The sequence below is a fragment of the Burkholderia territorii genome, assembly GCF_902833055.1.
Taxonomy (GTDB): Bacteria; Pseudomonadota; Gammaproteobacteria; order Burkholderiales; family Burkholderiaceae; genus Burkholderia; species Burkholderia territorii.
Genome location: NZ_CADFEJ010000018.1, coordinates 1 through 57,671 on the forward strand (window position 1 = coordinate 1; position 57,671 = coordinate 57,671).

Genomic DNA, 57,671 nt, shown 5'->3' on the forward strand with positions numbered 1-57,671 from the left:
CCCGATCATCGACAACGGCGAATTCAATCACGGGCTCACGTACTCGGGCCATCCGGTCGCGGCGGCGGTGGCGGTCGCGAACCTGAAGCTGCTGCGCGACGAAGGCATCGTCGAGCGCGTGAAGCGTGATATCGGGCCGTATTTCCAGCGTCGGCTGCGCGAAGCGCTCGGCGATCATCCGATCGTCGGCGAGATCGCCGGTGCCGGGCTGGTCGCCGGCGTCCAGCTCGCGCGCGATCGCGCACGGCGCGAGCGGTTCGATGGCAGCGTCGATATCGGCACGATCTGCCGCGACTTCTGCTTCAACGGCAACCTGATCATGCGTGCGACGGGCGACCGGATGCTGTTGTCGCCGCCGCTGGTGATCGGGGAGGCGGAGGTCGACGAGATCGTCGACAAGGCGAAGCGCGCGTTTGACGCGACGGCGGAACGAGTGGGGAGGTTGAAGTAAACGAAAGCCGCGCCCGGATCACGCGTGATCGAAGCGCTCGTGATCAAACTCGATGATGCGCGCGACGCATGCGGAGATGGACATCGTTGCGGTCTCGACGATGAGATCGGGCGTAACGGGAACCTCGTAAGGATCGGAGATGCCGGTGAACTGACGCGTCTGGCCGGTCACGGCTTTCGCATACAAGCGTTTTGGATCGCGCGCGGAGCAGGTCGCGATATCGGTCTTCAGATAGATTTCGACGAACCGCTCGTCGCCGATGGTCTTGCGCGCCAGTTGCCGGTCGGCGGCATACGGGGAAATCAGTGCGACGATAACCGTGATCCCCTGATTGTTCAGCAGCTTGGCGATTTCGGCTGTGCGCCGACAATTTTCGGCTCGATCCTCGCGTCTGAATCCGAGATCGTGCGAGACGCCGGAGCGCAATTCGTCGCCGTCGAGAATGCAGACAGGAAGGTTGCGCGCGCGCAGACGTGCGGCGATCTCACGCGAGAGCGTGGACTTGCCGGCGCCGCTCAGGCCCGTCAACCAGAGTGTGTGTGAATTCGGCAATGTCATGGGTATGTCGTGACGATTTGAGTCCGCCACGCAATTGGCGTCGCGATCCCCGTTCGCCTTGATTGAATTTGGAAGTCGGTTCGGTTCGGCCGTCATTCCGGGTGATTCTAGTCAGCCGTTATCTGTTCACCCATTACCAGTCCATTACCGATTGTTACGACATAACCGAGGGCGACGACTGGTATCTCGAGTTTGCCGCTTGGCGCGGATATGCGCGGCCGCAAAACGAAAAGGGCCTGCGTCGTGAGACGCAGGCCCTTGAATTCTTTGGTGGGCGGTACTGGGATCGAACCAGTGACCCCTGCCGTGTGAAGGCAGTGCTCTACCGCTGAGCTAACCGCCCAAAGAAGCTGAAATTATGTCAGAGCTTTTTCGGTTCGTAAAGCACTTTCTTCAAATATTTTTCAGACCGGTGCAGGAAGTTCGTCAGCTGCCCGTCGACGGCTCGACCAGATCGAGGATCGAGCCGTCGCGCTTGAGCGTCGCGAGCACGATGCTCGAATTGATCGACATCACGCCCGTCGCGCGGTGCAGGCGGTTGATCACGAAGTCGGAGTAGTGATCGAGGTCGCGCGCGCGCACCGTGAGCACGTAATTGGAGCCGCCCGTCACGATCTGCGCGGCGATGACTTCCGGCCATTCCTGGATCGCTTCGACGAAGCGGTCGTGCCATTCGGGCACGTCCGGCCGCATCGACACATGCACGAGCGCCTCGAACGCGACGCCGACCTTCTTCGGCTCGATCGTGCAGCGGTAGCCCGAAATGGCGCCGCGCTCCTCCAGCAACTTCACGCGCCGCAGGCACGCGGACGGCGACAGCGCGACCGCGTTCGCGAGGTCCTGATTGCTGATGCGCCCGTCCCGCTCGAGATGCCGGAGGATCCGCATGTCGGTTCGATCCAGATTCATTTCGCAGAATCCCGTAATTTTTGAGATGACAGTCGCAGACTCTACTGCAAACGACGCGATTCGTCATCGAAAAGTGAAGCTCATTCTATTTCGTCCTCGATAACATGCGCCCCATGCCTCGACCGCACGGCCTGACGCGCTGTCACGCCGCCGGCCGACTTGCCGCCTTCAACTTCTACTGTCATTCCGCCATGTACGAACACGTTCCCGCCTATCCGGGCGACCCGATCCTGTCGCTGTTCCAGGCGTTCCAGCAGGATGCCCATCCGCACAAGGTCAACCTCAGCATCGGGCTCTACTACGACGATGCGGGCCGCATTCCCGTGCTGGAGAGCACGCGTCTCGCGGCCGAGCGCCTGCGCGAAGCCGGTGCGCCGCATACGTATCTGCCGATGGAAGGGCTCGCCGCGTATCGGCAGGGCGTGCAGCGCCTCGTGTTCGGCGCAGATTGCGCGGCGCTCGCGCAAGGGCGGATCGCGACGCTGCAGACGCTCGGCGGCTCGGGTGCGCTGCGGCTCGGCGCGGAGTTCGTGAAGCGCTATTTCCCCGACAGCGCGATCTGGATCAGCGATCCGACGTGGGACAACCATCGCGTGATCTTCGCGGCGGCCGGCCTCGACGTGCACACGTATCCGTACTACGACGAAGCGCGCAACGACCTGCGCGTCGACGCGATGCTCGCGGCGCTCGACGCGCTGCCCGCGCGCAGCGTCGTGCTGCTGCAGCCGTGCTGCCACAACCCGACTGGCCTCGACCTCGGCCGCGACGCATGGCGCGCGGTGATCGACGTGCTCGCGCGCCGCGGGCTGATTCCGTTCCTCGACATGGCGTACCAGGGTTTCGGCGACGGCCTCGACGACGACGCATGGGCGGTGCGCGCGATCGTCGAAGCGGGACTGCCGGCAATCGTCAGCAACTCGTTCTCGAAGAACTTCTCGCTGTACGGCGAGCGCGTCGGCGGCCTGTCGGTCGTCTGCGCGAGCGCGGGCGAAGCGGCGACGGTGCTGAGCCAGTTGCAGGCCGGCGTGCGCCGCACCTATTCGAGCCCGCCGCTGTTCGGCGCGCAGCTGGTGTCGGCCGTGCTGAACGACGACGTCCTGCGTGCGTGCTGGGAAGACGAGGTGGCCGAAGTGCGCACGCGCATCAAGCGCATGCGCGGCGCGCTGAAGGCGCGACTCGACGCGTGCCTGCCGGCACCCGCGTTCGATGCGCTCGTCACGCAGCGCGGCATGTTCAGCTACACGGGCATCGCCGCGACCGACGTGGACCGGCTGCGCGCGTCGCACGGCGTCTATCTGCTGCGCTCGGGCCGCATGTGCATCGCGGGCCTGAACGACGCGAACGTCGATCATGTCGCGAACGCGATCGCCGACGTGCTCGGCACCAAGTCGCGCCAGGCCGCCTGAGCGGCCGATTCCAAACCGAAGGAGCACACGATGGCAGATACGATCCCGGTCGACTTGCCCCAGCTCGCGCAGCCGTTCTCGTGGGCGACCCGCTCGGGCGGGCTGATGTTTACCGGCCACGGGCCGGTCGATGCGTGCGGCGCGATCGCCGGCGACACGATGGCCGAGCAGGCGCGCATCACGCTCGGCAATCTCGCGAAGGCCGTCGCGGCGGCCGGCGCGACGATGGACGACGTCGCGCAGGTGCTCGTGTACCTGTCCGACGTGAAGGCGATGCCCGAATTCGACGCCGAATACCGGCGCCACTTCCGCGAACCGTACCCGAACCGCACGTGCGTGGGCGTGCAGGGCTTCGCGCATCCGGACATGCGCGTCGAACTCGTCGCGTACGTCGCGCTGCCGGCGGCAGGGGGTTAGCCGGCACCCGACTTCGCGACGATTGCAGCACCCGCGATTACCGAGAAGTACCAACACCCCGACGAACACAACAATTCAGACAAGGATGGAGACGAAGATGAAGCGCATTACTCGATTCGCACTGCCGACGATGGCGGGCCTGCTCGCCGCGAGCGGCGCGATGGCGCAGGGCAGCGTGACGCTGTACGGCATCGTCGACCAGAGCGTTCGCTACACGACGCATGCGAACGCATCGAACGACGCCAGCGTGCAGATGACCAACGGCGCGATCACCAACAGCCGCTGGGGTTTGAAGGGCAACGAAGCGCTCGGCGGCGGGCTGCAGGCGATCTTCCGGCTCGAGAGCGGCTTCGAGCCGCAGAACGGGCAACTCGACGGCGCGCTGTTCGGCCGCTACGCGTATGTCGGCCTCGCGAGCGACTGGGGCACCGTGAAGCTCGGCCGGCAGGCAACCGAGGCGTTCAACCTGTTCGGCGATCTCGATCCGCTGACGGTCGGCAACTACACGGCCAACATGTGGCCGTATTTCCTCACGCAGGGTCGCGCGAGCAACGTGGTCAGCTACGACGGCTCGTTCGGCGGGCTGAACGTCGGCGCGAGCTACGGGTTTGGCGGTGTCGCGGGCAGCCTCGGCGCGAATGCGTACTGGGGCACGCGCGTGTCGTACACGCTCGGCGGCCTGATGGTCGGCGCGACCTACCAGCAGGTGCGCGACCTGACGAGCCACGCGCAGCAGGCATGGGGCGCGGGCGCGCGTTACGCGTTCGGCGCGGCGACGCTGTACGCCGGCTATCTCGGCGGCATCGACCGCACGGGCATGCTCGACCAGCAACTGCTGAACGCGCCGGGCCGCGACGTCGCCTACGGTTCGTTCGCCGACAATCCGCGCCGCGATGCGATCTTCTATACCGGCGCGAGCGTGCAGGTCACGCCGGCGGTATCGGTGACGGGCGTCGCATATTACGACGACATCCGCAACGTCAACGGCATCGCGGGCAACGGCGGGAAGCGCTATACGGGCGTGCTCGAGGCCGAGTACGCGCTGTCGAAGGCCACGCAGGTCTACGCGACGGTCGACTACAACCGCGTGACCGGCGGCGCGTTCACCGAAATGCCCGGACGCGGCAACCAGACGGGTATCGCGGCCGGCCTGCGCCACCTGTTCTGAACACGCGGCGCGCGGTGGCCGGTGCGGTCCGGCACCGGTCCGTGCGCCGTCGACGTTTCGACCGGACACACGTTTTCGAACGAGGTCATTCGATGCAATCAGAAGGGCAATTCCAGCACATCGCGGCGCGCGAGCACGGTCTGCGCCGCACGCTTTCCGCACGGCAGATGGCGATGATCGCGATCGGCGGCGCGATCGGCACGGGTCTGTTTCTCGGCAGCGGGTTCGCGATCGGCTTCGCCGGCCCGAGCGTGCTCGTCAGCTATGCGATCGGCGCGTTCATCTCGCTGCTGCTGATGGGCTGTCTCGCCGAGATGACGGTCGCGCACCCGACCTCCGGGTCGTTCGGCGCATACGCCGAACATTACGTGAGCCCGTGGGCCGGCTTCCTCGTGCGCTACGCGTACTGGGCGTGCATCGTGCTCGCGGTCGGCACCGAAGTCACCGCGATCGCGCTGTACATGAAGTACTGGTTCCCGGGCGTGCCGGGCTGGCTTTGGATCGTCGCTTTCTCCGCGCTGCTCGTGTTCGTCAACGCGCGCAGCGTCGACGTGTTCGGCGCGGTCGAGTACGGCTTCTCGGTCGTGAAGATCGCGGCGATCGTCGGCTTCATCGTGCTGGGCGCGTACGTCGTGTTCGGCAATCCGGCGCTGGTCGGCGACGGCGCGGCCGGCGCGGGCTTCCAACATTACACCGCGCATGGCGGCTTCTTTCCGAAGGGGATGTGGGGAATGTGGGTCGCGGTGATCGTGTCGATCTTCAGCTACCTGAGCATCGAGATGATCGCGGTCGCCGCGGGCGAAGCCGAAGATCCCGAGCGTGCGGTGACGCGCGCGTTCCGCTCGACGATCGTGCGGCTCGTGCTGTTCTATCTCGTCACGCTCGCGCTGATGCTGGCGATCGTGCCGTGGACGGCAGCGGGGCGCGACGAGAGCCCGTTCGTGAAGGTGATGGAAGCGATCCACCTGCCGGGCGCGGCCGGGCTGATCAATTTCGTTGTGTTGATCGCCGCGCTGTCGGCGATGAACAGCCAGCTCTACATCACGACGCGGATGATGTTCAGCCTGTCGCGCGCGGGTTACGCGCCGAAGGCGCTCGGAGAAGTCAATGCGCGCGGCGTGCCGTTCGGTGCGCTGATGCTGTCGACGCTCGGCATCGCGCTCGCGACGGTCCTGAGCGTGCTGTATCCGGACGCGTCGTTCACGATCATGATGGCGGTGTCGATGTTCGGTGCGCTGTTCACGTGGATGATGATCTTCGTCACGCATTACTTCTTCCGGCGTCGGCGCGCGGCGCTCGGCCTGCCGGCGCCCGCGTTCCGGATGCGCGGCTTTCCGCTGCTGACGCTGCTCGGCGCCGCGCTGATGCTGGCGGTAATGGTGACGACCTACTTCACGGCCGAATTCCACATGACGCTGATCTTCGGCATTCCGTTCCTGTTCGCGTTGTCGGTGGTGTATGCGGTGTGGTACCGGCGCGCGCAGCCGGCGCTGCAGCCCGAAGCGAAGTAGCGCGGAAGTATCGGCGCGCGGCAACGGCGCGCCGGCTCAGCCCGCGAGCGCGGGCAGCGCGTCGATCGACGCACGCACGTAGTCCGCGAAGCGCAGCGCGACCGGTTCGGCGGTGCCGCTGCGCTTGAGCTCCAGCGTGCGCGATTCGAGCGACGCATCCTTCAGCGGCCGGAACGCGAGCCGGTCGCTTTTCACCTGTTGCAGCACGCGCGGCACGAGTGCGATGCCCATCCCGAATTCGATCATCGACAGGATCGTCTGCCAGAGCCGCGCCTCGTGACGGATCAGCGGACTGAATCCCGCGTTCACGCATTGCGCGATGATCAGGTCGTGGTAATGCGGTGCCGCGTCGCGCGGAAACAGGATGAACGGCTCTGAGGCCAGCGCGGCGAGCGCGATCTGCCGGCGCCGTGCGAGCGGATGCGCGGCCGGCAGGCAACAGACGAACGGTTCGGCATAGACGGGCGTCGATTCGACCTCGGGCGGGCAGTGGCCCCAGTGCGCATAGCCGAGATCGATCTGGCCGCGCTGGATCGCCTGCACCTGCGCCTGCGTGTTCATCTCGCTCAGCACGATCTCGACGGCCGGATAGTCGGCCTCGAAACGCCGCACCGCGTCGGGCAGTCCGCGATACAGCATCGAATGGACGAAGCCGATCCGCAGCCGCCCCGCGAGGCCGGACGCCGAGCGCACGGTGAGCCGCTCCGCCTCGGCCGCCTGCAGCAGCAGCCGGCGCGCCTCGCCGAGCAGCACCGCGCCCGCATTGGTCAGCGCGACCGTCTTGTTGGTGCGGGAAAAGAGCTGCACGCCGAGCGCATCCTCGAACTTGCGGATATCGAAGCTCAGCGCCGGCTGCGAGATGAACAGGCGCTTCGCCGCGCGCCCGAAATGCAGTTCCTCGGCGACCGCCACGAAGTAGCGCAACTGCCTCAGTTCCATGCTGTCTCCTCAGCAAATCGGCATCGATAAGCGTCGTCTATCGTACCGGATAAATCCTGTATTGGACGCTTATCGATCGCGCGCCTACGCTCTGTCGAACGCCTGGCACCAGCCGGCCACGCCGCCGCGGCGCGGGCACCGGCCGGCAGCCGGGCCACCATGGAGACGCACGCATGAACGACACCGCCTGCACGCCGGACACCGGCGCGGCCAACAACATCCCCGATAGCCGGGGCATCAATTTCTTCACGACCGATCCCGATCTCGGCGCGTTGCTGAGGCTGCATCTCGGCGCGGCCCGATACGCGGAACTCGAACCGCAACTGCGCGCGCTCGGCGCGCGTGTCTCGGGCGAACTCGACGCGTGGGCGTCGCGCGCGGACAAGCATCCGCCCGTGCTCGAGCATCGCAACCGGCGCGGTGAAGCCGTGCAGCGGATCGACAAGGACCCCGCGTATGTCGCGCTCGAACGCGTTGCCTATTCGGAACTCGGGCTCGCGGCGCTGAGCCACCAGCCGGACGCGGCGGCGCCGCTCGTCAAGTACGCGCTGACGTTCCTGTTCGTGCAGGCGGAATTCGGGCTGTGCTGCCCGGTCAGCATGACCGATTCGCTGACGCGCACGCTGCGCCGTTTCGGCGACCCGGCGCTCGTCGAGCGCTATCTGCCGATGCTCGCGTCACGCGATTTCGACACGCTGTTCCAGGGCGCGATGTTCATGACCGAGCAGGCGGCCGGCTCCGACGTCGGCCGCATCGCGACGCGCGCGGCGCGCGAAACCGATGCGCAGGGCGGGACGGTGTGGCGCCTGTACGGCGACAAGTGGTTCTGCTCGAACGCGGACGCCGACCTCGCGATGGTCCTCGCGCGGCCCGACGGCGCGCCTGACGGCATCAAGGGCCTCGCGCTGTTCCTGCTGCCGAAGACACTGCCGGACGGCACGCGCAACCGCTACCGGATCGTGCGGCTGAAGGACAAGCTCGGCAGCCGTTCGATGGCGAGCGGCGAGATCGCGCTCGAAGGCGCGCAGGCCTGGCTGATCGGCGAGATCGGCCGTGGCTTTCACCAGATGGCCGACATGATCAACATGTCGCGGTTGTCGAACGGCGTGCGCGCGGCGGGCTTGATGCGACGCGCGCTGAACGAGTCGCTGCACGTGGCCGCGCATCGCGCCGCATTCGGCCGCAAGCTGATCGACATGCCGCTGATGCAGCGCCAGTTGATGAAGATGCTGCTGCCCGCCGAGGCCGCACGCTCGATGTTCATGCAGATCGCGCTGCTGCTGCCGCAGGCGGATGCGGGCGATGCGCAGGCCGCGCGCTGCGTGCGCATCCTGACGCCGCTGATCAAGTTCCGCGCGTGCCGCGATGCGCGCCGCGTGACGGGCGATGCGATGGAAGTGCGCGGCGGCACCGGCTACATCGAGGAGTGGAGCGATGCGCGCCTCGTGCGCGACGCGCATCTCGGCTCGATCTGGGAGGGCACCAGCAACATCGTCGCGCTCGACGTCGCGCGCGCCGCGCAGCGCGAGCAGGCGCTCGACGCGCTGCGCACGTTCCTCGGCGACCGGCTCGGCGCGGCGCCGCTGCCCGACGCGAGCCGCGCGGCGTTGCGGCGCATTCTCGCGCGCGCGTGCGATGCGCTTGCACGGGTCGCCGCGCAAGGCGACGACGCGTGCGTGCGGCAGGCCGCGTCGGCGCTGTACTACGCGAGCGCAGCCGTGCTGATGGCGTGCGAGGGCGCACGGCTCGCGCCCGATTACCGGCGCCTCGCGCTCGCGCACCTCGTCGTGCGCCACAAGCTGCTGCCGGTCGACCCGCTCGCACCGGCGTCGCGCGACGACGAGGCGGCCGCGTTCGATGCGCTGCTGCGCGGCGCGCCGGTGCCGCTCGACATGGCACTCGACCTGCTGCCGGAGGTCGAACGATGAACGCGACGGAAGCGATCCATTCGTCGAAGGCGACGACCTCGGCACGCGGCGCACTCGACGGGCTGAAGGTCGTCGACCTGAGCCGCGTGCTCGGCGGCCCGTACTGCACGCAGGCGCTCGCCGACCACGGCGCGACGGTGATCAAGATCGAACCGCCGGACGGCGACGAAACGCGCGGCTGGGGGCCGCCGTTCCTCGGCGACACCGCTTGGTACTTCATGGGCGTGAACCGCAACAAGGAGGGGCTCGCGCTCGACCTGTCCCGTGACGAAGGGCGCGCGATCCTGTGGCGCCTGCTCGAAGACGCCGACGTGCTCGTCGAGAACTTCAAGCCCGGCACGCTCGCGCGCTGGGGGATGGATTATGCGCGCGACCTGCAGCCGCGTTTCCCGCGCCTGATCCACTGCGCGGTGACGGGCTTCGGCGAGGACGGCCCGCTCGGCGGGCTGCCCGGCTACGACGCGGTGATTCAGGCGATGGCCGGGCTGATGAGCGTCAACGGCGAGCGCGATGGCGACGCGATGCGCATCGGGTTGCCGATCGTCGACATGGTCACCGGGCTCAACGCGCTTGCCGGCATCCTGCTCGCGCTCGCGGAGCGCGAAAGAAGCGGGCAGGGGCAGTCGATCGACATCGCGCTGTACGACTGCGGCGTGTCGCTGCTGCATCCGCACCTGCCGAACTTCTTTGGCTCGGGGCGCGTGCCCGAACGCAGCGGCAATGCGCATCCGAACATCGCGCCGTACGACAGCTATCGCACGGCGACGGTGCCGATCTTCCTCGCGGTCGGCAACGATCGGCAGTTCGCGCGCCTCGTCGCGCATCTCGGCGCGCCGGCGCTCGCGGGCGATCCGCGCTTCGCCGACAACCGCAGCCGCTGCGCGCACCGGCCCGAACTGAAGGCCGAGCTCGAGGCGCGGCTCGCCGCCCATCCGTGCGAGCCGCTGGCGCGCGAGCTGATGGCCGCGGGCGTGCCGTGCGGGCCGGTGCGCACGGTCGCCGACGTCGCGCGCGATCCGCACGCGCTGCACCGCGAGTTGTTCGTCGAGATCGGCGCATACCGCGGCACCGCATCGCCGGTGAAGCTGTCGCGTACGCCGGCGACCTACCGTTGTCCGCCGCCCGCGCTCGGCCGCGACACGCGCGCGGTGCTCGACCGCCTCGGCATCGATCCCGCGCTCCAGCAACGACTGCTCGACGCCGGCGTGCTGAAGGTCGCGCCGGATCCGGAGTGACCGGCGCAGGCGGCCGGCACGCGATCATCCTCGGCTAACGCGTCGCAGGCAAACGCAGCGCAAGCCAATGTAAGTCGAAGCAAAGCAACTCAAGGCAACGTCAAGCAACACCGCCAGCCGGCGGCGCAAGGCCGGCCATCCGGCAAGGCGCGCGACAGTCGCGCCGCCGATTCACAAAACTGGAGACATCGATGAGCCGTCCGCAATACCCGTCCGCCGCGCAGCCGCGGCCCGGCCGTGCCGCCGTCGCGGCATTCGTCGGCACCACGATCGAGTGGTACGACTTCTACATCTACGGCACCGCCGCCGCGCTCGTGTTCGGCAAGGTGTTCTTCGCGAGCACGATGGATCCGGGCGTCGCGACGCTGCTCGCATTCGTCACGTTCTGGGCCGGCTTCGCCGCGCGGCCGCTTGGCGGAATCGTGTTCGGCCATCTCGGCGATCGCGTCGGCCGGAAGACCGCGCTCGTGATCACGCTGGTGATGATGGGACTTGCCACGACGGGCATCGGCCTGTTGCCCGGCTATGCATCGATCGGCGTGTGGGCGCCCGCGGGCCTCGTCATGCTGCGCGTGCTGCAGGGCATCGCGGTCGGCGGCGAGTGGGGCGGTGCGGTGCTGATCGCGAGCGAGAACGCGCCGAAGCATCGCAGCATCCTCTATGCGGCGTTCGCGCAGCAAGGCTCGCCCACCGGCAATTTGCTCGCCACCGCGGCCTTCTTCGCGCTGAGCACGCTGCCGACACCGTCGTTCCTGACCTGGGGCTGGCGGATTCCGTTCCTGCTGTCGGCGGTGCTCGTGATCATCGGAATGGTGATCCGCCTGCGGCTCGAGGAATCGATCGACATGCAGCGCGTGCTGGCGCACAAGCGCACGGTGAAGCTGCCGCTGCGCGACGTCGTGCGTGACCACTGGCTCGTCGTGCTGCTCGCGGCCGGCACGCTGCCGGTGATCAACGTCACGTATTTCCGCAGCACGTTCGCGCTGTCGTGGGCGACCAAGGAGCTCGGCTATGCGCAGGGCACGTTCCTCGGCATCCTGTCGATCTCGCTCGTCGTGCAGTTCCTGATGCAGCCGATCGGCGCATGGTTCGTGTCGAAGGTCGACATGCGGCGCGCGATGTGCTGGATCCTGATTCCCGAGATCGTGTTGATGCCGGTGATGTTCCACGCGCTCGCGACGCGCTCGTACTGGGTCGCCGTCGCGGGGATGTGCATCTCGACGATCCCGTCGGCGATGTTCTACGGCGCGGTCGGCGGCGTGCTCGCGCGCGTGTTTCCGGCCAACATCCGCTATACGGGCCTGTCGCTCGCTTACCAGCTGAGCGCGCTGGTCGTTGGCGGCGGCACGCCGGTGCTCGCGCAGGCGATCCTGAACGCGACCGGCAGCATCGTCGGCGTCGCGATCGCATCGGGCCTGTACGCGCTCGTGTCGCTCGCGTGCATGCTCGCGTTGCTCAATCGCACCGGCTATCGCGCGGACGAGCTGTCGACGGCCGAGCGCAGCGATGCGGCCGAATGGCGTGCCGACGGCGCGAGCGCTGAATCTCCCGGCGGCGAGCGCGCTGCGTTGAAACCGGCGGGCTGAATCCGCCGGGCCGGCGCGACCCGGCCGCTCGGCGACAGCGCACGCGCGGGCCGAATCGCCTACGCGCGATTGCGCGTTCCCAAAAGCAAACGGCACCGTGCGATACACGGTGCCGTTTGCGTTGCTTCGCGTGGCGCAGGCGCTCGCGCTGCCCGCTTGCGCGATTCGACGCGCTTCAGCCTTCGGTCGGCGGCACGTAGCCGGACGCCTGATCTGCGCCTTCGCCGAAGAAGTACTTCTCGGTCTGCTTCATCAGATACTGGCGCGCGCGCGGATCGGCCATGTTCAGGCGGTTTTCGTTGATCAGCATCGTCTGCTGCTTGAGCCAGCCTTGCCACGCTTCCTTCGACACGCTTTCGTAGATGCGCTTGCCGAGTTCGCCCGGCAGCGGCGGGAAATCGAGACCTTCGGCTTCCTTGCCGAGCTTCGCGCATTGGATCATTCGAGCCATCGTGTACTTCTCCTGTAATCGGACTGGGGGAGGGCAGTCGTGCCTGCGCTCAGAGCTGCTTCATCAGCACGAGCGACTTGCGCTGCCAGTTGTAGAGCTTGCGGCGGTCTTCCGGCAGGTCGTCGACGCTGACCTTGACGAAGCCGCGCTTGAGGAACCAGTGCTCGGTGCGCGTCGTGAGCACGAAGATGTGCGTGAGGCCGCGCGCGCGGGCGCGCTGCTCGATGCGCTTGAGCAGGCGTTCGCCGTCGCCCGAGCCCTGCGCTTCGGGCGCGACCGTCAGGCACGCCATCTCGCCGATTTTTTCCTGCTGATACGGATACAGCGCCGCGCAGCCGAACAGCACGCCATCGTGCTCGATCACCGAGAAGTGGTCGATGTCGCGTTCGATCTGGTGGCGGCCGCGCCGCACCAGCGTGCCGTCCGACTCGAGCGGCTCGATCAGCGACAGGATGCCGCCGACGTCGTCCGGTGTCGCTTCGCGCAGGCTTTCGAGGTTCTCGTACGAGATCATCGTGCCGACGCCGTCGTGCAGGAACAGTTCGAGCAGCATGCTGCCGTCGAGCGACTGCGGAATCAGGTGCGCGCGGGTCACGCCGCCGCGGCACGCGCGGATCGAGTGCTTGAGGAAGAACGCGTCGTCGCCCTGGATGTTGCCGGAATCGAGCAGCTCGGCGGCGGCATCGAGCGACATTTCACGCACGAGCTCGCCTTGGTCGTCGACGATGCCCGGCGCTTCGGTCAGGAAGATGATCTTGTCGGCGCGCAGCGCGATCGCGGCGGCCGACGCGACGTCTTCCATCGACAGGTTGAACGCCTCGCCGGTCGGCGAGAAGCCGAGCGGCGACAGCAGCACGAGCTTGCGGCTCGCGAGCGAATGACGGATCGATTCGGCGTCGATCTTGCGCACGATGCCCGTGTGCGCGAAATCGACCCCGTCGAGGATCCCCACCGGCCGTGCGGTCACGAAGTTGCCGGACACGACGCTGATGTGCGCGTGCGCCATCGGCGAGTTCGGCAGACCCTGGCTGATCGCCGCCTCGATGTCGAGACGCACTTCGCCGGCCGCTTCCTTCGCGGATTCGAGCGCGCGCGCATCGGTGATGCGCAGCCCGTGCGAAAACTCGGATTCGACACCATGCAGGCTCAGCTGCTCCTCGACCTGCGGCCGCGAGCCGTGCACGAGCACGATCTGGATGCCCATCGCCTGCAGCAGCGCGATGTCGGACACGAGCGCGTTCAACAGCCCCTGCTGCACCACCTCGCCGCCGAACCCCACGACGAACGTGCTGTTGCGGAACTTGTGGATGTAGGGCGCGACGGAGCGCATCCAGTCGACGAACTGCGCGTGGCTGACGGCCGAATCGTCGGCGGCCGGCGGCGTCGCGGTGCCGGTCTGGGCGGGTGGGAGGTCGGTTTGGGAATTCATGGGCGGGATTATAATGCGCCCCCATGTCGAATGTACCTAAAAGTCCCGCGCCGACGCGGGCAAACGCGCCGTCGGCGAAGCACCCGGATGGTGCGGCCGATGCGCGGCAGCAGCAGGGCCAGCCGCCGCGCGGGCAGCAACAGCAGGCCGGCAAGCCGCCGCGCGGGCCGCGCGGCGACGAGCCGCGCCGCGAGCCGGGCCAGCCGGCCGCGAAGGGTGCGCCGCAGGCCGCAGGCGAGCGCGCGCCGCGCCGCGAACGTCCGCCCCGCGCCGCCGTCGCGCCCAATCCCGTTCCGCCGATCACGTACCCCGAAAGCCTGCCCGTGTCGGGCAAGCGCGACGAAATCGCGCGCGCGATCGCCGGTCATCAGGTCGTCATCGTCTGCGGTGAAACGGGTTCGGGCAAGACGACCCAGCTGCCGAAGATCTGTCTCGATCTCGGCCGTGGCCTCGGCGCCGGCGGCACGGGCCTGATCGGCCATACGCAGCCGCGGCGCCTGGCCGCGTCGTCGACGGGCCGGCGCATCGCCGAGGAGCTCGGCACGCCGTTCGGCGAAGTGGTCGGCTACAAGGTGCGCTTCACCGACAATCTTGCGCCCGGCGCGTCCGTCAAGCTGATGACGGACGGCATCCTGCTCGCCGAGACGCAGACCGACCCGTTGCTGAAGGCGTACGACACGCTGATCATCGACGAGGCGCACGAGCGCAGCCTGAACATCGACTTCCTGCTCGGCTATCTGAAGGAGATCCTGCCGAGGCGGCCGGACCTGAAGCTGATCGTCACGTCCGCGACGATCGACGCCGACCGCTTCGCGCGCCATTTCGGCACCGACGCGCGCCCGGCGCCCGTGATCGAGGTGAGCGGGCGGCTGTACCCGGTCGAGATGCGCTACCGCCCGGTGGCCGAGGACCGGCCGGCCGTGAAGCACGCCGAAGGCACGGGCGGCCGCGATCGCGTGAAGACCGCGCGCGAGGCCGAACGCGACCTGATGGACGCGATCGTCGACGCGGTCGACGAACTGTGCCGCGAAGGCCCCGGCGACGTGCTTGTGTTCCTGCCCGGCGAGCGCGAGATTCGCGAGGCGGCCGAGGCGCTGCGCAAGCATCATCCGCCGCATACCGAGATCCTGCCGCTGTTCGCGCGGCTGTCGGCGGCCGACCAGGACAAGGTGTTCAAGGCGTCGAACGCACGCCGCATCGTGCTCGCGACCAACGTGGCCGAAACGTCGCTGACGGTGCCGGGCATCCGCTACGTCGTCGACACCGGCCTCGCGCGCGTGAAGCGCTATTCGTACCGCAACAAGGTCGAGCAGCTGCAGGTCGAGCCGATCTCGCAGGCCGCCGCGAACCAGCGCGCGGGCCGCTGCGGCCGGGTGGCCGACGGTGTGTGCATCCGCTTGTACGAGGAAAGCGACTACCAGGCGCGCGCGCGCTTCACCGATCCGGAGATCCTGCGCTCGTCGCTCGCGTCGGTGATCCTGCGGATGAAGTCGCTGCACCTGACCGCGATCGAGTCGTTTCCGTTCCTCGAGCCGCCGCCGGGCCGCGCGATCGCCGACGGCTACCAGTTGCTCAACGAGCTCGGCGCGGTCGACGACGACAACGCGCTGACGCCGCTCGGCCGCGAACTCGCGCGCCTGCCGCTCGATCCGCGCGTGGGCCGGATGATTCTCGCCGCGCGCGACCAGCAGTCGCTGCGCGAGGTGCTGATCATCGCGAGCGCGCTGTCCGTGCAGGACCCGCGCGACCGGCCGATCGACGCGCAGGAGCAGGCCGACCAGGCGCACCGCCGGTTCGCCGACGAACGCTCGGAATTCCTGCAGTGGCTGAAGATCTGGGCGTGGTTCGAGGAAGCCGTCGCGCACAAGAAGTCGAACCGCCAGCTGGTCGATGCGTGCCGGCAGAACTTCCTGTCGCATCTGCGGCTGCGCGAATGGCGCGATGTCCATTCGCAGCTGCTGACGGTCGTGCGCGAGCACGGCTGGCGGCTCAACGAGGTCGAGGCGACCTACGAGCAGATTCATCTGGCCCTGTTGACGGGCCTGCTCGGCAACCTCGGCATGAAGGCCGACGACGATCCGCACTATCTCGGCGCGCGCGGGATCAAGTTCTACCTTTGGCCGGGCTCCGCGCTCGCGAAGAAGGCTGGCCGCTGGGTGATGGCGGCCGAGCTCGTCGAGACGAGCCGGCTGTATGCGCGCTGTCTCGCGAAGATCGAGCCGGAGTGGGTCGAGAAGATCGGCGCGCACTTGCTGAAGAAATCGCTGTCGGAGCCGCATTGGGAAAAGCGTCCCGCGCAGGTCAGCGCGTTCGAGCGCGCGACGCTGTACGGGCTGCCGATCTACCACCGCCGGCGCGTCGCGTTCGGCAAGCAGGATCCGGCGCGGGCGCGCGAGCTGTTCATCCGCGGCGCGCTGGTCGAAGGCGAATTCGACACGAAGCTGCCGTTCTTCGCGCACAACCGCAAGCTGCTCGCCGACATCGAGCAGCTCGAGCACAAGTCGCGCCGCCAGGACGTGCTGGTCGACGACGAGCTGATCTACGCGTACTACGACCAGGCGATTCCCGAGGGCATTTACACGGGCGCCGCGTTCGAGCGCTGGTATCGCGACGAGGTGAAGAAGGGCGGCCAGGCGGAGGAGAAGCAGCGCCTGCTGTACCTGTCGCGCGACGACCTGATGCGCCACGAGGCGGCCGGCGTGACGACCGAGCTGTTCCCGAAGCGCGCGACGATGGCCGGCGTCGAGATGGCGCTCACGTACCATTTCGAGCCCGGCACGCCGCGCGACGGCGTGACGCTCGCGGTGCCGCTCTACGCGCTGAACCAGGTCGACGCGCGCCGTTGCGAATGGCTCGTGCCGGGGATGCTGAAGGAAAAGGTGCAGCTGCTGCTGAAGTCGCTGCCGCAGAAGCTGCGCCGGCACTGCGTGCCGCTGCCCGAATACGCGGCGGGCTTCGTCGAGCGCACGGGCCGCGAGCGCTTCGGCGCGGGCGGCCTCGTCGAGGCGCTGATCGCCGACGTGCGCGGCGAAACCCAGGTCGCGATGAAGACGGCCGACTTCAAGCTCGAGACGCTGCCCGCGCATCTGTTCATGAACTTCAAGGTGATCGACGAGCACGGCCGCCAGCTCGCGATGGGGCGCAATCTCGCGCAACTGCGCCAGGAGCTCGGCGCGCAGGCGCAGCAGCAGTTCCAGAAGATCGCGGCGGCATCGACGATCGCACCGGGCGGCGAAGCAGGCGACGGCGATGCGCACGACGCGCCGGCGCCCGGCGCGGCGCCGGGTTCGGCGGCGAAGGGCGGCAAGCCGGCCAAGGGCGCGGCGCCGCACACGGCCGCGCCTGCGGAGGCCGGCGCGACCGCGCTGTACGAGAACCTGACGACGTGGAACTTCGGCAAGCTTCCGGAACTGCTCGAGATTCGCCGCCGAGGCCAGACGCTGTACGGCTACCCGGCGCTGGTCGATCGCGGCACGCATTGCGACGTCGAGGTGTTCGACTCGCCGGAGGAGGCCGCGCGAATCCACCGGGCCGGTTTGCGGCGGCTGTTCGCGCTGCAGCTCAAGGAGCCGATCAAGTTCCTCGAGAAGAACCTGCCGGGGCTGCGCGAGATGGCGATGCAGTACATGTCGCTCGGCACGCAGGACGAGCTGCGCGACCAGCTGATCGACACGGCGCTCGACCGCGCGTGCCTGCAGGACCCGCTGCCCGACGACGACGCGAGCTTCCACGCGCGCCGCGACGAGGGCAGGAGCCGCCTGAACCTGCTCGCGCAGGAGATCGCGCGGCTCGTCGGGCAGATCCTCGCCGAGTATGCGGGGCTCGCGAAGAAGCTCGCGCAGGCGAAGCCGTTCGCGCAGGCGCACGCCGACCTGCAGCAGCAGCTCGGTGCGCTCGTCGGCAAGCGTTTCGTGATCGACACGCCTTACACGCAGCTTGCACATTTCCCGCGCTACCTGAAGGGCATCGCGCTGCGCATCGACAAGCTCAAGGCCGACCCGGCGCGCGACGCGAAGCAGTCCGCCGAGCTGCTGCCGCTCGTCCAGCAGTATCAGCGCGCGGTGTCGCAGCGCGGCGGCGTCGCCGACCCGCGTCTCGCGGAATTCCGCTGGCTGCTGGAGGAGCTGCGAATTTCGCTGTTCGCGCAGGAACTGCGCACGCCGATGCCTGTCTCTGTCAAGCGTCTGCACAAGGTGTGGGAGTCGATGCAGCGCTAGCGCGACGGCGGCAGGGCGGGCCCGCCGGTTGTCGGCCCCGGCCGTCCGGCCGCGCTGGCCGCCGCCGGCTGCAAGGCTCCGGCGGCGTGCGGCGAAGTGGCGCAACGCGGGCTTTCGTCAACCGGCGGGGCTGGCCGAACGTTTTACAATGACTGCTGTTCCACGACGTGAGTCTTCATGCGCACTTTCCTTTCCTTCGGCCGCACGCTTGCGCTGGCCGCCGCCGTGCTGGCGCCCGCCGCACACGCGAATAACGTGATCATCCTCAATTCGGCCGAAGCGACGCTTTCCCTGATCGATCAGCAGACCCGCGAAGTCGTGTCGACGATGCCGACCGGCAAGGAGCCGCACCATCTGATGGCGACGCCCGACAATTCGTCGCTGATCGTCGCAAATTCGGTCTCGAACAGCCTGATGTTCCTCGATCCGAAGACGGGCAAGCTGCAGCGCACCGTCGAGGGGATCGACGATCCGTACCAGCTCGGCTTCTCGCCCGATCGCAAGTGGTTCGCCGCGGCCGGGCTGCGGCTCGACCGCGTCGACATCTACAGCTACGACGGCCACGACGTGCATCTGGCCAAGCGCGTGCCGCTCGCGGTGATGCCGAGCCACCTCGCGTTCACGAAGGACAGCAAGACGCTGCTCGTATCGCTGCAGGTGTCCGGCGAGATCGCGGCGATCGATCTGCCGACGCAGACGGTCAAGTGGAAGATGAAGGTCGGCAAGGTGCCGGCGGGCCTGTGGCTCACGCCGGACGACAAGTTCCTGCTGGTCGGCATGACCGGCGCGGATTACGTCGCGGTGGTCGACTGGCGCAACCAGAAGGTCGTCAAGCAGATCCATACGGGCAACGGCGCGCACAACTTCCGCTCGCTGGCCGACGGCACGCATGTCGCGGTCACCAACCGGGTCGCGAACACGATCAGCATCATCGACGAGAACACGCTCACCAACGTCGGCGACATCACCGGCCTGCTGCCGGGCCCGGACGACATGGAGCTGTCCGCCGACAAGAAGACGCTGTGGGTGACGTTCCGCTTCGCGAAGAAGGTCGGTATCATCGATCTCGCATCGCGCAAGCTGGTGCAGACGATCGCCGTCGGCCGTTCGCCGCACGGGATTTACTTCTACGACCGCGCGCCGTGGAAGGCTGCGAACGGCGCGTGACCGACGGAGGCGAGCGATGCTGCACCTGATCGATGCGTTCGTGTCGGACATCCAGACCTGGCTGTACGTCGACGTCGTGCAGCCGCTCCTCTTCAAGTTCAACCTGATGGGCTATGACGAGGACACCTACGACGCGCTGTACTGGGTGATCATCGGCGCGCTGCAGATGGTGCTGATGTTCGCGCTGTTGCGCCCGCTCGAGGCGCTGCTGCCGGTCGAGCGCTGGCAGAACCGCCGCGCGGTGCGGGTCGACGTGATCTACACGGCGATCTCGAAACTCGGCATCTACACGCTGTTCTTCTTCTTCGCGCTGCAGCCCGTGTTCGACGGCTTCCAGGCGTGGCTGCGCCTGCACGGCATCGCGAACATCAACCTCGACTATCTGTGGCCGGGCGTGACCTCGCGGCCGATCGTCGCGTTTGCGATCTACCTCGTCGTGCTCGACTTCGCCGGCTACTGGTATCACCGCTGGCAGCACAAGTTCGGCATCTGGTGGGAGCTGCACGCGGTGCATCACAGCCAGCGGCAGATGTCGCTGTGGTGCGACGACCGCAACCACCTGCTCGACGACGTGATCCAGTCGTGCTTCTTCGCGGCGATCGCGCTCGTGATCGGCGTGACGCCGTCGCAGTTCGTCGTGCTGACCGCGGTCACGAACTTCGTGCAGAGCATCCAGCATACGAATGCGCGGCTGTCGTTCGGCTGGCTCGGCGAGCGTCTGCTCGTGAGCCCGACCTTCCACCGGCGCCATCACGCGGTCGGCTACGGCCACGAAGGCACGAAGTACGGCTGCAACTTCGGCGTGCTGTTTCCGTGGTGGGACATGATGTTCGGCACCGCGTCGTGGAACCGCACGGTCGAGCCGACCGGCATCCGCGAGCAGGTCGAAGGCGTGTCCTACGGCGACGGCTTCTGGGCGCAGCACGGCCTCGCGTTCGTGCGCATCTTCCGGCGCCTCGTCCCGGCGAAGCGCGGCGCGGCGTCGGCCTGACCCCGTCGCTCCCCCGTTGAACGGTTCTCCCGCACGGCCCGCATGCGCTTTGGCGCACGCGGGCCGTGTGGTTTATCCTTTCCCCGTTTTTCTTCGTCGAGACAGGTTCGCATGAACGATTTGCTGCGCTCTTTCGTCCGGGCCTTCGTCAGCGCGCTGCACCCGCGCATGCTGTGGCTCACCCTGATGCCGTTCGTCGTCTCGGCGCTGCTGTGGGGCGTCGTGTTGTGGTTCTCGTGGCAGACGCTGATCGACGCCGCGCGCGGCGCGCTCGACGGCTTCGTGCTCACGGCCGTGCTGTACCGCATGTTCGACGCGATCGGGATGTCGCAGCTGCATGCGGTCGTCGCGCCGTTCGTCGTCGTGTCGCTCGCGATTCCGCTGATCGTGCTGACCGTGCTGCTGCTGATCGCGACGATCTCGATGCCGGTCGTGATCAAGCACCTGTCGAACCGGCAGTTCGCCGCGCTGGAGGCGAAGCGGGGCGGCACGTTCTTCGGCAGCGTGTTCAATTCGCTCGGCGCGGCCGTGGTCGGCGTCGTGCTGCTCGTCGTCACGATCCCGCTGTGGCTGATTCCGCCGTTCTTCGCGCTGCTGCCGCCCGTGATCTGGGGCTGGCTGACCTACCGGGTGATGACCTACGACGCGCTCGCGCAGCACGCGAGCCGCGACGAGCGCCGTGCGCTGGTGCGGCAGCATCGCTGGCCGCTGATCGGCATCGGCGTCGCGACCGGGCTGCTCGGCACCGTGCCGACCTTCGTATGGGTATCGTCGGTCTGGATGATGGTGCTGTTTCCGTTCGTGGCAGCGGCCATGATCTGGGTTTACGCTTTCATCCTCGTTTTTTCGGCGCTGTGGTTCGGGCACTATTGCCTGCGCGCGCTGGACGACTTGCGCGCGGGTTCGCGCGCCACCGCAATCGACATGGGGCAGGCATGAGCATCGGCATCATCATCATCGGCGACGAGATCCTTTCGGGCCGTCGGCAGGACAAGCACCTGGCCAAGGTGATCGAGTTGCTCGGCGCGCGCGGCCTCGCGCTCGACTGGGCCGAATACGTCGGCGACGATCCGGCGCGCATCACCGCGACGCTCGCGCGCGCGATCGCGTCGGGCGACATCGTGTTCTCCACGGGCGGCATCGGCGCGACGCCGGACGACCACACGCGCCAGTGCGCGGCCGCCGCGCTAGGCGTGCCGCTCGAGCTGCACCCGGAAGCGAAGGCGCTGATCGCGGAACGCATCCGCGAGACGCACGCCGATCCGGCCACGCCGGTCGATTTCGAATCGCCGGAAAACCGGCATCGCTTCAACATGGGCGTGTTCCCGGCGGGCGCGACGATCATCCCGAACGGCTACAACCGGATTCCCGGCTTCTCGGTCGGCGATCTCCATTTCGTGCCGGGCTTCCCGGTGATGGCGTGGCCGATGATCGAATGGGTGCTCGACACGAAGTACCGGCACCTCCATCACGCGACGCCGCACGCGGAGCGCTCGCTGTACGTGTTCGAACTGCCGGAATCGACGCTCACGCCGCTGATGGAGAAGATCGAGCGCGATTTCCCGGGCGTGCGCGTGTTCAGCCTGCCGAGCGTCGGCGATGCCGAGCGCGGCGGGATCTATGCGCGGCGGCATATCGATCTCGGCGTGAAGGGCGAGCCGGAGGCGGTGGCGGCCGCGTTCGTGAAGCTGCGCGAAGGCGTGCACCTGCTCGGCGGCGACGTGGTCGAACCGGACGTGCCGCGCGCCTGAGGGCCGCGTACCGGTCACCCACGCGGGCGGCGCGAAGGCCGCCCAAAAACCGCGGGCCGCGCAACGCGGCCCGTCATCGGGATGTCATCGCCCGGCTCGACGATGTCGCAGTCGGGCGTGCCCAAGCGAGTGCGCCGTCAGGCGCCGATCCACGGCAGTTTCCGGAAGCACCAGCCGTCGACCGTCTTGCGGTGGCCTTCGGCATCCTTGCCGCCCTCGAAGCCTTCGAGCAGGTCGAACGCCTTCGTGAAGCCGGCCTGCGCCGACGCGACGGCGGCCAGCTTCGAGCGCGCGGCGCTGCGGCACAGAAACAGGATGGGCGTATCGGTCGGGAGGGCCGCTTTCAGTTGATCGACGAATTCGGCATTCGGCACGCCGCCCGGATAACGCGTCCATTCGAGGTGCAGGTACTGGCCGTCGCCGACGAGCGGGCGGCCGACCCAGTCGAGCTCGGCACGCGTGCGCACGTCGACGAGACGTGCCGACGGGTCGAGCTGCAGCAGTTCGAATGCCTCGACCGGCAGCAATGCGCCGGCGTAGTGGAGCGCACCCTGGGCGCGGCGTTCTTCGGCCTTCGCGTAAAGCTGGTCGAGCGTACTCATGGCAGGAGGTCTCCGTATCGGTCAAACGATCATTCTAGCGCGGCGGCGCCGCGCGGATGTCCGCGTGCCGGGCGCCGCACGCACTGCCCACGCATTCACCAAAAAAGTGCAGAATGGCACGCATGCACCAGAATGATTCCGCTGCGTCGGCGCGCTACGCGGTTTGCACTATATAAGTGCATTCGCCAGGCCGGCGATGCGGCCCTCAGCCCCGGAATCGCGCACCCGGGCCCTGCCGTGGCGCGGGCTGGCGCGATTCATGTCGCTTCCGCGCAAGGTTGGCACGGTTGCTGCTATATAGAATTCGGTCCACCCGGGGCACGCTGCGCCAAAGCCAGACCCCGGGCAGCTCGATAAACGAGGCGGTTCCCAGTCCGCCGGAATTGTTCAATCAGGAGAAGAGGTTATGAGTAAAACCGTCGCCGACGTCATGCAGCTCGTGAAGGACGAGGACGTCAAGTTCGTCGATTTCCGCTTCACGGATACGCGCGGCAAGGAACAGCACGTGTCGGTGCCGGTTTCGGCGTTTGACGAAGACAAGTTCGAAAGCGGCCATGCATTCGACGGCTCGTCGATCGCCGGCTGGAAGGGCATCGAGGCGTCGGACATGCTGCTCATGCCGGATCCGAGCGCAGCGTTCATCGACCCGTTCTACGAAGAGTCGACCCTCGTGCTGACCTGCGACGTGGTCGAGCCGGCCGACGGCAAGGGCTACGAGCGCGACCCGCGTTCGCTCGCGAAGCGCGGCGAAGCGTACCTGAAGAGCACGGGCCTGGGCGACACCGCCTACTTCGGTCCGGAGCCGGAATTCTTCATTTTCGACTCGGTCCAGTGGAACACGGACATGTCGGGCTGCTTCGTGAAGATCAACTCCGAAGAAGCGCCGTGGTCGGCAGGCAAGGAATTCGAAGGCGGCAACACGGGCCACCGTCCGGGCACGAAGGGCGGCTACTTCCCGGTCGCGCCGGTCGACACGTTCCAGGACATGCGTTCGGAAATGTGCCTGCTGCTCGAACAGCTCGGCATTCCGGTCGAAGTGCACCACCACGAAGTGGCGGGCCAGGGCCAGAACGAAATCGGCACGAAGTTCTCGACGCTCGTGCAGCGCGCCGACTGGACGCAATGGTCGAAGTACATCATCCACAACGTCGCGCACTCGTACGGCAAGACGGCAACGTTCATGCCGAAGCCGGTCGTGGGCGACAACGGTTCGGGCATGCACGTTCACCAGTCGATCTGGAAGGACGGCCAGAACCTGTTCGCAGGCAACGGCTACGCCGGCCTGTCGGAATTCGCGCTGTTCTACATCGGCGGCATCATCAAGCACGCACGTGCGCTGAACGCGATCACGAACCCGACGACGAACTCGTACAAGCGTCTGGTTCCGCACTTCGAGGCACCGGTCAAGCTCGCTTACTCGGCGCGCAACCGTTCGGCATCGATCCGCATTCCGCACGTGTCGAACCCGAAGGGCCGCCGCATCGAAACGCGCTTCCCGGACCCGATGGCCAACCCGTACCTGTGCTTCACCGCACTGATGATGGCCGGCCTCGACGGCGTGCAGAACAAGATCCACCCGGGCGAAGCCGCGGACAAGAACCTGTACGACCTGCCGCCGGAAGAGGATGCAAAGATCCCGACCGTCTGCGCAGGCCTCGACCAGGCATTGGAAGCGCTCGACAAGGATCGCGAGTTCCTGACGCGCGGTGGCGTGTTCACCGACGGCATGATCGATGCGTACCTCGCGCTCAAGGAGCAGGAGCTGGCGAAGTTCCGCATGACGACGCATCCGATCGAGTTCGAGATGTACTACTCGCTGTAATCGGCGATGGCGCTTCGATTCAGCGCCGTCATGCCGGTTGGTTCCCGTCGCGCGGCTTGCGGCGGGAGCTGCGGAGTCTGAAAGGGGCGGCGTCCAGCCGTCCCTTTTTTGTTCCGAGCATTTCCATTTTCCGACCCGCTGAGGCGCGACGATACGCACGATGGCTCTGAAGAATCTGATCAAGGCGAGGACGGGGCAGCCCGAGCGACTGACGGACGACGAGCGGCTCGCGCGCTCGGGCCTGCTTGCGGGGCTCGAGGCACTGCCGACGGTCGTGCTCGTGCTCGACCGCAAGACGCTGCGGGTCGCGTTCGCGAACCCGTCCGCGGAGGCGATGCTCGACATCTCGCGCCGGCAGCTCGCGCAGCGGCCGTGGGGCGAGATTTTCCCGAACGCGAACGAGCTCGCGTCGACGCTCACCGCGATCGGCGAGGAGCGCTTTCACGCGACGCATCTCGATACCGTGCTCGACCGGCCCGGCCGCGAGCCGCTGCACGTGCACGCGATCGTCGGTTTCCTCGAGTCGGCTCCCGATTTCGTGCTCGTCGAGCTGTTCGAGAACGAGCGGCAGTCGCGCACCGATCGCGAGGAGCGCATCCACGACCTGACCGCGGTCAACAAGCAACTGATCCGCAACCTCGCGCACGAGATCAAGAACCCGCTCGGCGGCATTCGCGGCGCAGCCCAGCTGCTCGAATTCGAACTGAGCGAGCGCGAGCGCGGCGAGTTGCGCGAATACACGCAGGTGATCATCAAGGAGTCCGACCGCCTGCAGACGCTCGTCGATCGATTGCTGGAGCCGCACCGGCATCCGCACATCGTCGGCGACGTGAACATTCACGAAGTATGCGAACGCGTGCGCGCGGTGATGCTCGCGGAATTTCCGCGCGGGCTCACGATCGAGCGCGACTACGACGTGAGCGTGCCGGACCTGCGCGGCGACAAGGAGCAACTGATCCAGGCGCTGCTGAACATCGTGCGCAACGCCGCGCAGGCGCTGCGCGAGCGGATCGCGCAGGGCGACGCGAAGATCGAGCTGCGCACGCGCATCGCGCGCAAGGTGACGATCGCGAAGCGCCTGTACAGGCTGGCACTGGACTTGCACGTGGTCGACAACGGGCCCGGCATTCCGGAGGAGATCCGCGACCGGATCTTCTACCCGCTCGTGTCCGGGCGCGACGACGGCAGCGGCCTGGGCCTCACGCTCGCGCAGACGTTCGTGCAGCAGCACGACGGGATGATCGAGGTCGAGAGCCGGCCCGGCCGTACCGAATTTCAGATCCTGCTGCCGCTCGATCACTGAGCGACGGCATGGCGATTCACCGGATTCACCCATACCTGACCGACCTATGAAGCCGATCTGGATAGTAGACGACGACCAATCGATCCGCTGGGTGCTCGAAAAGGCACTCGCCCGGGACAGCTTCGCGACGAAGAGCTTCGCGAACGTGCGCGACGCGCTGGCCGCGCTCGACCACGAGACGCCGCAGGTGCTCGTATCCGACATCCGGATGCCGGGCGGCTCCGGCCTCGAGCTGCTGCAGGCGATGCACGAGCGCTTGCCGGGCCTGCCCGTCATCATCATGACGGCGTTCTCCGATCTCGACAGCGCCGTCGCGGCGTTCCAGGGCGGCGCGTTCGAATATCTCGCGAAGCCGTTCGACGTCGACAAGGCCGTCGAACTGATTCGCCGCGCGGTCGAGGAAAGCCTGCGCGGGGGCGCGCCCCAGGACGAGCGCGTCGCCGAGGCGCCCGAGATGCTCGGCCAGGCGCCCGCGATGCAGGACATGTTTCGTGCGATCGGCCGCTTGTCGCATTCGGCCGCGACCGTGCTGATCACCGGCGAATCGGGCACCGGCAAGGAACTCGTCGCGCGCGCGCTGCACCGTCACAGCCCGCGGGCGAACGGTCCGTTCATCGCGCTGAACACCGCGGCGATTCCGAAGGACCTGCTGGAGTCCGAACTGTTCGGCCATGAGCGCGGCGCGTTCACCGGCGCACAGACCACGCGCCAGGGCCGCTTCGAGCAGGCCGAGAACGGCACGCTGTTTCTCGACGAAATCGGCGACATGCCGTTCGATCTGCAGACGCGCCTGTTGCGCGTGCTGTCGGACGGCCAGTTCTATCGGGTCGGCGGCCACAACCCGCTGCGCGCGAACGTGCGCGTGATCGCCGCGACGCACCAGAATCTGGAGGCGCGCGTGCGGCAGGGGCTGTTCCGCGAGGACCTTTACCACCGGCTCAACGTGATCCGGCTCCGGCTGCCGCCGCTGCGCGAACGCAGCGAGGACATCGCGCTGCTCACGCGTCACTTCCTGCAGAAGAGCGCGCGCGATCTCGGCGTCGAGCCGAAGCGCGTGTCGGACGAAGCGCTCGCGTATCTGACGTCGCTGCCGTTTCCCGGCAACGTGCGGCAGCTCGAGAACCTCGCGAACTGGCTGACCGTGATGGCGCCCGCGCAGACGGTCGAGATCAAGGACCTGCCGCCCGACCTCGTGCCGGCAGGCACGCCGGTGGCCGCGACGGCCGACGGCGTGGATGCGCACGGCGGCGTGAGCGGGAGCGGCGGTGCGGGCGACGCCGCGCGCGCGTCGCTCGCGGGCGGTGTCGTGCCGTTGACGGCGGCACCCGTCGCGGCGGCGCCGAACGGTGCGCCGGCCGGCTATCCGATGTGGGAAAGCGGGCTGCGCACCGAAGTCGCGCGGCTGCTGCGCGAGAACTCCGCCGACGTGATGGACGAACTCGCGCGCCGCTTCGAGGCGGCCGTGATCCGCGAGGCGCTCGACTTCACGCGCGGCCGCAAGGTCGAGGCGGCGGAGCGGCTCGGCATCGGCCGCAACACGATCACGCGCAAGATCCAGGAACTGCATCTGGAGCCGTAAGCAACCGTCGCGGCATGCGCGCGCGTCGCGCATGCCGCGATCGGACATAATCGCGGTTTGCCGTCACGTGCGCGTCCGTCATGTCCGATTCCTTCCGCTGGCCCGCCGGGGCCGATCCCTTCCGTTTTCTCGAAGCGCTCGACAGCAAGCGCGCCCGCGCGTGGGTCGACGAGCAGAATGCGCGCACGCGCGCCGCGCTGCGCGACGACGATGCGTATCGCGCGCTGACCGCGCGGCTCGCGCAAGCGTATCTGCCGCGCGAACGCCCGGTGATTCCCACCCGCTGGCGCGACTGGGCGTACGACCTGTGGCAGGACGATCTCCATCCGAAGGGGCTGTGGCGCCGCGCGCGCTGGGACGACTGGCGTGCCGGCCGGCCCGAGTGGGAAACGCTGCTCGACGTCGACGCGCTCGGTGCGCAAGAGGGCGAGTCATGGGTGTTCGAGCAGGATGCGATCCTGTACCCGGACGGCGATCGCGCGCTGCTGTCGCTGTCGCCGGGCGGGGCAGATGCCGTCGTCGTGCGCGAGTTCGATCTCGTGCAGCGTCGCTTCGTCGACGGCGGTTTCACGATCGACGAGCCGGGGCATCACACGGTCGGCTGGATCGACCGCGATACCGTGTACGTGAGCTGGGATCGCGGCGAAGCGCATGCGACCGCGGCCGGCTATCCGTACGACGCGCGCCGCTGGGTGCGCGGCACGCCGCTCGCCGACGCGCCGGTCGTGTTTCGCGGCGAACCCGACGACATCAGCGCGGGCGCGTGGTTCGATCCGATCGACGGCCGTCACGTCGCGTGGCGCAGCGTGGATTTCTTCGACGCACACGCGTATCGGCTGACCGACGCGGGCGAGTGGGCGCGCTACGACGTGCCGACGCATGTCGAGGTCGGCTTCTGGGAAGGCTGGCTCGTGCTGGAGCCGCGGCTCGACTGGGAGTGCGGCGGCGTGTGTCACGCGGGCGGCTCGCTGCTCGCGATCCGCGAGCAGGCGTTTCTGGCAGGCTCGCGCGAGCTCACGACGCTGTTCGCGCCGCGTCCGTCGACCTCCGCCTGCACGTGGACGCACACGCGCACGATGCTCATCGCGAGCTGGCTCGACGACGTGCACAACCGCACGATGCTGTGGCAGCCGCGCCAGCGCGAGGATGGCGCATGGACGTGGGACGCGCGGCCCTTCGACTGGCCGGGCGATGCGCAGATCGACGTCGAGCCGGTCGAGGCGACACTGAACGACGACGTGTACGTGGACGTCGATACCTATCTCGATCCGCCCGAATGCTGGCTCGCCGATCTGTCCGATCGCTCGGCCGACGCGCCGTCGCGCCGCGTGCTGCTCGATCGGCCGCCGGTGCGGTTCGATGCGGCCGGGCTCGCCGTGCGTCGCGCGAATGCCCGTTCGCGCGACGGCACGGTGGTGCCGTACACGCTGATCGGGCCGCGTGATGCACTCGATGCGCCCGATCGTGCCGACGGCCGCGCCCGCGTTGCGCGGCCATGCCTGCTGTCAGGCTATGGCGGTTTCGCGATTCCGAACCTGCCGGGCTACAGCGATGCACTGGGCATCGCATGGCTCGAACGCGGCGGCGTCGCGGCGTTCGCGCACATCCGCGGCGGCGGAGAATTCGGGCCGGCCTGGCATGTCGACGCGCAGCGCGAACATCGGCAGCGCTCGTTCGACGACTTCATCGCGGTGGCCGAGGACCTGATCCGCACCGGCGTGACGACGGCTGCGCAACTCGGCATCGAGGGCGGCAGCAACGGCGGGCTGCTGGTCGGTGCATGCATGGCGCAGCGTCCGGAGCTGTTCGGCGCGGTGCTGTGCCGCGTGCCGCTGCTCGACATGCAGCGTTATCCGAAGCTGCACGCGGGCGCCGCGTGGCTCGACGAGTACGGCGATCCCGAGGATCCGCGCGAGGGCGCGGCACTCGCCGCATACTCGCCGTACCACCGCGTGCGCGAAGGTACCGCGTATCCGCCGCTGCTGCTGACGACGTCGACGCGCGACGACCGCGTGCATCCGGCGCATGCGCGCAAGATGGCCGCGCGCATGCATGCGCTCGGACACGAACGGGTGTGGTACTGGGAGAACACCGACGGCGGCCACGGCAGCGCCGACGATCTGGAGCGCGCCGAATCCGATGCGGCGGAATTCGGCTTCCTGTGGGCTCACCTCGGGCCGGCGCCCGCGCGAGGTTGAGCGCGGGCGCGAATGGGCCGGCGCTCAGCCGACGATCGCGACGACGGGCGTGTGATCGGACGGCTGGTCCCACGTGCGCGGCACGCGGTCGACTTCGCACGACGTGCAGGTGGCCGCGAGTGCCGGCGACAGCAGCACGTGGTCGATGCGCAGGCCCGCGTTGCGGCGAAACGCGAACATCCGGTAGTCCCACCATGTGAAGGTCTTCTCAGGCTGTTCGAAACGGCGGAATGCATCGACGAAGCCGAGTTCGATCAGCTTCGCGAAATGCGCCCGCTCCTGCGGCGACACGAGGTTCTGGCCTTCCCATTTCGCCGGGTCGTGCACGTCGCGGTCTTCCGGCGCGATGTTGTAGTCGCCGAGCAGCGCAAGCTTCGGGTAGCGCTGCATCTCGGTGCTCAGCCACGCGTGCAGCGCGTCGAGCCATTGCATCTTGTAGACGAACTTGTCGGAGTCGGGCGCCTGGCCGTTCGGGAAATAGGCGGACACGATCCGCACGCCTTCGACCGTCACGGCGACCACGCGCTGCTGCGGATCGTCGAAGCCGGGGATGTTGCGCACGACGTCCGATTCGTCGACGGCGAGCGTGTCTCGCACGAGGATCGCGACGCCGTTGTAGGTCTTCTGGCCCGTGAACCAGCTGCGGTAGCCGGCGGCCTCGAGATCGGCGCGCGGATACTTCTCGTCGGGCAGCTTCAGCTCCTGCAGGCACAGCACGTCGGTCCCGCTTTGCGCGAGCCAGTCGAGCACGTGCTGCTTGCGGACGTTGAGCGAATTGACGTTCCAGGTGGCGATTTTCATGAACGGGAATGCGTGCGGGATGAATGCGAAGGCCGCCATCTTACCGCGAGCAAGGGGCACGAACGCGCGCGACACGTGGCGCGACGTATCGGCTTATCGATGACCTGCAAAGAAATTGTGACAAAAGTGTTGACGTGAGTGCTTCATCACCCTATAATTTATTTCTCTGACGCGGGGTGGAGCAGTCTGGCAGCTCGTCGGGCTCATAACCCGAAGGTCGTAGGTTCAAATCCTACCCCCGCAACCAAGCACACCAGGCGATGTGCAGCGCAAGTGACCGATGCGCGCTTCGTCGACGGAAACCCGGCCCTGCGCCGGGTTTTTTGTTTTCAGCCCGCCGCCCATTCGACCGCCGCCTTCGCATGCAGCGCGGTCGTATTGAACACCGGCAGCGGCGAATCGTCCGCGCCGATCAGCAGCGTGATTTCCGTGCAGCCGAGTATCACCGCCTGCGCGCCGCGTTTCGCCAGTTCATCGATGATCGCCACGTAGGTCGCGCGCGACCCGGCGTCGATTACGCCATGACACAGCTCGTCGTAGATGATCCGGTGCACGTTGCCGCGCGCGGATTCGTCCGGCACCAGCACGTCGAGGCCGAATCTGTCGCGCAGGCGCTCCGCGTAGAACGGCAGTTCCATCGTGTAGCGCGTGCCGAGCAGCGCGACGCGCTCGACGCCGGCTGCACGCAGCGCGGCGCCGGTCGGGTCGGCAATGTGCAGGAACGGCAGCGCGACCGCGGCCTCGATCGCGCCGTGCACGCGGTGCATCGTGTTGGTCGTCAGCACGACGAGATCGGCGCCGGCCGCTTCGAGCCGGCGCGCGGCATCGGCCATCCGTTCGCCGAGTGCGGCCCAGTCCTGTGCGCGCTGCAGCGCTTCGATCTCCGCGAAATCCACCGTGACCAGCACGCTCTTCGCATTGTGATGGCCGCCGTGCAGCGCTTTCGAATGGCGATTGATCATCCGGTAGTACTCCGCCGACGATTCCCAGCTCATCCCGCCGATCAGTCCGATCGTTTTCATGCGTCACCGTATGTGTCGTATCTCGTGACGGACGAGTATAGGGGCCGGCCCGCGCGCGCGGCGATACGCTTCGTGCGAAGCGGGCCGGTACAACGCTGTAGCCGGCGGCTGGCCGGCGCGGGACGCAGCCGGTGGGCAGCACGCGACAGTTGAAACGGGCACTGTGTTTTTGTACAGTATCGGCACCGTGAATCCGACCATCCTCCCGCCTGCCGATCCGCGCGTGCCGCCACCCGGCGACACGCCGTCGCGCGTGCGCAAGATCATCCATTGCGACTGCGACTGCTTTTACGCATCGGTCGAGATGCGCGACGACCCGTCGCTGCGCAACCGGCCGATCGCGGTCGGCGGCCGGCCCGACCAGCGTGGCGTGATTGCGACCTGCAACTACGAGGCGAGGCGCTACGGCGTGCATTCGGCGATGTCGTCGGCGCTGGCGATGCGCAAGTGCCCGGAGCTGCTGATCCTGCCGTCGGCGATGGACAAGTACCGCGCGGCGTCGCGGCAGATCATGGCGATCTATCGCGACTACACGCGTGACGTCGAGCCGCTGTCGCTCGACGAGGCGTACCTCGACGTCAGCGGTTCCGAACTGTGCCAGGGCAGCGCGACGCTGATTGCACGGGAGATTCGCCAGCGCGTGTACGACACGGTCGGCGTGACGGTGTCGGCCGGTGTCGCGCCGAACAAGTTCATCGCGAAGATCGCGTCCGACTGGAACAAGCCCGACGGCCTGTTCGTCGTTCGTCCGCATGAGGTCGATGCATTCGTCGCGGCGTTGCCGGTGCGCAAGCTGCACGGCGTCGGCCAGGTGACGGCCGCGCGGCTCGACCGGCTCGGCATCCAGACCTGCGCGCAGTTGCGCGACTGGTCGCTGATCGACCTGCATCGCGAGTTCGGCGCATTCGGCCGGCGGCTGTACCAGCTGGCACGCGGAATCGACGAGCGGCCGGTGCGGGCCGATCAGGAGCGCAAGTCGGTCAGCGTCGAGACGACCTACGTGACCGACCTGACGACGCTCGAGCAATGCGCGGACGAGATTCGCCGCCTCGTCGTGCAGCTCGACGCGCGGATCGCGCGCGCGGGCGCGGCCCGCATGATCCGCAAGCTGTACGTGAAGATCCGCTTCGCCGATTTCCAGCGCACGACGGTCGAGTGCGTGGCCGACGCGACCAACGCGCAGACGGCCGTCACGCTGCTCGCGAAAGGGCTGCAGCGGCGCGCGCAGGCCGTGCGGCTGCTCGGTGTCGGCGTGCGCATCGACGAAGACACGGCCGAGCGTCACGGACAGTTTTCGCTGTTCGACGACGAGGCCGGCCGCAATGTCGCCGACACGAACGAAGCGGGCGGCGAAACGCCCGCATCATGAAAAAAGGCACCGCCTCGGCGGTGCCTTGCGATGCTGCCGGACGAGCCGGGCAGGGCGCGCAATGGCTCAGTGCGCGGGCGAAGCCATCCCGTTGTGGCGCAGCAGCGCGTCGATCTCCGGCTCGCGGCCGCGGAATGCCTTGAACGAATCCATCGCCGGCCGGCTGCCGCCGACTTCGAGGATCTCGCGGCGATAGCGCGTGCCGGTGGCCGCGTCGAGCACGCTGCCGCTTGCAGCGGCCGCTTCCTCGAATGCCGCGTACGCGTCGGCGGACAGCACCTCAGCCCACTTGTAGCTGTAATAGCCTGCCGCATAGCCGCCGGCGAAGATGTGGCTGAACGTGTTGGGCCAGCGCGAGAACGCCGCCTGCGGGATCACGTGGTAGCGCTCGTTGATTTCGCGCGCGAACGCGTTCACGCCGGTCGCACCGGCCGGATCGAAGTCGACGTGCAGCAGCATGTCGAACATCGAGAACACGATCTGGCGCAGCGTGCCGAGGCCGCTCTGGAAGTTCTTCGCGGCGATCATCTTGTCGAACAGCTCGCGCGGCAGCGCGGCGCCCGTATCGACGTGCGACGACATCGACGACAGCACGTCCCATTCCCAGCAGAAGTTTTCCATGAACTGCGACGGCAGCTCGACCGCGTCCCATTCGACGCCGTTGATGCCCGACACGCCGAGCTCGTCGACGCGCGTGAGCATGTGATGCAGCCCGTGGCCGAATTCATGGAACAGCGTGATGACTTCGTCGTGCGTGAAGCACGCGGGCTTGCCGCCGACCGGCGCCGAGAAGTTGCAGGTGAGGTACGCGACCGGCGTCTGCACGGCGTTGCCGCGCTTCGCGCGCGCGCGCGCATCGTCCATCCACGCACCGCCGCGCTTGCCTTCGCGCGCATACAGGTCGAGATAGAACTGCGCGACGAGCGAGCCGTCGCGGTTCTCCACGCGGAAGAAGCGCACGTCCTTGTGCCACACCGGTGCGTCGTCCGGCTTGATCCGCACGCCGAACAGCGTTTCGGTGACGTTGAACAGGCCCTTCAGCACGGCCGGCTCCGGGAAGTATTGCTTCACCTCGTTTTCCGAGAACGCGTAGCGCTGCTGGCGCAGCCGCTCGGCCGCGAACGCGACGTCCCACGGCGCGAGCTCGGTCAGGCCGAGTTCCTTCGCGGCGAACGCGCGCAGTTCGTCCCAGTCCTTTTCCGCGTGCGGCCGCGCGCGCGTCGCGAGATCCTCGAGGAATGCGATCACCTGCTGCGGCGACTCGGCCATCTTCGGCGCGAGCGACACTTCGGCGAAGTTGCGGTAGCCGAGCATCTGCGCTTCTTCGCGGCGCAGCTTCAGTTCGTCGGCGACGATCGCCGTGTTGTCCCACTCGGCCTTGCCGCCGCCGTACTGCGGGCCGAGTTCCGATGCGCGCGTTGCATACGCGCGGTACAGCGTCTCGCGCATCGCGCGGTTCTCGGCATACTGCAGCACCGGGAAGTACGACGGGAAGTGCAACGTGAACTTCCAGCCTTCCTTGCCTTCCTTCTGCGCGGCTTCGCGCGCCGCTTCGATCGCGTCGCCCGGCAGGCCGGCGAGCTCGGCTTCGTCGTGCGCGTAATACGCGTACGCGTTGGTCGCGTCGAGCACGTGGTCGGAGAACGCCTTCGACAGCGCGGCCTGCTGCTCCTGCAGCTCCGCGAAGCGCGGCTTCTGGTCCTCGGGCAGCTCGGCGCCCGACAGCCGGAAATCGCGCAGCGCGTTGTCGAGGATCTTCTTGCGCTCGGCGGACAGCGTCGCGTATTCGGCGCTCGCGGCGATCGCCTTGTACTTCTCGTACAGCGCGAGGTTCTGGCCGACGCTCGACCAGAACTCGGTCACGCGCGGCAGGTTTTCGCCGTAGGCGGCGCGCAGCTCCGGTGTATCGGCGACCGCGTTCAGGTGGCCGACCACGCCCCACGCGCGCCCGAGCGGCTCCGTCGCCTGCTCGACCGTCTCGACGATCGCGGCCCATGTCGCCGGCGTCGCGGGCGCACTCGCGGTGTCGACCGCGCGGTTGGCGGCTTCGAGCAGCGTGTCGAGCGCGGGCGTCACGTGTTCCGGGCGAATCTCGCCGAAGCGGGGCAGGCCGGAGAAATCGAGGAGCGGATTGGTGTTGGCGCTGGCGGACATTAAGACTCCCTGTCTGTTGCCGGATGAACCGGGGTGAAAAGGGTGAGGCGCGATGCGGCGGCGCCCGATACCGACATTATTGGGGCGCATCGCGCGCTTTCCAATCGTTAGTTTCTAACGACGCGATTGGCGGCGCGCGGTGCGGGGTCGGATACGGGGGAATTCGATGCTACGGCGCGGCCGCGGCGGCGGCCGGCAAGACACCGGCGCACGAACGCGCGCCGGCTGGACGGGCAGGGCGATCGGCGGCGATCAGGCTGCCGCGGCGGCGCGCTCGGCAGCCTCGATCGTGTTGATCAGCAGCATCGTGATGGTCATCGGGCCGACGCCGCCCGGCACCGGCGTGATGTGGCCGGCGACTTCCTTCACGCCGGCGAAGTCGACGTCGCCGCACAGCTTGCCCGCGTCGTCGCGGTTCATGCCGACGTCGATCACCGTCGCGCCGGGCTTGACCATGTCGGCCGTCAGGATGTTGCGCTTGCCGACCGCGGCGACCACGACGTCGGCCTGGCGCGTGTGCGCGGCGAGATCGCGCGTCTTGCTGTGGCAGATCGTCACGGTCGCACCGGCTTCGAGCAGCAGCATCGCCATCGGCTTGCCGACGATGTTCGAGCGGCCGATCACGACGGCGTTCGCGCCCTGCAGCGGGATGTCATGCGCTTCGAACATCTTCATCACGCCGTACGGCGTGCACGGGCGGAACAGCGGCTTGCCCGTCATCAGCGCGCCGGCATTCGCGACGTGGAAGCCGTCGACGTCCTTCTCCGGCGCGATCGCCTCGATCACCTTGTGGCTGTCGATGTGCTTCGGCAGCGGCAGCTGGACCAGGATGCCGTGGATCTTCGGATCGCGGTTCAGTTCGTCGATGCGCGCGAGCAGGTCGGCTTCCGACAGGGTGTCCGGGTACGCATCCTTCAGCGAGAAGAAACCGTTGTCCTCGCACGCCTTGATCTTGTTGCGCACGTAGACTTCGCTCGCCGGGTTCGCGCCGACGAGGATCACCGCGAGACCGGGCTGGTGGCCGCGTGCGGTCAGGGCGGCGGCGCGTTCGGCGGCCTGCGCGCGCAAGGTCTTCGAGAGGGCGTTGCCGTCGATGAGGAGGGCTGTCATGGTGGTGGTCCTGCCGGGAAGTTGGAATGCGGGCGTGCGGCGCGCGAAGCGCCGCAGCAAAGCACGCAATTATACCGGTCGCCTGCCGTCGTCCGACAGCGAATACAAGGAAAGCGTCATGGCGGCGGTGCCGGCGCCCCGGGAGGCGGCGCCGGGCCGTGCCGCGCGGCGGGCCCGCATCGCGCGGCACGGAGGTACGGCCGGGCAGGGCTGCCCGGAGCCGCGCGCAACGTTCAGGCCTGCTTCTTCGACAGCGCGAGGCGCAGCAGATCGGCGACCGTGTTGACGTTGAGTTTTTCCATGATGTTCGCGCGGTGCGCTTCGACCGTCTTGATGCTGATCCCGAGATCGTCGGCGATCTGCTTGTTCAGGCGGCCGGCGATGATCCGCTCGAGCACCTGCTGTTCGCGCGCGGTCAGCTTCGACAGGCGCTCGCTCGCGGCGCGCTGTTCCTGGACGCTCTTGCTTTCGCTTCGGGCCTTGTCGAGCATCCGCTCGACGAGCTTGCGCAACTCGGCCTCGTCGAACGGTTTCTCGATAAAGTCCATCGCACCCTTTTTCATCGTCGATACCGCCATCGGCACGTCGCCGTGGCCCGTGACGAAGATGATCGGCAGCGCGGCGTTGTCCGCGATCAGCCGTTCCTGCAGTTCGAGGCCGCTCATGCCCGACATCCGCACGTCGAGGATCAGGCACGCGATCTGGCCGGCCTGCTGCGCCGGCTGATAGGCATCGAGGAACTGCTCGGCGCTCGAGAAGCATTGCACGCGATAGCCGTTCGCCTCCAGCAGCCAGCGCAGCGAATCCCGTACGGCCTCGTCGTCGTCGACGACGAAGACAGTTTCCTGAGTAGTGGTGACAGGGCTATTCATAGTTCTCCCGTAACGGTATGTGATGCCGATGCCTCGCGCCCCCCTTGGCCGAGATCAGCGGGTTCCCCAATGGGCAGGCTGCAGTGGAATGTCGCGCCGGAAATGCGGCCGTCCGGTTCGACATTGTTCACCACCCACAGACGCCCCCGATGCGATTCGATGATCGAACGGCAGATGTTCAGCCCCATGCCCATGCCGTCGGACTTGGTGCTGTAAAACGGTTCGAACAGGCGTTCGGCGGTCGCTTCGTCCACGCCGGGCCCCTGGTCGATCACGCGGATGTCGACGAAACCCGCGTCGATGTCGGCGACGACGCGGATCACGCCGTCCGCCGACGCCGGCTTCACGTCGGCCATCGCCTCGGCCGCGTTCTTCATCAGGTTCACGAGCACCTGCTCGATCAGCACGGGGTCGACATAAATAATAGGCATTCTTGCGAGGATTTCCGTGACGATCCGAATCCTGCGCTTCCTGGCCTCGATTTCGGCGAGCCCGACCGCGTCGGCGACGATGTCCGCGACGCGCGCCGGCTGGCGTTTCGGCTCGCTGCGCTTCACGAATTCGCGGATCCGCTTGACGATCATCCCGGCGCGCAACGCCTGCTGCGCGGTCTTTTCCAGCGCGGGCTGCAGCGTCTCCGGCGTGCCGCGGCCGCTCTTCACGAGCGCGAGCGTGCCCGAGCAATAGTTGTTGATCGCCGCGAGCGGCTGATTCAATTCGTGAGCAATCGACGACGCCATTTCGCCCATCGTCATCAATCGGCTCGTGAACTGCAGCTTCTCTTCCTGCTGGTGCGCGAGTTCCTGCGCCTTCTTGCGGGTCGTGATGTCGGTCGCGATCTGCATCTGCGCGAGGTGGCCGTCCACCCACTGGATGTACTGGCGGCGCACCTCGAACCACTTCTGGATGCTCTCGACGTACACCTCCTGCGCGTCTGCCGTGCTGCTCGTCAGTGCGGCCGCCGGCAGGCCCGCGAACGCGTCGACCATGTCGATCGAGTCGGACGATGCCTGCGCGCGGTCGAAGCCGCCGCCGGACAGCTCGAGGTGGCCGTCGGGGCGAATCCCGAACAGGTGGCGGTAGTAGCGGTTCGCGAACAGCAGCTCGGCTTCGTCGGCGGCCAGCACCGACACCGCGGCGTCGAGGCTTTCGAGCACCGTCGTGAAGCGCTCGTGCGCGGCCGCGAGTTCCTCGCGTGCGCGCTTCGGCTCCGTGATGTCGGTCATCGACGACATCCAGCCGGTCTGGCGGCCCGAGCTGTCGATCAGCGGCGACACGTAGAGGCGTGCATGGAACAGCGTGCCGTTCTTGCGCCGCACGCGCAGCTCGAAGCCCGAGCTCGGCGCCTTGCCGCGCAGCGTCATGTCGAGCTGGCGCTGCATTTCGGGATAGGCGTCGCGCGGCCAGTACGGGAACGGCGCGACCTTGCCGACGAGATCGGTTTCGTCCCAGCCGGTCATCCGGCAGAACGCGGGGTTCACGTGCGTGATGCGGCCGTGCATGTCGAGCACGCGCATGCCGATCAGCACCGAGTTTTCCATCGCGCGGCGGAAGAATGCTTCGGCGTACAGCGCCTGCTGCGCCTCGAAGCGCTGGCGCGTGTGCTTCCACAGGCTCCAGAGGCTCCACAGCACGAAGCACGACAGCCCGGCGACCAGCCAGACGAGCGTGTTGTTGGTCAGGTTCGTGAGCTGCGGGAACGCGTACACGCGCACGGTCAGGCCCTGGCCGGGCGGATCGAGCGGCAGGTCGTAGTGGGAGTCGCGCGGCAGGCGCGGGCGCGTCGACGTGGACGAGAGCTCGCGGTTGTTCGAGTCGGTGATCGAGATCTTGTACTTCGACGACAGCTCCTGCGGGATGTCGTGCTTGAGGATCCCTTCGACCGAAAATACCGCGGCGATCGAGCCGAGATATTCGCGGTCGCCGCGCATCACGGGCGTCTGCAGCGTGATGAAGCCGTTGCCGAAGTCGTCGTAGATCAGCGGCGAGTAAGCCTGGCGGCGCGTGCTGCGCGCTTCGTCGTACGCGCCGCGCACGGCGTCCTGCATCTGCGCGTCGCCGGGCTTTGCGAGCCGCTGGCCGAGCAGCGGCGGGTGCACGGTCGGCCATCGCTGCACGCCGGGCGAGGTGTACCAGTTCAGATAGAGGATTTCCGGATGCGTCTGCATCACGTCCGCGACGGCCATCTGGAATGCGTTCTGGTCGAGGCGGCCGGACGCGAGATCGCGCGACAGCGCCTGCAACTGTTCCTGCGCCCCCGTCATCGACAGGCGGATCTGCTGCTGCGCCCACGCGACGTTACGGAACAGCGTGTCTTCCTGCTGCTGCTGTTCGCGGCGATTGAGGCTCCATAGAATCAGGCTCATCACCACGAGGAACACGAGGATCGACAGCAGCGGCGTCAGCAAATAGGAGTTGGACCACCACGGTCCGTGGTGCCAGCGGGACGGCTGCGACTCCGCCGGCGGGCCCGACGGTCGCGCCGAGCGTGCGAAAAGCCGATCGGTCAACATGGCAGGATTGTAGCGCAGCGCAATACATGGAAAACCCATACCGGATATGTTGAACGGAAACGGATTTGTGTCCGCGGCGCGTGCCGCGGAGGCCCGCAGCGAGGGTGCAGCGCAGCAATATTCCGCATTACGAGAAAAGATCTCATAATTCGAAAATTTTGTTGCGCGTGGCCGTTCACGCTCATTACAATCCGTCGGAGCTTGCCCGCAGCCGGCCGCGTCGCGTCGTCTGCATGAGAGCGATCCTCACATTCCAGGACCCAGGAGACGAGAATGTCCGCTGTACCGAACGAAGTGATGAAATATGTCGCCGCCGATCGTGACGACGACCCGCAAGAAACCGTCGAGTGGCTCGAGTCGCTCGACGGCGTGATCTCCTCCGTGGGCACCGGCCGCGCGCACTACCTGATCGAAAAGCAGATCGAATTCGCCCGCATGCACGGCGAACACCTGCCGTTCTCCGCCAATACCCCGTACATCAATACGATCCCGGTCGAAGCCCAGGCGAAGATCCCGGGCGACCAGGACATCGAGCACCGCATCCGTTCGTACACGCGCTGGAACGCGCTCGCGATGGTGCTGCGCGCAGGCAAGGACACGAACGTCGGCGGCCACATCGCGTCGTTCGCGTCGGCCGCGACGCTCTATGACGTCGGCTACAACCACTTCTGGCACGCGGCGTCCGACCAGCACGGCGGCGACCTCGTGTTCGTGCAGGGCCACTCGTCGCCGGGCGTGTACTCGCGCGCATTCCTGCTCGGCCGCCTGTCGGAAGAGCAGCTCGACAACTTCCGTCAGGAGGTCGACGGCAAGGGCATCTCGTCGTACCCGCACCCGTGGCTGATGCCGGACTTCTGGCAGTTCCCGACCGTGTCGATGGGTCTCGGCCCGATCATGGCGATCTACCAGGCCCGCTTCATGAAGTACCTGGAATCGCGCGGCATCGCGAAGACGGCCGGCCGCAAGGTCTGGGCGTTCCTCGGCGACGGCGAGACGGACGAGCCGGAATCGCTCGGCGCAATCGGCATGGCGAGCCGCGAGAAGCTCGACAACCTCGTGTTCGTGATCAACTGCAACCTGCAGCGTCTCGACGGCCCGGTGCGCGGCAACGGCAAGATCATCCAGGAACTGGAATCGGAATTCCGCGGCGCCGGCTGGAACGTGATCAAGGTCATCTGGGGCAGCCGCTGGGATGCGCTGTTCGCGCGCGACAAGACCGGCGCGCTGATGCGCCGCATGATGGAAGTCGTCGACGGCGAATACCAGACGTACAAGTCGGAGTCGGGCGCGTTCGTTCGCGAACACTTCTTCAACACGCCCGAGCTGAAGGCGCTCGTCGCCGACTGGTCGGACGACGACATCTGGGCGCTGAACCGTGGCGGCCACGATCCGCACAAGATCTACGCGGCATTCCACGAAGCGACCAACACGAAGGGCGCGCCGACCGTCATCCTCGCGAAGACCATCAAGGGCTACGGGATGGGCGAGTCGGGCCAGGCGATGAACATCACGCACCAGCAGAAGAAGCTGCCGGTCGAGCAACTGAAGAAGTTCCGTGACCAGTTCCGCCTGCCGATCACCGACGAGCAGATCGCCGACGTGCCGTACCTGAAGTTCGAGGAAGGCTCGAAGGAACTCGAATACATGCGCCAGAAGCGCATGGACCTCGGCGGCTACCTGCCGCATCGCCGCCAGAAGGCGACGTCGCTGCCGGTGCCGGCGCTCGACGCGTTCGAGCCGCTGCTGAAGGGCACGGGCGAAGGCCGCGAGATCTCGACGACGATGGCGTTCGTGCGGATCCTGAACATCCTGCTGAAGGACAAGGCACTCGGCAAGCGTGTCGTGCCGATCGTCCCGGACGAATCGCGTACGTTCGGCATGGAAGGCCTGTTCCGCCAGATCGGCATCTGGAACCAGGAAGGCCAGAAGTACGTGCCGGAAGATTCGGACCAGCTGATGTTCTACAAGGAATCGGAAACCGGCCAGATCCTGCAGGAAGGCATCAACGAAGCGGGCGGCATGTGCGACTGGATCGCGGCGGCGACGTCGTATTCGACGCACGGCGAGATCATGGTGCCGTTCTACATCTTCTATTCGATGTTCGGCTTCCAGCGGATCGGCGACCTGGCATGGGCGGCGGGCGACATGCGCTCGCGCGGCTTCCTGCTCGGCGGCACCGCGGGCCGCACGACGCTGAACGGTGAAGGCCTGCAGCACGAAGACGGCCACTCGCTGCTGTGGGCCGCATCGGTGCCGAACTGCGTGAGCTACGACCCGACGTTCGGCTACGAACTCGCGGTGATCGTCCAGGACGGTCTGCGCCGCATGGTGCAGGACCAGGAAGACGTGTACTACTACATCACGGTGATGAACGAGAACTACGAGCACCCGGCGATTCCGCAGGGCGAGCACGTGGCGGCCGACATCATCAAGGGCATGTACTCGTTCAAGAAGGCCGACGCCGACGCGAAGGCTCCGCGCGTGCAACTGCTCGGTGCCGGCACGATCTTCAACGAAGTGATCGCTGCGGCCGACCTGCTGAAGAACGACTGGGGCGTCGCGGCCGATCTGTGGAGCGTGCCGAGCTTCACCGAACTCGCGCGCGAAGGCCATGACGTCGAGCGCTGGAACCTGCTCCATCCGACCGAGGAGCGTCGCCTGTCGCACGTGCAGAAGTGCCTGAAGGACACGCAGGGTCCGGTCATCGCATCGACCGACTACGTGCGCGCGCTGGTCGACCAGATCCGCGGCCAGATCGATCGCCGCTTCGTCGTGCTGGGCACGGACGGCTTCGGTCGTTCGGATACCCGCGAGAAGCTGCGTCACTTCTTCGAAGTCGACCGTCACTGGGTCACCGTCGCCGCGCTGAACGCGCTGGCCGACGAAGGCACGATCGAGCGCAAGGTGGTCGCGGACGCGATTGCCAAGTACAACCTCGATCCGTCGAAGCCCAACCCGATGACCGTTTAACGCACACCGCCGTGTGATGCCGCGCGCCGCTTCCGGGAGGGGCGCGCGCGGCCATGGAGACAGAAAAAGATGAGTCAAGCGATCGAAGTGAAGGTGCCGGATATCGGCGATTACAAGGACGTGCCCGTCATCGAGGTGCTCGTGAAGGCGGGCGACACGGTCGAGCCCGAGCAGTCGCTCGTCACGCTCGAGTCGGACAAGGCAACGATGGACGTGCCGAGCCCGGCCGCCGGCACGGTCAAGGAAGTGAAGGTCAAGGTGGGCGATTCCGTGTCGGAAGGCTCGCTGATCGTCCTGCTCGAAGGCGGCGCCGCGGCGCAGGCGAACGGCGCGGCCGCGCCGGCGGCAGCTCCGGCTCCGGCAGCAGCACCGGCCGCGGCAGCGCCGGCTGCCGCTCCCGCTGCTGCGGGCGGCACGCTCGAGGTGAAGGTGCCCGACATCGGCGACTACAAGGACGTCCCGGTGATCGAGATCGGCGTGAAGGTCGGCGACACGGTCGAGAAGGAGCAGTCGCTTGTCACGCTCGAGTCGGACAAGGCGACGATGGACGTGCCGAGCCCGGCCGCCGGCGTCGTGAAGGAAATCAAGGTCAAGGTGGGCGATTCGGTGTCGGAAGGCACGCTGATCGTGCTGCTCGACGCCGCCGGCGCAGCGCCTGCCGCCGCGCCGCAGGCGAGCGCACCGGCACCTGCACCGGCCGCTGCCGCGCCGGCTCCGGCCGCCGCACCGGCGCCCGCGAAGGCTGCGCCGGCTCCGGCTGCCGCAGCGCCGGCCGCCGCGCCGTCGGGCGAGTACCGCGCGAGCCACGCATCGCCGTCCGTGCGCAAGTTCGCACGCGAACTCGGTGTCGACGTCGCACGCGTGCAGGGCAGCGGTCCGAAGGGCCGCATCACGAAGGAAGACGTCACGAGCTTCGTGAAGGGCGTGATGACGGGCCAGCGCGCGGCACCGGCCGCGGCAGCCGCGCCGGCTGGCGGCGGCGAGCTGAACCTGCTGCCGTGGCCGAAGGTCGACTTCTCGAAGTTCGGCCCGTTCGAGGCGAAGCCGCTGTCGCGCATCAAGAAGATCTCGGGCGCGAACCTGCATCGCAACTGGGTGATGATCCCGCACGTCACGAACAACGACGAAGCGGACATCACGGAGCTCGAAGCGCTGCGCGTGCAGCTGAACAAGGAGCACGAGAAGGCGGGCGTGAAATTCACGATGCTCGCATTCGTGATCAAGGCGGTCGTCGCGGCGCTGAAGAAGTTCCCGACCTTCAACGCGAGCCTCGACGGCGACAACCTGGTGTTCAAGCAGTACTACCACATCGGTTTCGCCGCGGACACGCCGAACGGTCTCGTCGTGCCGGTGATTCGCGACGCGGACAAGAAGGGCCTCGTCGACATCGCGAAGGAAATGGCCGAGCTGTCGAAGGCCGCGCGCGACGGCAAGCTCAAGCCCGACCAGATGCAGGGCGGCTGCTTCTCGATCTCGTCGCTCGGCGGGATCGGCGGCACCCACTTCACGCCGATCATCAACGCGCCGGAAGTCGCGATCCTCGGGTTGTCGCGCGGCCAGATGAAGCCGGTGTGGGACGGCAAGCAGTTCGTGCCGCGTCTGACGCTGCCGCTGTCGCTGTCGTATGACCATCGTGTCATCGATGGCGCGGAAGCCGCGCGGTTCAACGCGTATCTCGGCGCGTTGCTGGCCGATTTCCGTCGCATCATTCTTTGATGAGCGGGGAGTGTGCTCGCGGGGGGCGTGGGTTTTTTGTCGGTGATCCGCGCCTCGTCGTTGAATCTGTTGTGCTAACGGTCTATTAGCGTCGCCCCTGCGCGGGGCGGCGGTCACTTTTCTTTGTCTTCCAAAGAAAAGTAACCAAAAGAAAGGCGCGTCCTTGGGCGGACGGCAAAGGTGGTCCTGCCCAGCGCCGCGCTCTCTTGGCAGGCCGTAGTTCATCCGCGAGTCTCTCCCTCTCTGTCTGCAGCCAATCAAGAAGGAGACAGCAATGAGTCTCATCGAAGTCAAGGTTCCGGATATCGGCGATTTCAGCGGCGTCGATGTCATCGAAGTCAACGTCAAACCCGGCGACGTGATCGAAAAAGAGCAAACGCTCATCACGCTCGAATCCGATAAAGCCTCCATGGAAGTGCCCAGCGACGTCGCCGGCACCGTGAAGGAAATCAAGATCAAGGCCGGCGACAAAGTCTCGCAAGGCACCGTCATCGCCATCGTCGAAGCATCGGCCGGCGCCGCCGCACCCGCACCTGCGAAGGCCCCCGACGCACCGAAGCCCGCAGCAGCTGCACCGGCTCCGGCCGCCGCACCGGCACCCGCGCCGCAAGCAGGCAGCTACAGCGGCGCCGCCGACATCGAGTGCGACATGCTCGTGCTCGGCGCCGGCCCCGGCGGCTACTCGGCCGCATTCCGCGCCGCCGACCTAGGCATGAAGACGGTGCTGGTCGAACGCTACTCGACGCTCGGCGGCGTGTGCCTGAACGTCGGCTGCATTCCGTCGAAGGCGCTGCTGCACACGGCGCTCGTCGTCGAGGAAGCCGAAGCGCTCGCGGCGCACGGCATCTCGTTCGGCAAACCGCAGGTCGACCTCGACAAGCTGTGCGACTTCAAGGGCGGCGTCGTCAAGAAGCTGACGACGGGCCTCGCCGGCATGGCGAAGGCGCGCAAGGTCGAAGTCGTGAACGGCGTCGGCGCGTTCGTCGATCCGTATCACATGGAAGTGCAGGGCGAGAACGGCAAGAAGGTCGTCAAGTTCAAGCAGGCGATCATCGCTGCGGGCTCGCAGGCGGTGAAGCTGCCGTTCATGCCGGAAGACCCGCGCGTCGTCGATTCGACGGGCGCACTCGAACTGCGCCAGTTGCCCAAGCGCATGCTCGTGATCGGCGGCGGCATCATCGGCCTCGAAATGGCGACGGTGTACTCGACGCTCGGCGCGGAAATCGACGTCGTCGAAATGATGGACGGCCTGATGATGGGCGCAGACCGCGATCTCGTGAAGGTCTGGGAAAAGTACAACGCGAAGCGCTTCGGCAACGTGATGCTGAAGACCAAGACGGTCGGCGCCGAAGCGAAGGAAGACGGCATCTACGTGAAATTCGAGGGCGAGAAGGCGCCGGCGGAAGCGCAGCGCTACGACCTCGTGCTCGTCGCGGTGGGCCGCAGCCCGAACGGCAAGAAGATCGGTGCCGACAAGGCCGGTGTCGCCGTCACGGATCGCGGCTTCATCGACGTCGACAAGCAGATGCGCACGAACGTCCCGCACATTTTCGCGATCGGCGACATCGTCGGCCAGCCGATGCTCGCGCACAAGGCCGTGCATGAAGGCCACGTCGCAGCGGAAGCCGCGCACGGCGAGAAGGCGTACTTCGACGCGCTGCAGATCCCGTCGGTGGCGTACACGGATCCGGAAGTGGCCTGGGCCGGCAAGACGGAAGACCAGTGCAAGGCCGAAGGCATCAAGTACGGCAAGGCCGTGTTCCCGTGGGCCGCTTCGGGCCGCGCGATCGCGAACGGCCGCGACGAAGGCTTCACGAAGCTGATCTTCGACGAGGAAACCCATCGCGTGATCGGTGGCGGCATCGTCGGCCTGAACGCGGGCGACCTGATCAGCGAAGTCTGCCTCGCCGTCGAGATGGGCGCGGACGCGGAAGACATCGGCAAGACGATCCATCCGCACCCGACGCTCGGCGAATCGGTCGGCATGGCCGCCGAGCTGTACGAAGGCGTGTGCACGGACCTGCCGCCGCAACGCAAGAAGTAACGCGACCGGCATGGCCGGCGTTGCGCCGGCCACAAAAAACGCCTCTGCCCGGATATCCGGACAGAGGCGTTTTCTTTTGCCCGCAGCCGACGGCAGTACGCCATCCGGGGCGCGTCAGCGCACATCGACGCACTCGCGACGGCCGGGCGGATGGCCGAATTCCTGGCGCCGGAACAAAAAAAGCCGCGCAGTGCGCGGCTTTCTCAGGAGCAGGGGACGCTTACGCGGCCGGCTTGCTCGAACGGCGCGATGCAGCAGCGCTCGCAGCCTTCGTCGCGACAGCGGCAGCCGCGTTGAAGTTCGTTTCGGCGATCTCGACGGCTTGCTTGGCAGCCTTCTGGACCGTTTCGTACGTCGTGTTCGCTGCGTTCAGTGCCGACTTGAGTGCGGCGACAGCCGTTTCCGAACCGGCCGGCGCGTTCTTCGCGACGTTGTCGACGAGCGCCTGGACCTTCTTGTTCTGCTCTTCGAATTGCGCTTCGGCAACCTTCGCGAACTCGGCTTGCGTCGACGACGCGATTTCATACAGATGGCGGCTGTACGACAGCACCTTCTCCGCGACCGGCTGCGACAGGCTCGCTTGCAGCGCGATCAGTTCCTGTGCGTCCTTCACCGACAGCAGACGCTGCGCATTTTCCTGGCTTTCCGCCAGCGACGACTTCACGACCTGCAGGTTGAGTTCGATCAGCTTTTCGACGCCTTCGAACGCCTTGGTCGTCAGACCGAACAGGCTCTCGAGGTTGGCTTTCTGGGCGGCGGCGATTTGCTCGGGGGTCAGCAAGGACATGTCAAGCTCCTGAAAAGCGATCGCGTCGATCGCAGGGTAAGGGGCACTACACTGGGGAACCTCGGATGCGCGTGCTTTGTGCAACGCAGCAATGAGGCCTATTTTAGGGCAGAGAAAGCGCTTGTCAAGTACTTTTTGTGCATTGCACAATCACGACAAATTATCAATAAAACAACGAGTTATCGTGACCGGTCCGGAATCGGTTTCAGACGGGTTCCCACATGGTGCGCATGCTGCCGCGCCACGCACGGCGCACCATGATCATGCACAGGTAAACCTGGCAGGCGTGTGGAACGTTATGCTTCTGTTCCTGTCGAAAAGCGCGCCGTTTCAATGCGCGTGCCGTGGCGACGTGCCGCCGCCGCGGTCGACACCGGTGCCGCTGGCACACCGAGCGCCGGGTACGTACTTTCCCCGCTTTAATTCGTCGCCAAAGTGACGTTATCTCAATTAACCGTGTGGTAATCGGGAGACGGGTGCTGTCGGGCAGCGCATCTCATCGATTTTTTCGATGGGAGCGGGAGGGTTGACCGACTCGTCGTTGGTCAATTCTTACATTCCGGTTTAACGACGATCGGTAAGTGCCTAATATTGCTCTTTTTTTCAGCTTTAACTACACTTGCGGAAACTCCCGCCCGCTTTGTCCAGACCCCAATGAAAGCCGAATCGTTTTCACCGCGCAGATTGTTGCAGAGCATGACGCTCGGCACGGCTGTGTCGGTCGCCGTCGCCTTGCTGGCGACCGCTGCGTCCGTCGCACCCGCTGACGCCTTTGCCGCCACTGCGAAGACCCACCAGGCCGCCAAGAAAGCCGCTTCCACTTCTTCGACGAAGAAGAAGACGGTGAAGGCCGCCTCCGCGAAATCCGCCAACGTCGCGTCGGCCGATGCGCCGAAGGCAACGCGCAAGCGCGCGACGCTCGCGTCGAACGTGCGCGGCCACCACGGGGCGGTGCGCAAGGTCGCGTTCCAGCCGCGTCGCCCGACGGTCGGCCAGGCGTTCGGCCTGCACGACACGCCGGACGCACTGGCGCTGCGCTCGAGCGTTGCATACGTCGTCGACCAGAACACCGGCGAGCCGCTGTTCGACAAGAATTCGCACGCCGTCGTGCCGATCGCGTCGATCTCGAAGCTGATGACCGCGATGGTCGTGCTCGACTCGAAGGCGCCGATGACCGATCAGCTCGAAGTCACCGACGAAGACCGCGACTACGAGAAGGGCACGGGCTCGCGCCTGTCGGTCGGCTCGGTCCTGTCGCGCGAGGACATGCTGCACATCGCGCTGATGGCCTCGGAAAACCGTGCCGCTGCCGCGCTGTCGCGCTACTACCCGGGCGGCCGTCCGGCGTTCATCGCCGCGATGAACGCGAAGGCGAAGGCGCTCGGCATGAACGACACGCACTTCGAGAATTCGACGGGCCTGTCGAGCTCGAACGTGTCGAGCGCGCGCGACCTCGTGAAGATGGTCAATGCGGCGTACCAATACCCGATGATTCGCCAGTTCTCGACCGACCGTACGTACGACGTCAACACGGGCAAGCGCAACCTGGTCTACAACAGCACGAACGCGCTGATCCGCGGCAACGGCTCGTGGGACATCGGCCTGCAGAAGACGGGCTTCATCAACGAGGCGGGCGAGTGTCTCGTGATGCAGGCGACGATCCATGGCCGGCCGATGGTGATGGTACTGCTCGATTCGTTCGGCAAATACTCGCGCTTCGCCGACGCCGCGCGCCTGCGCAACTGGCTCGACGCCGGCGGCGGCGAGCGCCTGACGGCGGCCAACACGGCAAGCGGCGGCACCTGATCGCGCCACGGCGGTTCGCCGCCGTACCGTCGCTGCAAAGAAAAAGCCCCGCAATCGCGGGGCTTTTTTCGTCCGGCTGCCGTGCGGCACGGGTCATGCGTGCCGTTGCAGGCCTTCCGCGTCCTTCGCGGGCTCCGGGCGGTAGCCGAGCGATTCCGAGATGGTCAGCGCAGTGCGGCTCAACTGGCCGAGCCACGCGTCCTGCAGGCGATCGGCCGGTGCCGACAGCGACAGGCCCGCGACGAGCTTGCCCGAGTCGTCGTAGATGCCGGCCGCGATGCAGCGCACGCCCAGCTCCAGCTCCTCGTTGTCGCGCGCGCACGATTGCTGGCGCACGAGCGTCAGTTCACGCTCGAGCTTCGCGAGGTCGGTAATGCTGTTCTGCGTGTGGCCGGACAGCCCGGTGCGCGTCGCGTAGGCGCGCACGCGCGACGTTTCGTCGACCGCGAGAAACAGCTTGCCGACCGACGTCAGGTGCAGCGGTGCGCGGCCGCCGATCGCGCGCACGACCTGCATGCCCGAGCGTTCCGAATACGCGCGCTCGATATAGACGATTTCGTCGCCCTGGCGTACCGACAGGTTCACGGTCTGGCCGGTCAGGCGGTGCAGCTCGCGCATCGGCATCAGCGCGGCGTCGCGTACCGACAGTCGCGCCTTCACGAGGTTGCCGAGCTCGAGCAGACGCATGCCGAGCCGGTAGGTGCCGGGGTCGGAGCGGTCGACGAGGCGACAGGTGACCATGTCGTTGAGGATACGGTGCGCGGTCGACGGATGCAGATCGGTGCGCTGCGCAAGCTCCTTCAGGCTGACGGGGTCGCTGTGCGCGGCGAGCGCGTCCAGCAACCGCATCATGCGTTCGATCACCTGGATCGACGTTTTGGAATCCGGGGTGGGTTGGCTCATGTCGGGGGAGAATCGGTTGACGCATCAAGCGGTGTTGCGTTGATTGTATCTCGTATCGTGAAAAAAGCGAACGCCGTTCGAGGAAGTCCTCGCTTCCCGCCGCGCGCTCTCGAGCGCGCGCCGGCGTTTGTCTTGTCGGCCAAACGGCGGATAATGAGAGCCGTTTTCTCGAAGGAGCGCGTATGCGAGTCGGTTTGTTCGTGACCTGCCTGGTCGACCTGATGCGTCCGGAAATCGGTTTCTCGGCGCTGAAACTGATTCGCGATGCCGGCTACGAGGTGTTCGTGCCGCCCGCGCAAACCTGCTGTGGACAGCCGGCCTACAACTCGGGCGACCGTGCGCTCGCACGCGACCTCGCCGAAAAGACGCTGCGCGAGTTCGAGCAGTTCGACTACGTCGTCGTGCCGTCGGGCTCGTGTGGCGGCATGATCCGCGCGCATTACGGCGACCTGTTCCGCGACGACCCCGAACTGATGGGGCGCTATGTGCGATTTCAGCAGAAGGTCCATGAGCTGACCGATTTCCTCGCGAACGTCGCGAAGGTGACGCTCGCGCCCGGTGAATTCACGGGGCCCGTCACCTATCACGACTCGTGCTCGGGCCTGCGCGAGCTCGGCGTGAAGGCGCAGCCGCGCGCGCTGCTCGCGCAGCGCGGCGTGGCTGTGACCGAGATGAAGGACTGCGAGCACTGCTGCGGCTTCGGCGGCACGTTCGCGGTCAAGTACGGCGATATTTCGGCGGCCATTGCCGACGAGAAGTGCGCGAATGTGCGCGCGTCCGGCGCCGGTGCGGTCGTGCTCGGCGATCTCGGCTGCATGCTGAACATCGAAGGGCGGTTGCGCCGCACCGGCGACCGCGAAACGCGCGTGCTGCACGTCGCGCAGGTGCTGGCGGGCGACGTCTGACGCCCGGGTCCGCTCACTTTTCCCGATACCGCGATGCAAGTCCAATCGATGCATTTCAAGGCGCGTGCCGGCCAGAAGCTGGCCGACCAGCGCCTGCAGCAGAACCTGAAGAAGCTGTCGACGAAGTTCGTGTCCGCACGTGCCGACGCGATGACGGCGATCGACTTCCCGGCCACGCGCGCCGCGCTGAAGGCGCGGCGCAACCGGGCGCTGGAGAATCTCGACGTGTGGCTCGAGGCATTCGAGCGCGAGGCGACGCGGCGCGGCACGACCGTGCTGTTCGCGGAAACGACCGCCGACGCCGCGCGGCTCGTCGCCGACATCGCGCGACGCCACGACGTGAAGAAGGTCATCAAGACGAAGTCGATGGTGTCCGAGGAAATGCGCCTGAACGCGGTGCTCGCCGAGATGGGCGTGCAGTCGATCGAGACGGACCTCGGCGAATACATCCTGCAGATCAACGACAACGAGCCGCCGAGCCACATCATCGCGCCCGTCGTGCACAAGGACAAGGACGAGATCGCGGATCTGTTCGCGCGCACGCACCACCGCGAGCGGCTCACCGAGATCCCCGACATGACGCGCGAGGCGCGCGAGGTGCTGCGCCCGCATTTCGTGTCGGCCGACATGGGCGTGACGGGCGGCAACTTCGTGATCGCCGAGACGGGGTCGGTCGCGGTCGTCACGAACGAAGGCAACGAAGGGATGTGCACGGTGATGCCGCGCGTGCATGTCGCGGTGACGGGCATCGAGAAGGTACTGCCGACGCTCGAGGATCTCGCGACCGCGATGCGCCTGCTGCCGCGCTCGGCGACCGGGCAGAAGACCTCGAACTATTTCTCGCTGCTCACCGGGCCACGCGGGCCCGGCGACGAGGATGGCCCGGAGCACAACTACGTGGTGCTCGTCGACGGCGGCCGCACCGGGCTGATCGGCGGGGAATTCCAGGAGATGCTGCGCTGCATCCGCTGCGGCGCGTGCATGAACCACTGCCCGGTATACCAGAAGGTCGGCGGGCACGCGTACGGATGGGTCTATCCCGGCCCGATGGGCTCGGTGCTGACGCCAAGCTACGTGGGAATCGACCGGGCGCTCGATTTGCCGCAGGCCGCGACGCTGTGCGGCGAATGCGACAGCGTGTGTCCGGCCGGTATTCCGTTGTCGCACTTGCTGCGCACGCTGCGCGAGAAACAGGTCGAGCGGCATCTGCGGCCGTGGCGCGAGCGCGCAGCGCTTGCCGCCTGGGGCTTTTTCGCGCGCCGGCCGATGTTGTACGCGCTGACGACCAAGCTCGCGGTGCGCATCCTCGAGCGGCTGGGCGGCGATGGCGGCACGCTGCGGCGCTTGCCGATGATGGGCGGCTGGATGGATACGCGCGACATGCCGACGCCGACCGGCCGCACGTTCCGCGAACTGTACGCGGCTTCGCAAAGTCACCTCGGCTGACGACTGTTCATCGAGGGACAACAGTGCGTTCGCTATTCATGTATTTATCTCGATAGGTGCGGTCTATAGAATCCTGGCTGTAGTCCCCGGAATCGGGTTCCGGGGCATGAGGTCAAGGAGCCGCATCATGAGAAAGACAATATCGATGTACTGGCCGCTGGCAATCGTCGTCCCGCTCGCCGCGGTCGCTTATCTGCATGCGATGGCCGACGCGCCGTCGCGTGGCCCGATCGCCGTCCATCAGGCATCGGCCGAACTGGCGCGCGCGGTTTCGTTCGGGCTGGTCGGCGACGCGGCGCAGCCGTTGCCGGCCGCGTCCGGCGACGTCGTGCTCGCCGCACCGAAGGCGCTGTAACGCATGCCGCCGTCGCTTTGCGCGACGGCGCGATCCCGGGCGCCTTTGTATAATGGCGTGTTCTTCCCTCCACGCGGTTCACCGCGGCTTTCGGATAGTGCGATGACCCGCGTTGCGATCTGTTTCGTCTGTCTCGGCAATATCTGCCGTTCGCCCACGGCGGAAGGCGTGATGCGCCATCAGGTCGACGCGGCCGGGCTGGCCGACCGGATCGCGATCGATTCGGCAGGCACCGGCGACTGGCACGTCGGCGAGCCGCCCGACACGCGCGCGCAGGCGGCGGCCCGCACCCGCGGCTACGATCTGTCGGCGCTGCGGGCGCGTCAGGTCAGTGCGGCGGATTTCGAACGCTTCGATCTGCTGCTGGCGATGGACGAGGCCAATTTCGCGGAATTGCGGCGGCGCTGCCCGCCCGCGCATCGCGACAAGGTGCGGCTCCTGATGGAATTCGCACCGGGCGCGACCGAGACCGAAGTGGCCGACCCTTATTTCGGCGGCGCGCAGGGCTTCGAAACGGTGCTCGACCAGGTCGAGCGCGCGTGCGCGGGCCTGCTCGAAACGCTCCGGAGCGGCGTCGCACGTTGAGCCAACGCGGTATTCAGCGATTTGCGAATACCCTGCCGAAGACATGGATACTTGACTAAAAACGTCAAATATTTATACTTGACCAAAATCGTCAAGATTGCAGTCCCCTAGACACCATGAGACTCACCACCAAAGGCCGTTTCGCCGTCACGGCGATGATTGACTTGGCACTGCGCCAGGAGCAGGGCCCGGTGACGCTTGCAGGCATCAGCCAGCGCCAGCGGATTTCGCTCTCGTATCTTGAACAGCTGTTCGGCAAGCTGCGCAGGCATGAAATCGTCGAATCCGTGCGCGGCCCGGGCGGCGGCTACAACCTCGCGCGCCGCGCGCAGGACGTCACCGTGGCCGACATCATCATCGCGGTCGACGAGCCGCTCGACGCCACGCAGTGCGGCGGCAAGGGCACGTGCGACGGCTCGAAGCAGCCCGACGGCCACTGCATGACGCACGAGCTGTGGTCGACCCTGAACCAGAAAATGGTCGAATACCTCGATTCCGTATCGCTGCAGGATCTCGTCGATCAGCAGCGTGCACGCGAGGGCGCACCCGCGGTGCTGCGCGACCGGCGCACGCCGGAGCCCGTCGCGGCGCCGGCCGAACCGGTGCGCACGATGCCGCTCGGTCCCAATTCGGTGTTCAACATCGCGAGTTCGTGAGCGCGAACGCGCCGCACACCCCATAACGCACATAGTCCCTGCACAGAATTCCCGGAGCGACAGATGACCCAAGAGACTCTCCACCTGCCCATCTACATGGATTACAGCGCGACGACGCCGGTCGACCCGCGCGTGGTCGACAAGATGGTGCCGTACCTGCGCGAGCAGTTCGGCAACCCGGCGTCGCGCAGCCACGCGTATGGCTGGGACGCGGAACGCGCGGTCGAGGAAGCGCGCGAGCAGGTGGCCGCGCTCGTGAACGCCGATCCGCGCGAGATCATCTGGACGTCCGGCGCGACGGAATCGGACAACCTCGCCATCAAGGGTGCCGCGAACTTCTACAAGGGCAAGGGCAAGCACATCGTCACGGTGAAGACCGAGCACAAGGCCGTGCTCGACACCTGCCGCGAGCTCGAGCGCGACGGCTTCGAAGTCACCTATCTCGACGTGAAGGAAGACGGCCTGATCGACCTCGACGTGTTCAAGGCCGCGCTGCGCCCGGACACGATCCTCGTGTCGGTGATGCACGTGAACAACGAGATCGGCGTGATCCAGGACATCGCGACGATCGGCGAGATCTGCCGCGAGAAGGGCATCATCTTCCACGTCGACGCCGCGCAGTCGACCGGCAAGGTCGAGATCGACCTCGCGAAGCTGAAGGTCGACCTGATGTCGTTCTCGGCGCACAAGACCTACGGCCCGAAGGGCATCGGCGCGCTGTACGTGCGCCGCAAGCCGCGCGTGCGCATCGAAGCGCAGATGCACGGCGGCGGCCACGAGCGCGGAATGCGTTCGGGCACGCTGCCGACGCACCAGATCGTCGGCATGGGCGAAGCGTTCCGCATCGCGCGTGAGGAAATGGCGACCGAGAACGAACGCATCCGCATGCTGCGCGACAAGCTGCTGCGCGGCCTGTCGCAGATCGAGGAAACGTACGTGAACGGCGACATGGAGCACCGTGTCCCGCACAACCTGAACATCAGCTTCAATTTCGTCGAAGGCGAATCGCTGATCATGGCGATCAAGGACGTCGCGGTGTCGTCGGGCTCGGCGTGCACGTCGGCGTCGCTGGAGCCGTCGTACGTGCTGCGTGCGCTCGGCCGCAACGACGAACTGGCGCACAGCTCGATCCGCTTCACGGTCGGCCGCTTCACGACCGAGCAGGACGTCGACTTCGTGATCGACCTGCTGAACAGCAAGATCGCAAAGCTGCGCGAACTGTCGCCGCTCTGGGAAATGCACCAGGAAGGTATCGATCTGTCGACGATCGAATGGGCCGCACACTGAACGCGGCATTGAATACATTCGCGGGCGGATTTGCGCACGCAGACGTAACGAGTCAAGGAGTCTGAGTCATGTCATACAGCAACAAGGTTCTGGATCACTACGAAAACCCGCGTAACGTCGGTTCGTTCGCGAAGGACGACGACGCGGTGGGCACCGGCATGGTCGGCGCGCCGGCCTGCGGCGACGTGATGAAGCTGCAGATCCGCGTCGGCGCGGACGGCGTGATCGAAGACGCGAAGTTCAAGACGTACGGCTGCGGTTCGGCGATCGCGTCGAGCTCGCTCGTGACCGAATGGGTGAAGGGCAAGACGCTCGACGAGGCGCTGTCGATCAAGAACACGCAGATCGCCGAAGAGCTGGCGCTGCCGCCGGTGAAGATTCACTGCTCGATTCTCGCGGAAGACGCGATCAAGGCAGCCGTGGCCGACTACAAGAAGCGCCACGACACCAAGGAAGGCGATCAGGCAGCGGCCTGAGCGGCATCGAGCGGCTTGTGAAGGATCGCGGCGGGCCCGGACGGCACGCCGCGGCAAGGACATCATGGCAATTACACTGACCGAAAAAGCAGCACAGCACGTCCAGAAATACCTCGTCCGTCGCGGCAAGGGTGTGGGCCTGCGGCTTGGCGTTCGCACGACCGGGTGCTCGGGGCTCGCGTACAAGCTCGAGTATGTCGACGAGCTGGCCCCCGAGGATCAGGTGTTCGAGAGCCATGGCGTGAAGGTGGTCGTCGACCCGAAGAGCCTCGCGTACATCGACGGCACCGAGCTCGACTTCGCGCGCGAAGGCCTGAACGAGGGGTTCAAGTTCAACAACCCGAACGTGAAGGACGAGTGCGGCTGCGGCGAATCCTTCCGCGTGTGACGCGGGTTTCCGCGCGATGCGGGCAAGAGGCGGCACGAGCCGCCTTTTTAATGTGCGGCGCGTGCCGCGCGACGAATCGGAATTGAACGCGACGATGGTTTCGCTGAAAGACAGCCACTTCGACCTGTTTCACCTGCCGGCGCAATTCGCGCTCGACGAGGCGGCGCTCGACAGCGCGTATCGCACGGTGCAGACGCAGGTGCATCCGGACCGCTTCGCGGCGGCCGGCGACGCGCAAAAGCGCATCGCGATGCAATGGGCGACCCGTGCGAACGAAGCGTATCGCACGCTGCGCGACCCGCTGAAACGCGCAACCTATCTGCTGTCGCTGCGCGGTGTCGACATCGGTGCCGAAAACAACACCGCGATGGAGCCGGCGTTCCTGATGCAGCAGATGGAGTGGCGCGAAGGCATCGAGGATGCCGCGGCTGCCCGCAATGTCGACGCGCTCGATGCGCTGCTCGCCGAATTGCGCGACGAAAAGCGCGTGCGCCTCGAGCGCCTCGGCACGCTGCTCGACAGCGGAGCCGACCAGGCCGCCGCCGAAGCCGTGCGCCAGCTGATGTTCATCGAACGGGTCGCGTCGGAAGTGGGCGCGCAGATCGAGCGCCTCGAAACTTAACCGCGTGCCTCGCGGCACGCGCAGCAAACGGGCCGAGCGCCCGAACGAACCAAGATGGCTTTACTGCAAATTTCCGAACCGGGCATGGCGCCGGCGCCGCACCAGCGGCGACTCGCTGTCGGGATCGATCTCGGCACGACGAACTCGCTCGTCGCGGCCGTGCGCAACAGCGTGCCCGAAGTGCTGCCGGACGAGGCGGGCCGCGTGCTGCTGCCGTCGGTGGTCCGTTATCTGGAGAAGGGCGGCCGCCGCATCGGTCATGAAGCGAAGGAGCAGGCCGCGACCGATCCGCGCAACACGATCGTGTCGGTCAAACGCTTCATGGGCCGTGGCAAGGCCGAGGTCGAAGGCGCGGCGAACGCGCCTTACGAATTCGTCGATGCGCCGGGCATGGTGCAGATCCGCACGATCGACGGCGTGAAGAGCCCGGTCGAAGTGTCGGCCGAGATTCTCGCGACGCTGCGTTACCGCGCGGAAGACACGCTCGGCGACGAACTGGTCGGCGCGGTCATTACCGTGCCCGCGTATTTCGACGATGCGCAGCGCCAGGCGACGAAGGACGCCGCGCGCCTCGCGGGCTTGAACGTGCTGCGCCTGCTGAACGAACCGACCGCGGCCGCGATCGCCTACGGTCTCGACAACGCGGCCGAAGGCCTCTATGCGGTGTACGACCTCGGCGGCGGCACGTTCGACCTGTCGATCCTGAAACTGACGAAGGGCGTGTTCGAAGTGCTGGCCGCGGGCGGCGATTCCGCGCTCGGCGGCGACGATTTCGACCACACGCTGTTCGGCCACGTGCTCGCACAGGCCGGCATCGATGCGAAGGCGCTGGCGCCCGAGGACGTGCGCCTGCTGCTCGATCGCGTGCGCGTGCTGAAGGAAGCGCTGTCGTCGGCGCCGCAGGCGTCGCTCGACGTGACGCTGTCGACGGGCGCGCACCTCGTGCAGACGATTTCGCACGACACGTTCGCCGCGCTCGTCGAGCCGCTCGTGCAGCGCACGTTGACGCCGACCCGCAAGGCATTGCGCGATGCGCAGGTCACGCCGGCCGACATCAAGGGCGTCGTGCTCGTCGGCGGCGCGACGCGCATGCCGGTGATCCGCGACGCGGTCGCGAAGTATTTCGGCCAGCCGCCGCTCGTCAATCTCGATCCGGACCAGGTCGTCGCGCTCGGCGCGGCGATCCAGGCCGATCTGCTCGCCGGCAATCGCGGCAGCGGCGACGACTGGCTGCTGCTCGACGTGATCCCGCTGTCGCTCGGGGTC

46 protein-coding genes, 2 tRNA genes and 1 pseudogene (1 of these 49 running past the window's edge) are annotated in these 57,671 nt (G+C 66.9%); 34 read left to right on the plus strand and 15 right to left on the minus strand.

From position 1 onward, the window contains the following. On the plus strand, window positions 1-451 hold a 451-nt coding region (locus HW466_RS24660; protein WP_176316105.1), incomplete at its 5' end, for an aminotransferase class III-fold pyridoxal phosphate-dependent enzyme. Window positions 452-469: 18 nt separating this feature from the next. On the opposite strand, the gene cysC is transcribed toward HW466_RS24660, so the two are convergent. From cysC to HW466_RS24675, 3 genes are all read right to left on the minus strand, one after another. Next, window positions 470-1,009, minus strand: coding sequence for an adenylyl-sulfate kinase (gene cysC, locus HW466_RS24665; RefSeq protein WP_059806866.1), 540 nt, complete (start codon window positions 1,007-1,009; stop codon window positions 470-472). Between the two features lie 268 nt (window positions 1,010-1,277). After that, a tRNA-Val gene (locus HW466_RS24670) sits at window positions 1,278-1,352 on the minus strand. 83 nt (window positions 1,353-1,435) lie between these two features. Further along, window positions 1,436-1,918, minus strand: a complete 483-nt coding sequence (locus tag HW466_RS24675) for an Lrp/AsnC family transcriptional regulator (RefSeq protein WP_059451797.1) — start codon at window positions 1,916-1,918, stop codon at window positions 1,436-1,438. 191 nt (window positions 1,919-2,109) lie between these two features. Here HW466_RS24675 and HW466_RS24680 point away from each other — a divergent pair, with 191 nt between their 5' ends. The 4 genes from HW466_RS24680 to HW466_RS24695 all read left to right on the plus strand — a co-directional run bounded on the left by HW466_RS24680 (window position 2,110) and on the right by HW466_RS24695 (window position 6,420). Continuing rightward, on the plus strand, window positions 2,110-3,324 hold the full coding sequence (locus tag HW466_RS24680; RefSeq protein WP_060348745.1) for an amino acid aminotransferase: 1,215 nt from the start codon (window positions 2,110-2,112) through the stop codon (window positions 3,322-3,324). A gap of 30 nt (window positions 3,325-3,354) precedes the next feature. Then, window positions 3,355-3,741, plus strand: coding sequence for a RidA family protein (locus HW466_RS24685; protein WP_060348744.1), 387 nt, complete (start codon window positions 3,355-3,357; stop codon window positions 3,739-3,741). A 97-nt stretch (window positions 3,742-3,838) separates the two neighbouring features. Continuing rightward, entirely contained in the window at window positions 3,839-4,909 is a 1,071-nt protein-coding gene (locus HW466_RS24690) for a porin (RefSeq protein ID WP_420908193.1), read from the plus strand. A gap of 92 nt (window positions 4,910-5,001) precedes the next feature. Beyond that, complete coding sequence (locus HW466_RS24695; RefSeq protein WP_151005361.1) at window positions 5,002-6,420, plus strand: amino acid permease; 1,419 nt, start codon at window positions 5,002-5,004, stop codon at window positions 6,418-6,420. Window positions 6,421-6,456: 36 nt separating this feature from the next. Here the strand turns inward: HW466_RS24695 and HW466_RS24700 are convergent, their stop codons facing one another. Then, window positions 6,457-7,359 carry a LysR family transcriptional regulator gene (locus HW466_RS24700; protein WP_059451793.1) on the minus strand — a complete coding sequence of 301 codons (903 nt, stop codon included), beginning with the start codon at window positions 7,357-7,359 and terminating at the stop codon, window positions 6,457-6,459. 173 nt (window positions 7,360-7,532) lie between these two features. Between HW466_RS24700 and HW466_RS24705 the strand changes: the two genes are divergently transcribed. The 3 genes from HW466_RS24705 (at window position 7,533) to HW466_RS24715 (ending at window position 12,108) form a co-directional block, all read left to right on the plus strand. Next, entirely contained in the window at window positions 7,533-9,287 is a 1,755-nt protein-coding gene (locus HW466_RS24705; RefSeq protein WP_176316106.1) for an acyl-CoA dehydrogenase family protein, read from the plus strand. Further along, entirely contained in the window at window positions 9,284-10,522 is a 1,239-nt protein-coding gene (locus HW466_RS24710) for a CaiB/BaiF CoA transferase family protein (protein WP_174906111.1), read from the plus strand. Before HW466_RS24705 ends, HW466_RS24710 begins: the two co-directional genes overlap by 4 nt. Before the next feature lie 191 nt (window positions 10,523-10,713). After that, window positions 10,714-12,108, plus strand: a complete 1,395-nt coding sequence (locus HW466_RS24715; RefSeq protein ID WP_151006396.1) for an MFS transporter — start codon at window positions 10,714-10,716, stop codon at window positions 12,106-12,108. A 175-nt stretch (window positions 12,109-12,283) separates the two neighbouring features. On the opposite strand, the gene HW466_RS24720 is transcribed toward HW466_RS24715, so the two are convergent. Both HW466_RS24720 and argA read right to left on the minus strand, forming a co-directional pair. Further along, a complete protein-coding gene (locus HW466_RS24720) occupies window positions 12,284-12,559 on the minus strand; it encodes an oxidative damage protection protein (protein ID WP_009692666.1) in 276 nt (91 codons plus the stop codon). A gap of 49 nt (window positions 12,560-12,608) precedes the next feature. Then, a complete protein-coding gene (gene argA / locus HW466_RS24725) occupies window positions 12,609-13,988 on the minus strand; it encodes an amino-acid N-acetyltransferase (RefSeq protein ID WP_059451789.1) in 1,380 nt (459 codons plus the stop codon). A gap of 23 nt (window positions 13,989-14,011) precedes the next feature. Between argA and hrpA the strand changes: the two genes are divergently transcribed. From hrpA to HW466_RS24750, 5 genes are all read left to right on the plus strand, one after another. After that, window positions 14,012-18,205 carry an ATP-dependent RNA helicase HrpA gene (gene hrpA / locus HW466_RS24730; protein ID WP_176316107.1) on the plus strand — a complete coding sequence of 1,398 codons (4,194 nt, stop codon included), beginning with the start codon at window positions 14,012-14,014 and terminating at the stop codon, window positions 18,203-18,205. A gap of 177 nt (window positions 18,206-18,382) precedes the next feature. Continuing rightward, window positions 18,383-19,372: a YVTN family beta-propeller repeat protein gene (locus tag HW466_RS24735; RefSeq protein ID WP_059451787.1), complete on the plus strand. Its 990-nt coding sequence runs from the start codon at window positions 18,383-18,385 to the stop codon at window positions 19,370-19,372. A gap of 16 nt (window positions 19,373-19,388) precedes the next feature. Next, entirely contained in the window at window positions 19,389-20,363 is a 975-nt protein-coding gene (locus HW466_RS24740; protein WP_060348739.1) for a sterol desaturase family protein, read from the plus strand. Between the two features lie 111 nt (window positions 20,364-20,474). Beyond that, on the plus strand, window positions 20,475-21,302 hold the full coding sequence (locus tag HW466_RS24745) for an EI24 domain-containing protein (protein WP_059451785.1): 828 nt from the start codon (window positions 20,475-20,477) through the stop codon (window positions 21,300-21,302). Beyond that, window positions 21,299-22,114 carry a competence/damage-inducible protein A gene (locus HW466_RS24750; protein ID WP_059451784.1) on the plus strand — a complete coding sequence of 272 codons (816 nt, stop codon included), beginning with the start codon at window positions 21,299-21,301 and terminating at the stop codon, window positions 22,112-22,114. The genes HW466_RS24745 and HW466_RS24750 overlap by 4 nt, the downstream gene beginning before the upstream one ends. A gap of 137 nt (window positions 22,115-22,251) precedes the next feature. On the opposite strand, the gene HW466_RS24755 is transcribed toward HW466_RS24750, so the two are convergent. After that, a complete protein-coding gene (locus tag HW466_RS24755; protein ID WP_059503511.1) occupies window positions 22,252-22,716 on the minus strand; it encodes a rhodanese-like domain-containing protein in 465 nt (154 codons plus the stop codon). Window positions 22,717-23,122: 406 nt separating this feature from the next. On the opposite strand from HW466_RS24755, the gene glnA reads away from it, so the two are divergent. From glnA to HW466_RS24775, 4 genes are all read left to right on the plus strand, one after another. Continuing rightward, entirely contained in the window at window positions 23,123-24,538 is a 1,416-nt protein-coding gene (gene glnA / locus HW466_RS24760; protein WP_040144590.1) for a type I glutamate--ammonia ligase, read from the plus strand. 160 nt (window positions 24,539-24,698) lie between these two features. Further along, complete coding sequence (gene glnL / locus HW466_RS24765) at window positions 24,699-25,841, plus strand: nitrogen regulation protein NR(II) (RefSeq protein ID WP_060348736.1); 1,143 nt, start codon at window positions 24,699-24,701, stop codon at window positions 25,839-25,841. A gap of 46 nt (window positions 25,842-25,887) precedes the next feature. Then, the gene (ntrC, locus tag HW466_RS24770) at window positions 25,888-27,420 is read left to right on the plus strand and encodes a nitrogen regulation protein NR(I) (protein WP_174906049.1); all 1,533 of its coding nucleotides are present in this window, start codon (window positions 25,888-25,890) and stop codon (window positions 27,418-27,420) included. 80 nt (window positions 27,421-27,500) lie between these two features. Further along, entirely contained in the window at window positions 27,501-29,618 is a 2,118-nt protein-coding gene (locus tag HW466_RS24775) for a prolyl oligopeptidase family serine peptidase (protein WP_151005284.1), read from the plus strand. A 24-nt stretch (window positions 29,619-29,642) separates the two neighbouring features. Here the strand turns inward: HW466_RS24775 and xth are convergent, their stop codons facing one another. Further along, window positions 29,643-30,419 (minus strand): exodeoxyribonuclease III, encoded by a 777-nt coding sequence (xth, locus tag HW466_RS24780; RefSeq protein ID WP_187273190.1) that lies wholly within the window; start codon window positions 30,417-30,419, stop codon window positions 29,643-29,645. A 170-nt stretch (window positions 30,420-30,589) separates the two neighbouring features. On the opposite strand from xth, the gene HW466_RS24785 reads away from it, so the two are divergent. Continuing rightward, a tRNA-Met gene (locus tag HW466_RS24785) sits at window positions 30,590-30,666 on the plus strand. An 82-nt stretch (window positions 30,667-30,748) separates the two neighbouring features. Here HW466_RS24785 and HW466_RS24790 read toward each other — a convergent pair. Then, window positions 30,749-31,441 carry an aspartate/glutamate racemase family protein gene (locus HW466_RS24790; protein ID WP_151005282.1) on the minus strand — a complete coding sequence of 231 codons (693 nt, stop codon included), beginning with the start codon at window positions 31,439-31,441 and terminating at the stop codon, window positions 30,749-30,751. Window positions 31,442-31,604: 163 nt separating this feature from the next. Between HW466_RS24790 and dinB the strand changes: the two genes are divergently transcribed. Then, window positions 31,605-32,810: a DNA polymerase IV gene (gene dinB, locus HW466_RS24795; RefSeq protein ID WP_060271662.1), complete on the plus strand. Its 1,206-nt coding sequence runs from the start codon at window positions 31,605-31,607 to the stop codon at window positions 32,808-32,810. A gap of 66 nt (window positions 32,811-32,876) precedes the next feature. Here dinB and HW466_RS24800 read toward each other — a convergent pair whose 3' ends face one another. The 4 genes from HW466_RS24800 to fixL form a co-directional block, all read right to left on the minus strand. Then, window positions 32,877-34,964 carry a M3 family metallopeptidase gene (locus HW466_RS24800; protein ID WP_059450469.1) on the minus strand — a complete coding sequence of 696 codons (2,088 nt, stop codon included), beginning with the start codon at window positions 34,962-34,964 and terminating at the stop codon, window positions 32,877-32,879. 252 nt (window positions 34,965-35,216) lie between these two features. Beyond that, window positions 35,217-36,074: a bifunctional methylenetetrahydrofolate dehydrogenase/methenyltetrahydrofolate cyclohydrolase FolD gene (gene folD, locus HW466_RS24805; RefSeq protein WP_059464202.1), complete on the minus strand. Its 858-nt coding sequence runs from the start codon at window positions 36,072-36,074 to the stop codon at window positions 35,217-35,219. A gap of 233 nt (window positions 36,075-36,307) precedes the next feature. Next, entirely contained in the window at window positions 36,308-36,946 is a 639-nt protein-coding gene (gene fixJ / locus HW466_RS24810; RefSeq protein WP_006493245.1) for an oxygen response regulator transcription factor FixJ, read from the minus strand. Further along, window positions 36,943-39,459, minus strand: a complete 2,517-nt coding sequence (gene fixL, locus HW466_RS24815) for an oxygen sensor histidine kinase FixL (protein WP_059450467.1) — start codon at window positions 39,457-39,459, stop codon at window positions 36,943-36,945. The genes fixJ and fixL overlap by 4 nt, the downstream gene beginning before the upstream one ends. Here fixL and HW466_RS32315 point away from each other — a divergent pair. From HW466_RS32315 to lpdA, 4 genes and pseudogenes are all read left to right on the plus strand, one after another. Continuing rightward, window positions 39,379-39,596 (plus strand): annotated as a pseudogene (locus HW466_RS32315) (hypothetical protein); the annotation flags it as partial. The gene fixL and the pseudogene HW466_RS32315 overlap by 81 nt on opposite strands. A gap of 136 nt (window positions 39,597-39,732) precedes the next feature. Continuing rightward, complete coding sequence (aceE, locus tag HW466_RS24820) at window positions 39,733-42,429, plus strand: pyruvate dehydrogenase (acetyl-transferring), homodimeric type (RefSeq protein ID WP_059450466.1); 2,697 nt, start codon at window positions 39,733-39,735, stop codon at window positions 42,427-42,429. Window positions 42,430-42,498: 69 nt separating this feature from the next. Then, complete coding sequence (aceF, locus tag HW466_RS24825) at window positions 42,499-44,145, plus strand: dihydrolipoyllysine-residue acetyltransferase (protein WP_059503497.1); 1,647 nt, start codon at window positions 42,499-42,501, stop codon at window positions 44,143-44,145. A 274-nt stretch (window positions 44,146-44,419) separates the two neighbouring features. Continuing rightward, window positions 44,420-46,189 carry a dihydrolipoyl dehydrogenase gene (gene lpdA, locus HW466_RS24830; protein WP_174905894.1) on the plus strand — a complete coding sequence of 590 codons (1,770 nt, stop codon included), beginning with the start codon at window positions 44,420-44,422 and terminating at the stop codon, window positions 46,187-46,189. Window positions 46,190-46,409: 220 nt separating this feature from the next. On the opposite strand, the gene HW466_RS24835 is transcribed toward lpdA, so the two are convergent. Continuing rightward, window positions 46,410-46,976 carry a phasin family protein gene (locus tag HW466_RS24835; RefSeq protein WP_059450463.1) on the minus strand — a complete coding sequence of 189 codons (567 nt, stop codon included), beginning with the start codon at window positions 46,974-46,976 and terminating at the stop codon, window positions 46,410-46,412. A 654-nt stretch (window positions 46,977-47,630) separates the two neighbouring features. Between HW466_RS24835 and pbpG the strand changes: the two genes are divergently transcribed. Then, window positions 47,631-48,782, plus strand: a complete 1,152-nt coding sequence (gene pbpG, locus HW466_RS24840) for a D-alanyl-D-alanine endopeptidase (RefSeq protein WP_059450462.1) — start codon at window positions 47,631-47,633, stop codon at window positions 48,780-48,782. A 93-nt stretch (window positions 48,783-48,875) separates the two neighbouring features. Here the strand turns inward: pbpG and HW466_RS24845 are convergent, their stop codons facing one another. Then, complete coding sequence (locus HW466_RS24845; protein ID WP_059503553.1) at window positions 48,876-49,685, minus strand: IclR family transcriptional regulator; 810 nt, start codon at window positions 49,683-49,685, stop codon at window positions 48,876-48,878. Window positions 49,686-49,867: 182 nt separating this feature from the next. On the opposite strand from HW466_RS24845, the gene HW466_RS24850 reads away from it, so the two are divergent. The 10 genes from HW466_RS24850 to hscA form a co-directional block, all read left to right on the plus strand. Then, window positions 49,868-50,590, plus strand: coding sequence for a (Fe-S)-binding protein (locus HW466_RS24850; RefSeq protein ID WP_059450460.1), 723 nt, complete (start codon window positions 49,868-49,870; stop codon window positions 50,588-50,590). A 33-nt stretch (window positions 50,591-50,623) separates the two neighbouring features. Continuing rightward, the gene (locus HW466_RS24855; RefSeq protein ID WP_151004610.1) at window positions 50,624-52,036 is read left to right on the plus strand and encodes a lactate utilization protein B; all 1,413 of its coding nucleotides are present in this window, start codon (window positions 50,624-50,626) and stop codon (window positions 52,034-52,036) included. A gap of 127 nt (window positions 52,037-52,163) precedes the next feature. After that, the gene (locus tag HW466_RS24860; RefSeq protein WP_059503489.1) at window positions 52,164-52,391 is read left to right on the plus strand and encodes a hypothetical protein; all 228 of its coding nucleotides are present in this window, start codon (window positions 52,164-52,166) and stop codon (window positions 52,389-52,391) included. Window positions 52,392-52,493: 102 nt separating this feature from the next. Continuing rightward, window positions 52,494-52,976, plus strand: coding sequence for a low molecular weight protein-tyrosine-phosphatase (locus tag HW466_RS24865; protein ID WP_151004612.1), 483 nt, complete (start codon window positions 52,494-52,496; stop codon window positions 52,974-52,976). A 116-nt stretch (window positions 52,977-53,092) separates the two neighbouring features. Then, window positions 53,093-53,632: a Fe-S cluster assembly transcriptional regulator IscR gene (iscR, locus tag HW466_RS24870; RefSeq protein ID WP_009691731.1), complete on the plus strand. Its 540-nt coding sequence runs from the start codon at window positions 53,093-53,095 to the stop codon at window positions 53,630-53,632. A gap of 63 nt (window positions 53,633-53,695) precedes the next feature. Further along, window positions 53,696-54,919 (plus strand): IscS subfamily cysteine desulfurase, encoded by a 1,224-nt coding sequence (locus tag HW466_RS24875; RefSeq protein ID WP_059503485.1) that lies wholly within the window; start codon window positions 53,696-53,698, stop codon window positions 54,917-54,919. A 68-nt stretch (window positions 54,920-54,987) separates the two neighbouring features. Further along, window positions 54,988-55,395, plus strand: coding sequence for a Fe-S cluster assembly scaffold IscU (gene iscU / locus HW466_RS24880; RefSeq protein WP_009691729.1), 408 nt, complete (start codon window positions 54,988-54,990; stop codon window positions 55,393-55,395). A gap of 64 nt (window positions 55,396-55,459) precedes the next feature. Further along, window positions 55,460-55,783 carry an iron-sulfur cluster assembly protein IscA gene (iscA, locus tag HW466_RS24885; protein WP_011885413.1) on the plus strand — a complete coding sequence of 108 codons (324 nt, stop codon included), beginning with the start codon at window positions 55,460-55,462 and terminating at the stop codon, window positions 55,781-55,783. Window positions 55,784-55,877: 94 nt separating this feature from the next. Next, on the plus strand, window positions 55,878-56,405 hold the full coding sequence (hscB, locus tag HW466_RS24890) for a Fe-S protein assembly co-chaperone HscB (RefSeq protein ID WP_059450473.1): 528 nt from the start codon (window positions 55,878-55,880) through the stop codon (window positions 56,403-56,405). A gap of 54 nt (window positions 56,406-56,459) precedes the next feature. Further along, window positions 56,460-57,671: the 5' portion of a Fe-S protein assembly chaperone HscA gene (gene hscA / locus HW466_RS24895; RefSeq protein ID WP_151004614.1), read on the plus strand. The gene runs 657 nt beyond the window's last position; only the first 1,212 of its 1,869 coding nucleotides appear in the window; its start codon is at window positions 56,460-56,462; its stop codon lies beyond the right edge, outside the window.

Excerpts from the sequence above, each read along its gene's own strand:
- HW466_RS24735 (WP_059451787.1), top strand. The coding sequence starts at position 18,383 with ATGCGCACTTTCCTTTCCTTCGGCCGCACGCTTGCGCTGGCCGCCGCC.
- HW466_RS24740 (WP_060348739.1), top strand. The coding sequence starts at position 19,389 with ATGCTGCACCTGATCGATGCGTTCGTGTCGGACATCCAGACCTGGCTG.
- glnL (WP_060348736.1), top strand. The coding sequence starts at position 24,699 with ATGGCTCTGAAGAATCTGATCAAGGCGAGGACGGGGCAGCCCGAGCGA.
- HW466_RS24875 (WP_059503485.1), top strand. The coding sequence starts at position 53,696 with ATGACCCAAGAGACTCTCCACCTGCCCATCTACATGGATTACAGCGCG.
- pbpG (WP_059450462.1), top strand. The coding sequence starts at position 47,631 with ATGAAAGCCGAATCGTTTTCACCGCGCAGATTGTTGCAGAGCATGACG.
- HW466_RS24695 (WP_151005361.1), top strand. The coding sequence starts at position 5,002 with ATGCAATCAGAAGGGCAATTCCAGCACATCGCGGCGCGCGAGCACGGT.
- HW466_RS24790 (WP_151005282.1), bottom strand. The coding sequence starts at position 31,441 with ATGAAAACGATCGGACTGATCGGCGGGATGAGCTGGGAATCGTCGGCG.
- HW466_RS24775 (WP_151005284.1), top strand. The coding sequence starts at position 27,501 with ATGTCCGATTCCTTCCGCTGGCCCGCCGGGGCCGATCCCTTCCGTTTT.
- HW466_RS24700 (WP_059451793.1), bottom strand. The coding sequence starts at position 7,359 with ATGGAACTGAGGCAGTTGCGCTACTTCGTGGCGGTCGCCGAGGAACTG.
- HW466_RS24715 (WP_151006396.1), top strand. The coding sequence starts at position 10,714 with ATGAGCCGTCCGCAATACCCGTCCGCCGCGCAGCCGCGGCCCGGCCGT.
- cysC (WP_059806866.1), bottom strand. The coding sequence starts at position 1,009 with ATGACATTGCCGAATTCACACACACTCTGGTTGACGGGCCTGAGCGGC.
- HW466_RS24710 (WP_174906111.1), top strand. The coding sequence starts at position 9,284 with ATGAACGCGACGGAAGCGATCCATTCGTCGAAGGCGACGACCTCGGCA.
- HW466_RS24850 (WP_059450460.1), top strand. The coding sequence starts at position 49,868 with ATGCGAGTCGGTTTGTTCGTGACCTGCCTGGTCGACCTGATGCGTCCG.
- HW466_RS24675 (WP_059451797.1), bottom strand. The coding sequence starts at position 1,918 with ATGAATCTGGATCGAACCGACATGCGGATCCTCCGGCATCTCGAGCGG.
- lpdA (WP_174905894.1), top strand. The coding sequence starts at position 44,420 with ATGAGTCTCATCGAAGTCAAGGTTCCGGATATCGGCGATTTCAGCGGC.
- HW466_RS24855 (WP_151004610.1), top strand. The coding sequence starts at position 50,624 with ATGCAAGTCCAATCGATGCATTTCAAGGCGCGTGCCGGCCAGAAGCTG.
- folD (WP_059464202.1), bottom strand. The coding sequence starts at position 36,074 with ATGACAGCCCTCCTCATCGACGGCAACGCCCTCTCGAAGACCTTGCGC.
- aceF (WP_059503497.1), top strand. The coding sequence starts at position 42,499 with ATGAGTCAAGCGATCGAAGTGAAGGTGCCGGATATCGGCGATTACAAG.
- HW466_RS24865 (WP_151004612.1), top strand. The coding sequence starts at position 52,494 with ATGACCCGCGTTGCGATCTGTTTCGTCTGTCTCGGCAATATCTGCCGT.
- iscR (WP_009691731.1), top strand. The coding sequence starts at position 53,093 with ATGAGACTCACCACCAAAGGCCGTTTCGCCGTCACGGCGATGATTGAC.
- hrpA (WP_176316107.1), top strand. The coding sequence starts at position 14,012 with ATGTCGAATGTACCTAAAAGTCCCGCGCCGACGCGGGCAAACGCGCCG.
- HW466_RS24745 (WP_059451785.1), top strand. The coding sequence starts at position 20,475 with ATGAACGATTTGCTGCGCTCTTTCGTCCGGGCCTTCGTCAGCGCGCTG.
- HW466_RS24720 (WP_009692666.1), bottom strand. The coding sequence starts at position 12,559 with ATGGCTCGAATGATCCAATGCGCGAAGCTCGGCAAGGAAGCCGAAGGT.
- HW466_RS24680 (WP_060348745.1), top strand. The coding sequence starts at position 2,110 with ATGTACGAACACGTTCCCGCCTATCCGGGCGACCCGATCCTGTCGCTG.
- HW466_RS24705 (WP_176316106.1), top strand. The coding sequence starts at position 7,533 with ATGAACGACACCGCCTGCACGCCGGACACCGGCGCGGCCAACAACATC.
- HW466_RS24860 (WP_059503489.1), top strand. The coding sequence starts at position 52,164 with ATGAGAAAGACAATATCGATGTACTGGCCGCTGGCAATCGTCGTCCCG.
- HW466_RS24685 (WP_060348744.1), top strand. The coding sequence starts at position 3,355 with ATGGCAGATACGATCCCGGTCGACTTGCCCCAGCTCGCGCAGCCGTTC.
- HW466_RS24835 (WP_059450463.1), bottom strand. The coding sequence starts at position 46,976 with ATGTCCTTGCTGACCCCCGAGCAAATCGCCGCCGCCCAGAAAGCCAAC.
- glnA (WP_040144590.1), top strand. The coding sequence starts at position 23,123 with ATGAGTAAAACCGTCGCCGACGTCATGCAGCTCGTGAAGGACGAGGAC.
- hscB (WP_059450473.1), top strand. The coding sequence starts at position 55,878 with ATGGTTTCGCTGAAAGACAGCCACTTCGACCTGTTTCACCTGCCGGCG.
- argA (WP_059451789.1), bottom strand. The coding sequence starts at position 13,988 with ATGAATTCCCAAACCGACCTCCCACCCGCCCAGACCGGCACCGCGACG.
- iscA (WP_011885413.1), top strand. The coding sequence starts at position 55,460 with ATGGCAATTACACTGACCGAAAAAGCAGCACAGCACGTCCAGAAATAC.
- HW466_RS24800 (WP_059450469.1), bottom strand. The coding sequence starts at position 34,964 with ATGTCCGCCAGCGCCAACACCAATCCGCTCCTCGATTTCTCCGGCCTG.
- ntrC (WP_174906049.1), top strand. The coding sequence starts at position 25,888 with ATGAAGCCGATCTGGATAGTAGACGACGACCAATCGATCCGCTGGGTG.
- xth (WP_187273190.1), bottom strand. The coding sequence starts at position 30,419 with ATGAAAATCGCCACCTGGAACGTCAATTCGCTCAACGTCCGCAAGCAG.
- HW466_RS24750 (WP_059451784.1), top strand. The coding sequence starts at position 21,299 with ATGAGCATCGGCATCATCATCATCGGCGACGAGATCCTTTCGGGCCGT.
- fixL (WP_059450467.1), bottom strand. The coding sequence starts at position 39,459 with ATGTTGACCGATCGGCTTTTCGCACGCTCGGCGCGACCGTCGGGCCCG.
- aceE (WP_059450466.1), top strand. The coding sequence starts at position 39,733 with ATGTCCGCTGTACCGAACGAAGTGATGAAATATGTCGCCGCCGATCGT.
- HW466_RS24755 (WP_059503511.1), bottom strand. The coding sequence starts at position 22,716 with ATGAGTACGCTCGACCAGCTTTACGCGAAGGCCGAAGAACGCCGCGCC.
- HW466_RS24690 (WP_420908193.1), top strand. The coding sequence starts at position 3,839 with ATGAAGCGCATTACTCGATTCGCACTGCCGACGATGGCGGGCCTGCTC.
- fixJ (WP_006493245.1), bottom strand. The coding sequence starts at position 36,946 with ATGAATAGCCCTGTCACCACTACTCAGGAAACTGTCTTCGTCGTCGAC.
- HW466_RS24845 (WP_059503553.1), bottom strand. The coding sequence starts at position 49,685 with ATGAGCCAACCCACCCCGGATTCCAAAACGTCGATCCAGGTGATCGAA.
- iscU (WP_009691729.1), top strand. The coding sequence starts at position 54,988 with ATGTCATACAGCAACAAGGTTCTGGATCACTACGAAAACCCGCGTAAC.